This is a genomic window from Bradyrhizobium sp. UFLA05-109 (assembly GCF_054185165.1).
The window spans coordinates 1-57,671 of record NZ_JBBIAR010000041.1 but is presented as its reverse complement, the minus strand read 5'-3'; the positions used below and the strand labels follow the sequence as shown (position 1 = coordinate 57,671).

At 59.4% G+C, this 57,671-nt stretch carries 54 protein-coding genes (1 of these 54 running past the window's edge); 41 read left to right on the top strand and 13 right to left on the bottom strand.

All coding sequences use genetic code 11. From position 1 onward, the window contains the following. Window positions 1-3: the 5' end (the start) of a LysR family transcriptional regulator gene (locus tag Q3C01_RS27380; protein ID WP_458148405.1), read on the bottom strand. It extends 909 nt beyond the left edge of the window; the window shows 3 of its 912 coding nt (coding positions 1-3); the start codon lies at window positions 1-3; its stop codon lies beyond the left edge, outside the window. Between the two features lie 100 nt (window positions 4-103). Here Q3C01_RS27380 and Q3C01_RS27375 point away from each other — a divergent pair, with 100 nt between their 5' ends. The 9 genes from Q3C01_RS27375 to Q3C01_RS27335 are packed head-to-tail and all read left to right on the top strand — an operon-like array spanning window position 104 to window position 12,163. After that, window positions 104-1,321, top strand: a complete 1,218-nt coding sequence (locus Q3C01_RS27375) for an acyl-CoA dehydrogenase (protein ID WP_458148404.1) — start codon at window positions 104-106, stop codon at window positions 1,319-1,321. 7 nt (window positions 1,322-1,328) lie between these two features. Further along, window positions 1,329-2,555 (top strand): CaiB/BaiF CoA transferase family protein, encoded by a 1,227-nt coding sequence (locus Q3C01_RS27370; protein WP_458148403.1) that lies wholly within the window; start codon window positions 1,329-1,331, stop codon window positions 2,553-2,555. A gap of 45 nt (window positions 2,556-2,600) precedes the next feature. Continuing rightward, window positions 2,601-3,605: an ABC transporter substrate-binding protein gene (locus Q3C01_RS27365; protein ID WP_458148402.1), complete on the top strand. Its 1,005-nt coding sequence runs from the start codon at window positions 2,601-2,603 to the stop codon at window positions 3,603-3,605. 2 nt (window positions 3,606-3,607) lie between these two features. Beyond that, complete coding sequence (locus Q3C01_RS27360) at window positions 3,608-4,438, top strand: ABC transporter ATP-binding protein (protein WP_458148401.1); 831 nt, start codon at window positions 3,608-3,610, stop codon at window positions 4,436-4,438. 1 nt (window position 4,439) lies between these two features. Continuing rightward, window positions 4,440-5,339, top strand: a complete 900-nt coding sequence (locus Q3C01_RS27355; protein ID WP_458148400.1) for an ABC transporter permease — start codon at window positions 4,440-4,442, stop codon at window positions 5,337-5,339. 18 nt (window positions 5,340-5,357) lie between these two features. Next, window positions 5,358-6,338, top strand: a complete 981-nt coding sequence (gene trxB / locus Q3C01_RS27350; protein WP_458148399.1) for a thioredoxin-disulfide reductase — start codon at window positions 5,358-5,360, stop codon at window positions 6,336-6,338. A 19-nt stretch (window positions 6,339-6,357) separates the two neighbouring features. Then, entirely contained in the window at window positions 6,358-9,462 is a 3,105-nt protein-coding gene (ydiJ, locus tag Q3C01_RS27345; RefSeq protein WP_458148398.1) for a D-2-hydroxyglutarate dehydrogenase YdiJ, read from the top strand. Next, window positions 9,449-10,669: an MFS transporter gene (locus tag Q3C01_RS27340; RefSeq protein WP_458148397.1), complete on the top strand. Its 1,221-nt coding sequence runs from the start codon at window positions 9,449-9,451 to the stop codon at window positions 10,667-10,669. The genes ydiJ and Q3C01_RS27340 overlap by 14 nt, the downstream gene beginning before the upstream one ends. Before the next feature lie 48 nt (window positions 10,670-10,717). Next, on the top strand, window positions 10,718-12,163 hold the full coding sequence (locus Q3C01_RS27335) for an NAD-dependent succinate-semialdehyde dehydrogenase (protein WP_458148396.1): 1,446 nt from the start codon (window positions 10,718-10,720) through the stop codon (window positions 12,161-12,163). A gap of 218 nt (window positions 12,164-12,381) precedes the next feature. Here the strand turns inward: Q3C01_RS27335 and Q3C01_RS27330 are convergent, their stop codons facing one another. Continuing rightward, window positions 12,382-13,182 (bottom strand): IclR family transcriptional regulator, encoded by an 801-nt coding sequence (locus Q3C01_RS27330; protein WP_458148395.1) that lies wholly within the window; start codon window positions 13,180-13,182, stop codon window positions 12,382-12,384. 128 nt (window positions 13,183-13,310) lie between these two features. Between Q3C01_RS27330 and Q3C01_RS27325 the strand changes: the two genes are divergently transcribed. The 9 genes from Q3C01_RS27325 to Q3C01_RS27285 all read left to right on the top strand — a co-directional run bounded on the left by Q3C01_RS27325 (window position 13,311) and on the right by Q3C01_RS27285 (window position 21,279). Then, complete coding sequence (locus Q3C01_RS27325) at window positions 13,311-14,510, top strand: CaiB/BaiF CoA transferase family protein (protein ID WP_458148394.1); 1,200 nt, start codon at window positions 13,311-13,313, stop codon at window positions 14,508-14,510. Between the two features lie 50 nt (window positions 14,511-14,560). Next, window positions 14,561-15,772 (top strand): ABC transporter substrate-binding protein, encoded by a 1,212-nt coding sequence (locus Q3C01_RS27320; RefSeq protein ID WP_458148393.1) that lies wholly within the window; start codon window positions 14,561-14,563, stop codon window positions 15,770-15,772. 9 nt (window positions 15,773-15,781) lie between these two features. Continuing rightward, the gene (locus Q3C01_RS27315) at window positions 15,782-16,264 is read left to right on the top strand and encodes a MaoC family dehydratase (protein WP_458148392.1); all 483 of its coding nucleotides are present in this window, start codon (window positions 15,782-15,784) and stop codon (window positions 16,262-16,264) included. Next, window positions 16,261-17,046, top strand: coding sequence for an enoyl-CoA hydratase/isomerase family protein (locus Q3C01_RS27310; RefSeq protein WP_458148391.1), 786 nt, complete (start codon window positions 16,261-16,263; stop codon window positions 17,044-17,046). Before Q3C01_RS27315 ends, Q3C01_RS27310 begins: the two co-directional genes overlap by 4 nt. Before the next feature lie 62 nt (window positions 17,047-17,108). Further along, complete coding sequence (locus Q3C01_RS27305; protein WP_458148390.1) at window positions 17,109-17,453, top strand: hypothetical protein; 345 nt, start codon at window positions 17,109-17,111, stop codon at window positions 17,451-17,453. Further along, window positions 17,366-18,070 (top strand): Bug family tripartite tricarboxylate transporter substrate binding protein, encoded by a 705-nt coding sequence (locus Q3C01_RS27300; protein ID WP_458148432.1) that lies wholly within the window; start codon window positions 17,366-17,368, stop codon window positions 18,068-18,070. The genes Q3C01_RS27305 and Q3C01_RS27300 overlap by 88 nt, the downstream gene beginning before the upstream one ends. Window positions 18,071-18,141: 71 nt before the next feature. Next, window positions 18,142-19,815, top strand: coding sequence for a thiamine pyrophosphate-binding protein (locus Q3C01_RS27295; RefSeq protein WP_458148389.1), 1,674 nt, complete (start codon window positions 18,142-18,144; stop codon window positions 19,813-19,815). Window positions 19,816-19,918: 103 nt separating this feature from the next. After that, a complete protein-coding gene (locus Q3C01_RS27290) occupies window positions 19,919-20,599 on the top strand; it encodes an MFS transporter (protein ID WP_458148388.1) in 681 nt (226 codons plus the stop codon). Beyond that, window positions 20,596-21,279, top strand: coding sequence for an MFS transporter (locus tag Q3C01_RS27285; protein WP_458148387.1), 684 nt, complete (start codon window positions 20,596-20,598; stop codon window positions 21,277-21,279). The genes Q3C01_RS27290 and Q3C01_RS27285 overlap by 4 nt, the downstream gene beginning before the upstream one ends. 407 nt (window positions 21,280-21,686) lie before the next feature. On the opposite strand, the gene Q3C01_RS27280 is transcribed toward Q3C01_RS27285, so the two are convergent. Continuing rightward, on the bottom strand, window positions 21,687-22,295 hold the full coding sequence (locus Q3C01_RS27280) for a DsbA family protein (protein WP_458148386.1): 609 nt from the start codon (window positions 22,293-22,295) through the stop codon (window positions 21,687-21,689). A 16-nt stretch (window positions 22,296-22,311) separates the two neighbouring features. Next, window positions 22,312-23,013: a glutathione S-transferase family protein gene (locus Q3C01_RS27275; RefSeq protein WP_458148385.1), complete on the bottom strand. Its 702-nt coding sequence runs from the start codon at window positions 23,011-23,013 to the stop codon at window positions 22,312-22,314. A 258-nt stretch (window positions 23,014-23,271) separates the two neighbouring features. Between Q3C01_RS27275 and Q3C01_RS27270 the strand changes: the two genes are divergently transcribed. The 5 genes from Q3C01_RS27270 to Q3C01_RS27250 all read left to right on the top strand — a co-directional run bounded on the left by Q3C01_RS27270 (window position 23,272) and on the right by Q3C01_RS27250 (window position 27,648). After that, on the top strand, window positions 23,272-23,934 hold the full coding sequence (locus Q3C01_RS27270; protein ID WP_458148384.1) for a TetR/AcrR family transcriptional regulator: 663 nt from the start codon (window positions 23,272-23,274) through the stop codon (window positions 23,932-23,934). Between the two features lie 193 nt (window positions 23,935-24,127). Next, complete coding sequence (locus Q3C01_RS27265; RefSeq protein ID WP_458148383.1) at window positions 24,128-25,822, top strand: AMP-binding protein; 1,695 nt, start codon at window positions 24,128-24,130, stop codon at window positions 25,820-25,822. Window positions 25,823-25,848: 26 nt separating this feature from the next. Continuing rightward, the gene (locus Q3C01_RS27260; protein WP_458148382.1) at window positions 25,849-26,103 is read left to right on the top strand and encodes a hypothetical protein; all 255 of its coding nucleotides are present in this window, start codon (window positions 25,849-25,851) and stop codon (window positions 26,101-26,103) included. A 206-nt stretch (window positions 26,104-26,309) separates the two neighbouring features. Continuing rightward, complete coding sequence (locus Q3C01_RS27255; protein ID WP_458148381.1) at window positions 26,310-26,807, top strand: Lrp/AsnC family transcriptional regulator; 498 nt, start codon at window positions 26,310-26,312, stop codon at window positions 26,805-26,807. A gap of 148 nt (window positions 26,808-26,955) precedes the next feature. Beyond that, window positions 26,956-27,648 (top strand): Crp/Fnr family transcriptional regulator, encoded by a 693-nt coding sequence (locus Q3C01_RS27250; RefSeq protein WP_458148380.1) that lies wholly within the window; start codon window positions 26,956-26,958, stop codon window positions 27,646-27,648. A 62-nt stretch (window positions 27,649-27,710) separates the two neighbouring features. On the opposite strand, the gene Q3C01_RS27245 is transcribed toward Q3C01_RS27250, so the two are convergent. Together Q3C01_RS27245 and Q3C01_RS27240 are read right to left on the bottom strand one after the other, a co-directional pair. Next, complete coding sequence (locus Q3C01_RS27245) at window positions 27,711-28,508, bottom strand: enoyl-CoA hydratase/isomerase family protein (protein WP_458148379.1); 798 nt, start codon at window positions 28,506-28,508, stop codon at window positions 27,711-27,713. 54 nt (window positions 28,509-28,562) lie between these two features. Further along, complete coding sequence (locus tag Q3C01_RS27240; protein ID WP_458148378.1) at window positions 28,563-29,420, bottom strand: amidohydrolase family protein; 858 nt, start codon at window positions 29,418-29,420, stop codon at window positions 28,563-28,565. A 182-nt stretch (window positions 29,421-29,602) separates the two neighbouring features. Between Q3C01_RS27240 and Q3C01_RS27235 the strand changes: the two genes are divergently transcribed. From Q3C01_RS27235 to hglS, 15 genes are all read left to right on the top strand, one after another. After that, on the top strand, window positions 29,603-30,979 hold the full coding sequence (locus Q3C01_RS27235) for a thiamine pyrophosphate-dependent enzyme (RefSeq protein ID WP_458148377.1): 1,377 nt from the start codon (window positions 29,603-29,605) through the stop codon (window positions 30,977-30,979). 3 nt (window positions 30,980-30,982) lie between these two features. After that, on the top strand, window positions 30,983-31,996 hold the full coding sequence (locus tag Q3C01_RS27230) for an alpha-ketoacid dehydrogenase subunit beta (protein WP_458148376.1): 1,014 nt from the start codon (window positions 30,983-30,985) through the stop codon (window positions 31,994-31,996). Between the two features lie 2 nt (window positions 31,997-31,998). Further along, window positions 31,999-33,324, top strand: coding sequence for a dihydrolipoamide acetyltransferase family protein (locus Q3C01_RS27225; RefSeq protein ID WP_458148375.1), 1,326 nt, complete (start codon window positions 31,999-32,001; stop codon window positions 33,322-33,324). Window positions 33,325-33,328: 4 nt separating this feature from the next. Further along, entirely contained in the window at window positions 33,329-34,720 is a 1,392-nt protein-coding gene (gene lpdA / locus Q3C01_RS27220) for a dihydrolipoyl dehydrogenase (RefSeq protein ID WP_458148374.1), read from the top strand. Between the two features lie 24 nt (window positions 34,721-34,744). Beyond that, complete coding sequence (locus Q3C01_RS27215) at window positions 34,745-35,893, top strand: pyridoxal phosphate-dependent aminotransferase (protein ID WP_458148373.1); 1,149 nt, start codon at window positions 34,745-34,747, stop codon at window positions 35,891-35,893. A 114-nt stretch (window positions 35,894-36,007) separates the two neighbouring features. Continuing rightward, entirely contained in the window at window positions 36,008-36,613 is a 606-nt protein-coding gene (locus Q3C01_RS27210) for a TetR/AcrR family transcriptional regulator (RefSeq protein ID WP_458148372.1), read from the top strand. Between the two features lie 12 nt (window positions 36,614-36,625). Next, a complete protein-coding gene (locus Q3C01_RS27205) occupies window positions 36,626-37,576 on the top strand; it encodes an NAD(P)H-dependent flavin oxidoreductase (RefSeq protein ID WP_458148371.1) in 951 nt (316 codons plus the stop codon). 63 nt (window positions 37,577-37,639) lie between these two features. Then, entirely contained in the window at window positions 37,640-38,821 is a 1,182-nt protein-coding gene (locus Q3C01_RS27200) for an acetyl-CoA C-acyltransferase family protein (protein ID WP_458148370.1), read from the top strand. A gap of 417 nt (window positions 38,822-39,238) precedes the next feature. Then, window positions 39,239-40,135, top strand: coding sequence for an amino acid ABC transporter substrate-binding protein (locus Q3C01_RS27195; RefSeq protein WP_458148431.1), 897 nt, complete (start codon window positions 39,239-39,241; stop codon window positions 40,133-40,135). A gap of 110 nt (window positions 40,136-40,245) precedes the next feature. Next, complete coding sequence (locus tag Q3C01_RS27190; protein ID WP_458148369.1) at window positions 40,246-40,977, top strand: amino acid ABC transporter permease; 732 nt, start codon at window positions 40,246-40,248, stop codon at window positions 40,975-40,977. Between the two features lie 4 nt (window positions 40,978-40,981). Continuing rightward, window positions 40,982-41,674, top strand: a complete 693-nt coding sequence (locus tag Q3C01_RS27185; protein ID WP_458148368.1) for an amino acid ABC transporter permease — start codon at window positions 40,982-40,984, stop codon at window positions 41,672-41,674. Between the two features lie 46 nt (window positions 41,675-41,720). Further along, window positions 41,721-42,452, top strand: a complete 732-nt coding sequence (locus tag Q3C01_RS27180; protein ID WP_458148430.1) for an amino acid ABC transporter ATP-binding protein — start codon at window positions 41,721-41,723, stop codon at window positions 42,450-42,452. Between the two features lie 213 nt (window positions 42,453-42,665). Then, window positions 42,666-43,370: an aspartate/glutamate racemase family protein gene (locus Q3C01_RS27175; RefSeq protein WP_458148367.1), complete on the top strand. Its 705-nt coding sequence runs from the start codon at window positions 42,666-42,668 to the stop codon at window positions 43,368-43,370. Window positions 43,371-43,404: 34 nt separating this feature from the next. After that, on the top strand, window positions 43,405-43,875 hold the full coding sequence (locus Q3C01_RS27170; RefSeq protein WP_458148366.1) for a RidA family protein: 471 nt from the start codon (window positions 43,405-43,407) through the stop codon (window positions 43,873-43,875). 58 nt (window positions 43,876-43,933) lie between these two features. After that, window positions 43,934-45,304: a 2-oxoadipate dioxygenase/decarboxylase HglS gene (gene hglS, locus Q3C01_RS27165; protein WP_458148365.1), complete on the top strand. Its 1,371-nt coding sequence runs from the start codon at window positions 43,934-43,936 to the stop codon at window positions 45,302-45,304. Between the two features lie 57 nt (window positions 45,305-45,361). On the opposite strand, the gene Q3C01_RS27160 is transcribed toward hglS, so the two are convergent. The 4 genes from Q3C01_RS27160 to Q3C01_RS27145 form a co-directional block, all read right to left on the bottom strand. Further along, window positions 45,362-46,105: a haloacid dehalogenase type II gene (locus Q3C01_RS27160; RefSeq protein ID WP_458148364.1), complete on the bottom strand. Its 744-nt coding sequence runs from the start codon at window positions 46,103-46,105 to the stop codon at window positions 45,362-45,364. A 534-nt stretch (window positions 46,106-46,639) separates the two neighbouring features. Further along, window positions 46,640-48,139, bottom strand: a complete 1,500-nt coding sequence (locus Q3C01_RS27155; protein ID WP_458148363.1) for a CoA-acylating methylmalonate-semialdehyde dehydrogenase — start codon at window positions 48,137-48,139, stop codon at window positions 46,640-46,642. 249 nt (window positions 48,140-48,388) lie between these two features. Continuing rightward, window positions 48,389-49,753, bottom strand: coding sequence for an amino acid permease (locus Q3C01_RS27150; protein ID WP_458148362.1), 1,365 nt, complete (start codon window positions 49,751-49,753; stop codon window positions 48,389-48,391). Between the two features lie 168 nt (window positions 49,754-49,921). Continuing rightward, window positions 49,922-51,355: a PucR family transcriptional regulator gene (locus Q3C01_RS27145; protein ID WP_458148361.1), complete on the bottom strand. Its 1,434-nt coding sequence runs from the start codon at window positions 51,353-51,355 to the stop codon at window positions 49,922-49,924. A gap of 178 nt (window positions 51,356-51,533) precedes the next feature. On the opposite strand from Q3C01_RS27145, the gene Q3C01_RS27140 reads away from it, so the two are divergent. Then, window positions 51,534-52,889 carry an NAD(P)/FAD-dependent oxidoreductase gene (locus tag Q3C01_RS27140; RefSeq protein ID WP_458148360.1) on the top strand — a complete coding sequence of 452 codons (1,356 nt, stop codon included), beginning with the start codon at window positions 51,534-51,536 and terminating at the stop codon, window positions 52,887-52,889. A 33-nt stretch (window positions 52,890-52,922) separates the two neighbouring features. Beyond that, entirely contained in the window at window positions 52,923-53,273 is a 351-nt protein-coding gene (locus Q3C01_RS27135; RefSeq protein WP_458148359.1) for a cupin domain-containing protein, read from the top strand. 181 nt (window positions 53,274-53,454) lie between these two features. On the opposite strand, the gene folD is transcribed toward Q3C01_RS27135, so the two are convergent. The 3 genes from folD to Q3C01_RS27120 all read right to left on the bottom strand — a co-directional run bounded on the left by folD (window position 53,455) and on the right by Q3C01_RS27120 (window position 55,958). Continuing rightward, the gene (gene folD, locus Q3C01_RS27130) at window positions 53,455-54,357 is read right to left on the bottom strand and encodes a bifunctional methylenetetrahydrofolate dehydrogenase/methenyltetrahydrofolate cyclohydrolase FolD (protein WP_458148358.1); all 903 of its coding nucleotides are present in this window, start codon (window positions 54,355-54,357) and stop codon (window positions 53,455-53,457) included. Between the two features lie 7 nt (window positions 54,358-54,364). Continuing rightward, window positions 54,365-55,219 carry a formyltetrahydrofolate deformylase gene (gene purU, locus Q3C01_RS27125; RefSeq protein WP_458148357.1) on the bottom strand — a complete coding sequence of 285 codons (855 nt, stop codon included), beginning with the start codon at window positions 55,217-55,219 and terminating at the stop codon, window positions 54,365-54,367. Window positions 55,220-55,352: 133 nt separating this feature from the next. Further along, complete coding sequence (locus Q3C01_RS27120; protein ID WP_458148356.1) at window positions 55,353-55,958, bottom strand: helix-turn-helix domain-containing protein; 606 nt, start codon at window positions 55,956-55,958, stop codon at window positions 55,353-55,355. Between the two features lie 392 nt (window positions 55,959-56,350). Here Q3C01_RS27120 and Q3C01_RS27115 point away from each other — a divergent pair, with 392 nt between their 5' ends. Next, on the top strand, window positions 56,351-57,481 hold the full coding sequence (locus Q3C01_RS27115) for an ABC transporter ATP-binding protein (RefSeq protein WP_458148355.1): 1,131 nt from the start codon (window positions 56,351-56,353) through the stop codon (window positions 57,479-57,481). Window positions 57,482-57,671: the final 190 nt, after the last annotated feature.

Genomic DNA, 57,671 nt, shown 5'->3' with positions numbered 1-57,671 from the left:
CATGTGACTTATACCTATTTTGCAATTATCGATGGTATCAGAATTTCATTGATATAACCAGTCATTCGTTGGACCGTCATCGCACCGCAGCTTGGAGCGACAGATGGGTCAATTAGAACGAGCACCGCGCCCAAGGACGTCCTATCCCCAATTTAGGTGGGAAGACGCTTTTCTGCTTGAGCAGCAGCTCACGGAAGATGAGCGGATGATCCGGGACACGGCGCGTGCCTATGCCCAGGAAAAGTTGTTGCCGCGCGCGACCGAGGCCTACCTCAACGAAGAGACGGACCGAGAGATCTTTCGCGAAATGGGCGAGCTCGGTCTGATCGGCGTCACCTTCCCGGAAGAGTACGGCTGCGCAGATGCGGGCTACGTGTCGTATGGTTTGGTCGCGCGTGAGATTGAGCGTGTCGACTCGGGCTACCGTTCGATGAACAGCGTGCAGTCCTCGCTCGTGATGTACCCGATCTATGCGTATGGCGACGAGGCGCAACGGAAGAAATTTCTGCCGAAGCTCGCCACGGGCGAGTGGGTCGGCTGCTTCGGCCTGACTGAGCCCGACGCGGGATCCGATCCCGGCGGGATGAAGACGCGCGCCGACAAGGTCTCCGACGGTTACCGGTTGACCGGCTCGAAGATGTGGATCTCGAACTCGCCCATTGCGGATGTCTTCGTCGTCTGGGCGAAGTCGACGGCCCACGACAATCAAATTCGCGGGTTTATCCTCGAGAAGGGGATGGCGGGCCTTTCGGCGCCGAAGATCAAGGGCAAGCTCTCCCTTCGGGCCTCGATCACCGGCGAGATCGTCATGGACGGTGTGGTCGTTCCGGAAAGTGCGCTGTTGCCCAACGTCTCCGGTCTCAAGGGGCCTTTCGGCTGCCTCAACCGGGCGCGCTATGGCATTTCCTGGGGCGCGATGGGGGCTGCCGAAGACTGCTTCCACCGTGCAAGGCAATACGTCCTCGACCGCAAGCAGTTCGGCCGGCCGCTGGCAGCGACCCAACTGGTGCAGAAGAAGCTTGCCGATATGCAAACCGAGATTGCGCTAGGTTTGCAGGCATCTTTGCAAGTAGGCCGCTTGATGGATTCGGGCCAGATGGCTCCCGAAATGATCTCGATCGTCAAGCGCAACAACTGCGGCAAGGCCCTCGATATCGCGCGCGTTGCCCGCGATATGCACGGCGGCAACGGGATCTCCAGTGAGTTCCAGGTCATGCGGCACGCCCAAAATCTGGAGACCGTGAATACCTACGAAGGTACTCACGACGTGCATGCGCTGATCCTCGGCCGCGCAATCACCGGCATTCAAGCGTTTTCGTGAGGCGGCCATGAAACCATGCCTGGATGGTTTGCGTGTTCTTGATCTGAGCCGGATCCTCGCCGGGCCTTGGGCGACGCAGCTTCTCGCTGACCTCGGAGCCGAGGTCATCAAGATTGAGCGGCCGGGCGAAGGGGACGATACGCGCGGTTGGGGGCCGCCGTTCGTCGTTGGGAAGGGCGAGAACGACCTTTTCAGCGCTTACTATCTCGCGGCGAACAGGGGAAAAAAGTCGGTCTGTATCGACTTCAGTAAGCCGGAGGGGCGCGAGATCGTCGGGGCTCTGGCCCGCTCTTGCGATATCGTGGTCGAGAACTTCAAAGTTGGCGGCCTGAAGCGGCTCGGGCTCGACTACGAGGCTCTCTCAGCGATCAATCCGAAGCTGATCTACTGCTCGATCTCCGGCTTTGGGCAGACTGGTCCCTATAAGGACAAGCCTGGTTACGACCTGCTGGTGCAGGCGATGGGCGGCCTCATGAGCATCACGGGTGCGTCCGACGGCGAGCCGATGAAGGTTGGCGTGGCCGTCGCGGACATCTTTACGGGTTTGTATGCGACGGTGGCGATCCTCGCAGCCCTGAACGAGCGTCGGACCAGCGGCGAGGGCCAGCATATTGATCTTGCTCTTCTCGATGTACAGATCGCGACTCTTGCCAATCAAGGAATGAACTTCTTGGCTTCGGGCAAGGCGCCGGCGCGACATGGTAACGCTCATCCAAACATCGTGCCGTATCAGGCCTTTGCCACATCCGATGGTCACATTGTTGTGGCGGTCGGCAATGATGCGCAGTTTGCGCGTTTCGCCGCAATCCTCGGCGTTCCCGAACTCTCGAAGGATGCACGTTTTCAGAAGAATGCAGATCGGGTGAGAAATCGGAAGGATCTCATCACGATCTTGACCGAGAAGATCCGGTTGCGGGCGAAGCTGGAACTTCTCCAGGCGCTTGATGACGAGAAGATACCCGCCGGACCGATCAACGAAATGCACGAAGTCTTTTCCGACCCGCACGTCGTGGCGCGAGGCCTCGTTGTCGAGCAGACCCTGTTCGCCGGAGGGCCTCCCACCAAAATGATCGGCAATCCGATCCGGTTTTCTCGGACGCCGATCGAGTACGGCCGAGCACCGCCGCGACTCGGATCTCACACCTCTGAGGTTGTCCAGGGCGATCTCGAAATGCCGGAGACCGAACTGAACCGGTTGGCAGAGCAGGGGATCATCTCAAGCAGCAACGCCTGAACCCGCCGAAGAAGCGGAAGCGTAAAACACTAGAAGTGAGGAAACATGACAAGGATCGAACTTTCCCGCCGAAAGGCGCTCGGCGCCATAGCCGGAGCGATGGCGCTCCCCGCCCTGGCGAGAGCCCAGTCCGCCACTGAAGTACGTGCCATCATTCAGTATGGTGTCTCGTATCTCCCGTTGATGATCATCGAGGAGGAAAAGCTCCTCGGTGCAGCGCTTGCCGAGCAAGGAGAGCCTCGCGTCGAGTTGCAGCTCCAGCGGGTCAGCGGTTCGACCGCTGTGAACGAAGGGCTCCTGGCAGGCACCGCGGATATGGGCGTCATGGGAGTTCCCTCTCTCCTGATCATCGCCGAAAAGACGCGCGGTGGCGTAAAAGGACTGGCGAGTTGCTCGTCGTTTCCAATGGTGCTCAACACCGTCGTCGATCGGATTAAGACGATTGCGGACTTCTCGCCGCAAGACCGAATCGCAACGCCGGCCAATACCGCACCGCAGAATCTCTGCCTTCGCATGGCTGCGGAGAAGCAACTGGGCGATGCGAAGAAGCTGGACACCAACGTGGTGGCTCTGCCGCATCCGGATGCGATGTCGGCGATGTTGGCGGGGACCGAAGTATCGGCGCATTTCACCAATGCACCGTTCGCCCAGTTCGAGGCTGACGACAAGCGAGTGCATAGGGTGCTCAGTTCAGAGGATGTCCTCGGCAAATCGTCGACCTTCGTGTTGCTGGCGGCGACTTCCCGCTTCGTCGACAAGAATCCGAAGGTCGCCATGGCGATGGTGAGCGCCATGGACACCGCGATGAAGCGGATCAAGGAGGACCCCGGCAAGGCGGCGGCGCTCTACCTCAAGGTCGAGCCGTCCAAGTCCATGAACGTAGAGTACGTCGAGCGGATTCTGCGGGATCCCGAGAACGTCTTCAGCGTGTCTCCCGGCGGCGTCATGACATACGCGGATTTCATGCAGCGGATGGGCCAGATCAAGTCGAAGCCCGCCAAATGGCAGGACGTCTTCTTCCCGTTCATCCAGGAAAGACAGGGAAGCTGATGATGAACATGATCAATCAGCCCCAAATCAAGCAAGCCTATGACGCCGGTGGCTCGAAGCCAGTGTTGAGCCTCAAGAACGTGACGCTGCGCTATCGTACGGACGCCAGCATCGTCACAGCGGCATACGACGTGAGCTTCGACGTGTATCGGGGCGACAGGTTTATCCTGCTCGGCGCGTCCGGCTGCGGCAAATCATCTTTGCTCAAGGCGGTCGGCGGATTTCTCACGCCAGCAGCCGGAGAAATCAGACTCGACGGCCGGATCGTCGATGCTCCGGGCCCAGACAGGATGATGGTCTTCCAGGAATTTGACCAATTGCTGCCCTGGAAGACGATCCTAGAGAACGTCGCGTACCCCATGCAGAAGTCCAAGAAGTGGTCTTCCGCCGAAATACTGGACCGGGCTCGTGTCTTCACTGCCAAGGTCGGTTTGGAGAAGTTCGGCAACGCGTATCCTCACACGCTCTCCGGCGGCATGAAGCAACGGGTTGCCATCGCGCGCGCGATGGCGATGGAGCCGAAGATTCTTCTGATGGACGAGCCGTTCGCCGCGCTCGACGCACTGACCAGAAGGAAGATGCAGGACGATCTTCTCGAGCTTTGGAGTGGGACACACTCGACCATCCTGTTCGTCACGCACTCCATCGAGGAGGCTGTGATCGTGGGGTCGCGCATTCTGGTGTTGACCCCGCATCCGGGACAGGTTCGTGCCGAGATCAACGCACATCAGTTCGCCTTCGCTGATCTCGGAAGCGCGGATTTCGGCAGTCTTTGTTCCCGCATCCATCACATGCTCTTCACGCCATGTCCGCGGCATCCGAAAGGACAGTAATATGACCACGATTGAGCAGACTGCCCGCTTGGCCCTTGCGCTTCCCCCGGTTCGCGACGAGTTTGAGCTGCAAAGCGTCATCGAGCCCTCGGCGGATGTGGAATGTCCTCTTCCGCTATACGACCGGATCCTTCAAAGCACGCTCGTCCGTCGACTCATTGTGGTTGGCCTTTTGGCCGCTGTATGGGAAGGCTACGCGACCTACCTTGACAACCCGCTGATGATGCCCCGCCTTTCCGAGGTCATCGTCGCGCTGGTGTCGTCGCTGGTTTCCGGCGGCCTCGTGATGCGTATCCTGCTGACTATGAAGGTCCTCATCATCGGCTACGCGGCCGGGATTACGGCGGCGGCGACAATCACGATCCTGGCGTCCACGACGCGATTCGGGAGCGACGTATTGTCGACGTTGACTTCGATGTTCAACCCGCTGCCCGCAGTGGCGCTGCTGCCGCTCGCGCTGCTCTGGTTCGGCCTCGGCATGGGTAGTCTGGTCTTCGTCATCGTGAATTCGGTGCTGTGGGCGGTCGCGTTGAGCACGCACACGGGCTTTCAATCCGTCAGCGACACGCTTCGAATGGCGGGGCGCTGCTTCGGTCTGAGGGGCCTCTCGCTTGTCGCCGAAATCCTGATCCCGGCCGCTCTTCCGTCGATTCTGGCTGGCCTCAAGATCGGCTGGGCTTTCGCCTGGCGCACCCTGATCGCCGCAGAGCTCGTCTTCGGCGTGAGTTCAGGACAGGGCGGCCTTGGGTGGTTCATCTACGAGAACCGCAACAATCTTGAGACTGCAAACGTATTTGCCGGACTGCTGTGCGTCATTCTCATCGGCCTTTTCGTCGAGAGCGTCATTTTCCGGACGATCGAACGCAAGACTGTTCGGCGTTGGGGAATGCAGAAGTTTTAGTCACACGAGGACCACAAAATGACCGAGCACCGGACGGACGTCATCATTCTGGGCGCAGGCCCGGCAGGATATACGGCCGCAATCTACACCGCGCGCGCCAGCCGGCGTCCCATTCTCCTGACTGGCATGCAGCCGGGAGGGCAACTGGTTACGACCACCGACGTCGAGAACTATCCCGGGTTCGCCAATGTTATCCAGGGACCATGGCTCGTCGAACAGATGCAGGCCCAGGCCGAGCACATGGGAACGCGCATCATGTACGATCACATTGTGTCGATCGAGACCGGGTCGCGGCCCTTCCGCCTGATCGGTGACAGCGGTGACCACTATGTCTGCGACGCACTGATCTATGCGACCGGCGCGCAAGCCAAGTGGCTTGGCATTCCATCGGAAGACACCTTCCGGGGCTTCGGGGTGTCGGCATGCGCCACGTGCGACGGCTTCTTCTTCCGCGACAAGCGGGTCGCAATCGTCGGCGGCGGGAATACCGCCGTGGAGGAGGCGCTTTATCTCGCCAATATCGCCAGTTCTGTCACATTGGTCCATAGACGCGATACCCTGCGTGCGGAGCGCATTCTCCAAGATCGCCTATTTGCCCATCCCAAGATCAGCGTACGCTGGAATAGTGAAGTGGAGTCGATCGTCGGCGAGAGCAATCCCGCGAAGGTCGAAGGAATTGTTCTGAAGGACCGCACGAGCGGGGCCCTCGACCGTCTTGCGATCGATGGTGTGTTCATTGCGATCGGCCATGCGCCGGCGAGCGCCTTGTTGGAAGGGAAGGTAGACTTGCACGCTGACGGCTACATCAAGGTGAAGCCGGGGACGACGACGACGAGTGTGCCGGGGCTCTTCGCGGCGGGTGATGTGGCGGACGGCGTCTACCGGCAGGCCGTGACGGCCGCGGGCCTTGGCTGCATGGCGGCATTGGAAGCGGACCGCTTCCTATCAGTTCATGCGAGTGCAAAGGCCGCACCGCGAGAGGTGGCGGTCGTCGCCTAACAAACCTTAGAGTGGCCTCATGATTCCCCGCCTAGACGGCAGTCCTGCTGCTGCGCGCCTGTATGCGGAGTTCCTGACGGAAGTCCGCAGGCGGGGTTTCGAAGGTGAATGCTCCTCCGAACATGGCGAGCGCCTCGCGCTTTCGACCGACAACTCGATTTATCAGCTTCTGCCGGAAGCGGTGATATTCCCAAGAAACGTCGAGGACGTCGCAAGAATTGCGACTCTCGCGGCCGAGGCCCGCTTTCGAGAGTTGAAAATCGCGCCGCGCGGGGGCGGGACCGGTACGAATGGACAGTCGCTGACCAATGGCGTGGCGGTAGATCTGTCGCGCCACATGAACGGCATCATCGAGATCAATGCCGAAGAGCGCTGGGCGAGGGTGCAGGCAGGCGTGGTCAAAGACCAGCTCAATGCCGCGTTGCGTCCGTATGGCCTCTTTTTTGCGCCGGAGATTTCGACGTCGAACCGAGCTACGATCGGCGGAATGATCAGCACGGATGCGAGCGGTCAGGGATCGTGCCTGTACGGAAAGACGCGAGATCACGTCCTGGAATTGTCCACGGTCCTGCTTGGAGGAGCGCTATGGCGTTCAGAGCCTCTCGCCGAAAAGGATCTGCGGGAAGTCAAGCTGCGGCCCGATAGGGTCGGCTTGGCCCACACCGTGCTCGACAAGGTTCATGTCGACAACCGCGGTCTTATCCAAGCGCGCTTTCCGAAACTGAATAGGTGCCTGACCGGGTACGACCTCGCACACCTGCGGAATCGCGATGGGCTGTTCGATCTCAATGCCGTTCTTTGCGGATCGGAAGGTACGCTCGGCTTCATCGCGGAGGCCAAGCTAAACTTGGTACCGATTCCCAAGTGCAGCGCGCTCGTCAATGTGCGGTATGGAACCTTCGACGCAGCTCTACGAGACGCGGCGGCCCTCATGGAGCTCAAGGCGGCTTCGATCGAGACGGTGGACTCGATGGTCCTCGGGCTGGGGCGGGGGGACGCCGTCTGGCGCGAGGTCAGTCGGTTCTTTCCCGAGGATCCCGAGGGGCCGGCGCAGGGCGTCAATCTGGTCGAGTTCATAAGCGATAGCGAGGACGATCTCGAAAGACAGCTGCGCCGCGTCGAGACGAGCTTGACGGGCGACAACGTTGCCCGGGATGTCCGTGGCTATACGATCGCTCGGGGCGGCCGGGACGTCAAAAGCATCTGGAACATGCGCAAGCGCGCGGCGGGACTTCTGGGCAACGTCGAGGGCGAAAAGCGCCCGATTCCGTTCGTGGAGGACACCGCCGTCCCGCCGGAAAAGCTCGCCGACTACATCCGTGAATTCCGCCAGCTCCTAGACAAACGCGGTCTCTCGTACGGCATGTTTGGTCATGTCGACGCTGGCGTGTTGCACGTCCGACCGGCCATCGACATGAAGGACCCGGCCCAGGAAAAGCTCGTCCGGGAGATTTCCGACGAAGTTGCCGAATTGACGACCAGGTACGGCGGACTGCTTTGGGGTGAACACGGCAAGGGCGTTCGTTCCGAGTATGGACCACGGTACTTCGGACCGCTTTATCCTGCGCTCCAGCTCGTCAAGGCTGCGTTCGATCCACACAATCAGTTAAATCCCGGCAAGATTGCCACGCCTACAGGGGGCGAGCTGCTCAGGATCGATGGTGTTCCGACCCGCGGCCAGAGCGATCGACAGATTTCTCTCGCTGCACGAAAGGCGTTTGATGAGGCGTTGCACTGCAACGGGAACGGGGTCTGCTACAATTTCGATCTTGACGACGCAATGTGTCCATCGTGGAAGGCGACGCGTGATAGGCGTCACTCGCCCAAGGGGCGCGCATCCCTGATCCGCGAATGGTTGAGGATGTTGTCGGCCAAAGGCGTCGATCCGGCGACTCAGGCGCGCACGCAAAGGGTGTCACCGAAGCTGAAAAGGCTGCCGGCGCGTGCCTGGAACACTTTCGGCAAGCTGGTGGGAGTCCCTGACTTTTCGCATGAGGTGAAGGAGGCAATGGATGGCTGCCTCGCGTGCAAATCGTGCGTAGGCCAGTGTCCAATCAAGGTCGATGTGCCGTCCTTTCGCGCGAAGTTTCTCGAGCTGTATCATGGCCGCTACCTCCGCCCCTTCAAGGATCGTTTGCTGGCGTCGCTGGAGCGTAACCTTCCCCTTCTTGCGAAGTTATCGTGGCCGTACAATACGTTTGTCTCGAGCGCGGTCGGAAGATGTGTTCTTCGGTCCATCGGCCTCGTAGGGGCGCCACGGCTCTCGGGAATTGATCTGACGAGAGAGTTGAGAGATAGAGGCGTCGGCATTGCCAGCGCGAAGGCGCTTGCGGGTTTGACGAACGAGCAGCGCGCCAGGAACGTCGTCTTGGTGCAGGATGCGTTCACAACCTACTTCGAGACGCGGATCGTTCTCGATACGGTCGATTTGATTGTCCGCCTGGGGTTCACACCCTGGATTGCGCCATTCCTGCCAAACGGCAAGCCGCTCCACGTGCATGGGCTTCTCGCAGAGTTCGAAGACGCTGCGCGCCTTAATGCGACGATGCTGCGCGAGCTCGCGGCAAGCGGTGTCGATCTCGTCGGAATTGATCCGTCGATGGCGTTGACCTACCGATCGGAGTACCGGCATGCGCTCGGGTCGGAAGCTCCGCAGGTTTTGCTGCTGCAGGAGTGGTTAGTGAAATGCCTCGGCAATACGAGCCGTGGACCAATCACGGGCAGATATTGGCTGCTGCCACATTGCACCGAGCGCACGAACGCCGGCGCGGCGACTGAGGATTGGAAGGTTGTGTTCAGATCGCTTGGCGTGGACCTTACGATTCTTCCGAGCGGGTGCTGCGGGATGGCCGGCGCGTACGGGTACGCAACGGACAATCGCGTGATTTCAAGGAGGATATACGGGCAGAGCTGGTGGAATCACGTCCGAAACAGAGAATTCAAAGGACGGCTTCTCGCGAGCGGGCATTCCTGTCGCTGCCAAGCCAAAATGCTCGACGGCGTCGAATTGCAACATCCGGTTCGTGCCTTGCTTGATGCAATCTTTGCGTCCAAAGCCGAGAGCCTGCGGAGCGCGACAAATGAAGGATCGGTGCGTTCCGATCGATTTCATGAAGCGCGGTAAGGAGGCGCATCAAGTTTTGTCACCCTCGAACGGGTTGGCGCGAATAAGCGGCGCGCTCTTCCTTGCGGGTTTTGCGACGTTTTCCTTGATCTATTGCACCCAGCCGCTCTTGCCGGAGTTCACATCGGACTTCGATGTCAGTCCAGCCACGAGTTCGCTGGCCTTGTCGTTGACGACCGGCTGCCTGGCGATTTCGATCGTCTGCGTGGGCGCATTGTCGGAGACCTGGGGGCGACGTGGGCTGATGTTCCTTTCAATGGCCGGCGCCGCCATTCTAAATCTGATATCGTCGGCTGCGCCCACGTGGGAGTTCTTGCTGGCCACTCGGTCGCTCGAGGGGCTGGTGCTCGGTGGAGTGCCGGCGGTCGCCATGGCCTATCTGTCGGAGGAAGTGCCAGCGGAGCGTCTCGGCCGCGCGATGGGACTTTACGTAGGTGGCACCGCATTCGGCGGCATGATTGGGCGAGTGGCTATCGGCGCACTCACGCACTTCTCTTCGTGGCGCACGGCTCTCGCGACGATGGCCGCAGTCGATCTCTTCGTCGCAATTATCTTCCTTATGCTGCTCCCGCCCTCGAGGAATTTCGTCCGCCGCTCCACCGTTGGGCTGCGCGTGCATGTCCATGCGTGGTTTGGTCATCTCAGCCAGATCGAACTTCCGTGGATTTTTGCGACAGGGTTTCTGGCAATGGGAGCGTTCGTCACAATCTACAACTACGCCGGCTTTCGCCTGCTCGCGCCTCCCTACAGTCTCAACCAAACTCAAATTGGTCTGATTTTTCTCGCTTACATATTCGGAGTCTTTGCTTCTCCCGTAGCGGGCGCGCTGGCCGAGAAATATGGCCGATCGCTGGTCGTCGTTGCAGGAGGAATGATCTTCGTCGTGGGCCTGGCGCTTACAATGCTGGAGTCTCTGCTTGCTGTGATCGCTGGAATCTCTGTCATTACCGTTGGCTTCTTTGTGGTGCACTCCGTCGTCAGTGGATGGGTTGGCTACCTCGCCGATCGGAACAAGAGTCACGCAACGTCGCTCTACTTGCTCTCGTACTATCTGGGTTCGAGCGTATTGGGTTCGCTCGGGGGATGGTTCTGGCACGTCAGCGGATGGGCCGCCCTCGTTGGATTTTGCTTCGTGCAAATTGTCGCCGTCCTCGGCATCGCGTTCCACTTGAGACTGCGATCGGCCGATGAGGGTCCGAAATCGTGACCACAAATTGGTCATTCGAGAAAGCTGATGGATTGGTAAGGGAGTCAGATGTTGAAGCTTAAGGACGGGTCGTTGTTGGTCGAGCGTTGCTTGATTGGCGGAGAGTGGATCGGCACGCCGACCGTGCCTGTGCTAAACCCGGCTACAGGCGAAAGGGTCGCCTCGGTGCCGAATTTAGGCGCAGACGAAGCGACACAGGCCGTCCGTGCGGCTCAAGCGGCGTTTCCGCGTTGGTCGGGGCTGACAGCCAAGCAGCGTGCAATAGTGCTGCGAAAGTGGTTCGATCTGATCATCGAAAACAGAGATGACTTAGCGCTGCTCTTGACAGCGGAGCAGGGCAAGCCCCTGGCCGAGGCAAAGGGAGAGATCGACTACGCTGCGTCCTTCGTGGAGTTCTACGCCGAAGAGGCGCGACGGGTGTACGGAGAAACTATTCCGTCGCATCAGCCCAACGCCCGTATCCTGGTGATCAGGCAACCGGTGGGCGTCGTTGCTGCCATTACACCCTGGAATTTCCCGGCGGCGATGGTCACGCGCAAGGTGTCTCCTGCGATTGCGGTCGGCTGCACGATCGTGCTCAAGCCAGCGCCGGAAACGCCGCTGACTGCGCTCGCGCTGGGAGTTCTTGCTGAACGGGCGGGCATACCTGCCGGCGTCGTCAACATCGTCACGGGTGATGCGCCGGCGATCGGCAAAATACTTACCGAAGAACCCGCCGTGCGCGCGATTAGCTTCACGGGGTCTACAGATGTCGGGAAGCTCCTGATGCGTCAGGCGGCTTCAACCGTGAAGAAAGTCGGGCTCGAGCTCGGGGGCAACGCGCCGTTCATCGTATTCGAGGATGCCGATCTAGATGCTGCGGTGGAGGGAGCCGTTGTCTCGAAGTTCCGCAACATGGGCCAGACCTGCGTTTGTGCGAATCGTCTCTACGCCCAAGACGCTATCTACGACGCATTCGTCGAGAAGCTGGCAAAGAGGGTTAGCGAGTTGCGGCTTGGAAACGGCCTCGACGCCGGCGTAAGCCAGGGACCGTTGATCAACGCCAAGGCGGTCGACAAGGTTGAGAGGCATGTCAGGGACGCGAAGGAGAAGGGGGCTCGCGTGGTTGTTGGCGGCCGCCGTCACGCACTCGGGCAGACGTTCTTTGAACCGACTGTGCTGGCCAATGTCACCGCCGAGATGCTGGTGACAAGGGAAGAGACCTTCGGACCGGTTGCTCCGGTTTATCGGTTCAGCGACGAGGCGGATGTCATCGCGCAAGCCAACGCCTCGCCGTTTGGCCTTGCATCCTATTTTTACACGCGCGACTTGGGTCGCGCGTTTCGAGTAGCCGAAGCGTTGGAGGCCGGAATGGTGGGCATCAATTCGCCACTTGTCGGCGTCGACGTCGCACCGTTCGGTGGCGTCAAGCAATCGGGGCTTGGGCGTGAGGGGTCCCGCCACGGCATCGACGAATATGTCGACATCAAATACATGCTTGTTGCAGGCATTTGAGGACGGCACGGCCGTTCGATCCATCGCCCGCACGACGATCTAACCGAAACGGGCTGGCCCGAATTCGAGGGCCGGCCCGAAGAGTTCCCTTTTCGGTTGCGAGGCGCGACCGGTTGCCTGTTCATTCGCAAAGTGCCGGCGCATCAGCGTGTACCCTGACTGGCTCCATCCTGGCCGCATCCTAGGTCGATCATTCGATGTGGCGGCCCGAAATATGACTATAGATAGGTCGACAAAGTCTGGGCCAATTTGGCCAGAACGGGCCCCCATTTGCTGGTCAGGGTCTTTCGATCCATCGCTATCGTCTGTGCAACACAGTTGACCGACATACGAGCGGTGCCGTCGCGCGACACCAGAGGCGCCGCGACGCTCCGGATATTCTGGCGCCACGTTGTATCGACGGTGCAGAAGCCTCGCTCTATGACGTCCAGTCGTGCTTGATCGATCTCTGCTTCTAGGACTTTCCAATCCTCGGGATAATGTGGCGCTAGCCTCACGAGCAATTCGTGGCGGTCTTCCGAACCGAGTGCTGCGATATAAGCTCGACCGGTTGCCGTGCGAGCCATATCGACTGCAGAGCCAACGCTAAAGAAGTAGGGCATCGCGACGCCGCTGCAACGGTCGACGTAGATCATATGCTGAGGTGGATCGGGGCAGGCGAGAGATACGGTACAGCCGCTGTCAGTTGCCAGACGTTGCAATTGCTCGTGTGCCACGGGCAAAATTTTCATGTTGCTTAGTAGCGAGAAGCCCAGTGTCAGCACACGCGGACGCAGCCGGTATTTGCCTCGAGCGGAGTCATATTCGAGGTAGCCCGCGTCCACCAATGCGCGCGTCAGCCGCGAAACGGTAGTTTTAGGAAGGCCGGTTGCGGCAGAGATTTCCGCGTTTCCAAGAAGATCGCGATCCGGCCCAAAAGCCTCGAGCACATCGAGACCTCGAAGAAGGGCGCCGGAAGGATTGGCGGGCTCACCGAGATTCGCTGTCGACTGATCGCCGGGCGATCTTCGTCCGGGCATGTCCTTGATCCTCCATCAGCCACTGCGTCGGGCACGTTTCATATCGGATTCGCCCCAGCCTGGCCGGTATTGACCATCCTGCTACGCCATGCTCTAAGTTTCGATATACGGAACAATAGGGCCGCATAATGAAACATCAGGGCGGGGCGCTGACCGGCTTCAAAGTCGTGGACCTTTCGCGGGTGCTCGCCGGGCCATTTTGCACCCAAATTCTCGGGGACCATGGCGCCGAGGTGCTCAAGGTCGAACCTCCGTCGGGAGACGAAACCCGAACATGGGGGCCGTTCACGCCAGCTGGCAGCGCCTATTACAGCGGCATCAATCGGAACAAGCGGCACACTTCCATCGACCTTGCCAGGCCCGAGGGACGAGAGCTTCTCATGCGGTTGCTGGATGGGGCCGACGTCCTCATCCACAATTTCAAAGCCGGGACGCTTGAGCGGTGGGGCATCGGCTACGACGATGTTCTCTCGAAGAAGTTTCCGCGCCTGATCTATTGCCAAATCACGGGGTTTGGCGAAGACGGTCCGCTTGGGGGGATGCCTGGCTATGACTCTGTGGTTCAGGCGATCGCGGGATGCATGAGCGTCAACGGCAGTCCGGACTCCGGACCGCTGCGCGCGGGAATGTCGATCGTCGATATCGGCACGGGCATGAATGCGCTCGCAGCGATTCTGATGGCTGCCCTGGAACGTGAACGCTCAGGCTTGGGACAAAAGATAGACGTCTGTCTCTATGATTGCGCGCTGACCTATTTGCATCCGCATGCCGTTGGCTTTTTGCAGGCCGGGCACGTGCCGACACGCAGCGGCAACCAGCACCCGTCCATCGCTCCGTACGAAGAATTTCAGACCAGGACTGGTCCGATGTTTGTCGGCATCGGGAACGATCGGCAGTTCCGGGTTGCGTGTGATTTTCTGGGATGTCGCGGCTTGGCGGAAGATCCAGAATTCGCGACCAACGCGCAGCGCGTCAAGAACCGCGCGGCGCTCAGAGGAATTCTCCAAAGCATCTTCGCGGATTGCGACGGCAGAGACGTAAGTGAACGACTTCTGAAAAAAGGTGTTCCCGCGAGTGCGATCCTCGACGTGCCTGAGGTCTTGTCGGCGCCGCATACCGCGCACCGCTCCATGATCCTGTCCGACGGTGACTACAAGTCGCTTGGCTTTCCAATCAAGTTTTCACGTACGCCGGGCAGCTTGCGTTCGAAACCAAAACTGCTTGGTGAAGACACCCGTGGCGTCCTTCGTGAAGCAGGTCTGCGGGAGGAAGAGGTCGATGCCATCATCGCGGAGCGCATCGCGATCGAGCCAGACCAGATGGTGTGAAATCACCGCAAGCCGTCAACAAGCACAATAACATGCGAGGAAATGACCAAGTGAAGCGCCTTCTCACGATTCTGACCGCGATTGCGCTGCCGTTCGGACAACAGGCGCTGGCGGCCGACGACGGGCCTATCAGAATTGGCGTTCTGAATGACTCGTCCGGTCTATATGCGGATCTCAGCGGCGAAGGGTCGGCCGTCGCAGCTCGCATGGCAGTCGAGGAATTCGGTGGGGAGCTGCTTGGACGAAAAATAGAAGTCGTGCACGCTGACCACCAAAACAAGCCGGACATTGCCTCCTCGATCGTTCGAAAGTGGATCGACGTCGACCATGTGTCTCTCGTGGCGGATGGCGGACCGAGCTCTATCGCAAGTGCGGTTCAGGAGCTCGCTCGAGAAAAGAGGTTCGTTTTTGTGATCGCCGGAGGCTTTGCTTCGACTTTAACGGGGCCAGGTTGTGCGGCCACCTCATTTCAGTTCGCGCCCGATACCTATGCGCTGTCATCCGCCCCGACCCGTGCAGCGGTCGCAAAGGGGCTCGATACCTGGTTCTTCCTGACTGCCGACTACACCTTTGGTCACGCCCTGGACAAGGATGCCTCGGCGGCTGTCAAAGCTGCGGGCGGCAAGGTGCTGGGCCACGTTCTGCACCCACTCAATTCGTCAGACTTTTCGTCGTTCCTCCTCCAGGCGCAATCCTCAAAAGCCAAGGCCGTAGGTCTTGCGAACGCTGGTGGGGATTTCAGCAACGCTCTGAAGCAAGCCCAAGAGTTCGGTTTGACGCAGATGGGGCAACATCTGGTCGGCTTCCTCGTTCTGCATAGTGACATACAGGCAATCGGACTTCCGGCCGCACAAGGACTCCAGTTCGCTACAGCCACCTATTGGGATATCGACGATAAGACCCGGGCTTGGTCGCAATCCTTCATGAAGCGCTACCGCGGCAAGCCGCCGACGATGGTCCAATCACTCACCTATTCGGGCGTACTTCATTGGCTCAAGGCAGCCAAAGAAGCGGGAACGTTGGACGGCGAGAAAGTCGCAGCAAAGATGCGCGAACTGAAGGTCGATGACGTGTTCGTCCACAACGCTTCAATCCGATCCGACGGGCGCGTCATGGAGGACCTCACGATGGTCGAGGTGAAGTCGCCGCCGGAATCGCGGTACCCGTTCGATGATCTCAAGATCATCGGACATTTGGACGGAACCACGACGTATCGGTCCCTTGCCGAGGGCGGCTGTCCTCTCGCTCAATCTCAAAGATAGGAACGTTCCATGGATGTGCCTTTTGATCCCGCCACCCATCGGCGTTTCAAGAACCGGTGGTTTGAGGATTTTATATTGGGGGAGAAGTTCGTTCTTCCGAGCAGGACCATGACGGACGCGCTCTTCTTGGCATTTCAAAGCGCAAGCGGTGACAACCATCCAGTTCACTACGACGTCGAATACTGTCGCCGAAGAGGGATGCCTCACATGCTGGCCCACGGCTATCAAATCGTGATCCAAACCGCAGCAGGAGCCGGGGAGTTTCCCTTCATGGTCGAGGACAGTTTGATCGGATTCCTGGATCAATCGTCGAAGTTCTTACATCCGGTCTACAGTGGAGACACACTCTATCCCGCACTCGAAGTCGCCGAGCTATCTCCCAACAGGACCACAGGCGTAATCGGGTTGAAGAGCACCGTTTACAACCAGTCATCCAAACTGGTCCTGGAAGGGGTCCAGCGCTACTTGGTCCGAAAAAAGGTCGCGCAATGATCCCCACAACGGATCCGTCTAAGGTCGTCAGGTATGAGCTGATCGGCAATATCGCAAGAATCACAATCGACCGGTCTCCTGTAAACGCTGTGAGCCTCGAACTAATTCGTGACGTCGTCGCGGCGTTTCGACGAGCTGCCTCAGACGGTGATGCGCGGGCGGTCATTCTATCCAGCGCACTCGCGAACAGCTTCTCTGCGGGGCTAGACCTCGACCTAGTCGTCGGAAGAACTGGCGAAGAAGTCCGCGAGTTGCTTCAGGAGCTCTACATGAACCTGTTTGATGCGCAATATAGCCTAGGCAAGCCGTCAATTGCGGCGGTTGGCGGTGCGGCGCGTGGGGGCGGAATGACCTTGGCCGTCTCATGCGACGTGGTTTTGGCTGGAGACGGTGCAACGTTTGGCTATCCTGAGATCGACCTCGGCGTGGTGCCTGCGATCCACTATGTTCACCTGCCGCGTATCGTCGGTCGGCATCGCGCATTCGAGCTCCTATTTAGCGGCCGCGTGTTCGATGCCAAAGAAGCGGTCGAGCTTGGAATCGTTAACAGGGTGGTCGCGGGAAGTGAGCTCGATCGAGCTGCCCTAGCGCTTGCGAACACCTTCGCGGCGAAGCCCGAACAATCGATGCGCTTGGGGCGCGCCGCGCTCATGCGACAGATTGATGAGAATTATCGACGCGGAGTCGCAAATGCGGTCGAGGACTTCTGCAATGTCGTCGTGACCCCCTCCGCTCAGGCGAGACTTCGGGCATTCGTCGAGAGAAAAGGGCGGAAACCATAGTCTCAGGCCACCGGCCTCCAGTGGTTGATCCGATCGGCGGTTTGATTTTTGCGAGGATTTAAATGAAAAAGCTAGTTGCAATCGGCTTGCTGGCCATCGGTGCTGCCTTCGCATCGCCGGCCAGCGCCACCTATCCGGACCGTCCAATCAAGCTGATCGTGCCGTTCGCGGCGGGCGGACCGACCGATGTGCTTGCACGCAATCTGGCGGAGGGGCTGCGCGCCCTTCTTCCAAAGCCGGTCATCGTCGAGAACAAACCTGGTGCGGCGCAAACATCGGCTCGGAGTTCGTCGCGAAATCCCAGCCCGACGGTTATACGCTGCTGTTCGGAACGTCCACACTGGCCATCAACACAAGCTTGTACGAGAAGATTGGATACGACCCAATCAAGAGCTTTGATCCAGTAATTATGCTCGGCAAAATGCCCAACGTGTTGGCCGCGAACGTGGACGTTCCGGCGGGAAATCTTAGCGAGTTGGTCGCTTACGCAAAGTCGGGAAAAAAGCTGGCCTTTGCTAGCTCCGGCACGGGCACGACAACACATCTTGCCGGTGAGCTATTCAATTCTCGCGAAGGACTCGAACTCCTTCATGTGCCCTATCGCGGGGCCGCCCCCGCTATGAACGACGTCCTCGCCGGACAAGTGCAGTTGGTTATTGCCGACGTTTTCGTGGCCGCAACGCAGATCAAAGCGGGGACGATCAAGGCCATCGGCGTTACCACAATCGAACGAACGCCTTTGTTGCCTGACGTCCCGACCTTGGACGAGCAGGGTCTGAAAGGATTCGATTCAAGTGTCTTCTTCGGTGTCTTCGCCCCCAAAGGAACACCGCCTGATGTCGTTGCGAAACTCAACGAAGCGTTCATGTCCGCGCTCTCGGACGCGAGCGTAAAATCCGCGCTCGAGTCGCAAGGCATGATTCCGGCAACCTCGACAAGGCCGGAATATTTGGCTGATTTCCTCGCCGGCGAAATTCCGCGGTGGCGTGAAATCATCGAGAAGATCGGCCTTCCCAAACAGTAGCACCATTTCTGAGTTCACTGCGCTTGGTATTCACGCGTGGTCGAACACAAGCCTTAAGAGGAGACGCGCAATTGGATAGACTGACCGGTCGAGCAGCATTTCTTCGACTGCTCCAGGACGAAGGCGTGACGCATCTGTTTGGAAACCCAGGCACCACCGAGTTGGCGCTGATGGAGGCGCTGCCGGGTGCCGACCTGCGCTACGTGCTTGGCCTTCAGGAATCGGTGGTCGTATCAATGGCAGACGGGTTTGCCCGCGCATCGGGTCAACTCACCGCGTGCAACTTGCATTGCACGCCGGGGCTTGGGCACGCGATGGGTGCCCTGTACAATGCCAAGTTTGCAGGATCGCCGATTATCATCACCGCCGGCCAATATGAGATCGGATACGGCCTGCGTGAGCCGATGCTTTATGAACCGTTGGTACCAATCGCTCAGCCGCTGGTGAAGTGGGCGCACGAGGTTCAGCGCGTCGAGGATCTTCCGACGGTCGTTCGTCGCGCGGCGAAAGTCGCCCTTACGCCTCCGTTCGGGCCTGTCTTTCTAAGCCTGCCGGGCAGCATTCTCGACGACGAGGCAGACCTCGAGTTGGGTCACAAGACACGCGTTCTTTCGCATGGCGTACCGACTGACAGCGTACGCGATCAGATCGTTCGCGCTATGCGTGACAGCGTGGCGCCCATAATAATTGCCGGCCGTGAGTTATCTGAACAAGATGCCATGTCGGAGGCTGGGCAGCTGGCCGAACTGCTCGGGGCTCCCGTGTATCACGAGCCCATCCCGTACAACACGAGATTCCCTGTTGATCACGCGGCGTTCATGGGTGACTTGTCGCGCAACCAGACCCGCGTCCGGGAAATACTTTCACGGCACGATCTGCTCATCGTGCTCGGGGCCGACCTGCTGCGAATGTCAGCCTTCAGCGAGGTCGATCCAATGCCTCCGGGCCTGAGGGTGGTTCACATCTCCGAGCGGGAATGGGAGCTTGGAAAGAACTATCAAACGCAGTTCGCCATTCGGGCGGGCGTAAAGGACACGCTTGTTGGTCTCCTTCCCCACTTAAAGGAGCGGCTTTCGGCCGAACAAAAGCGGTCGGCTGAGAAGAGGCTAGCTTCCATCAGTTCAGCAAACTGGGGCGTGCAGAGGGAAACGTTCATTCGCTCAGCGAGCGAAAAGATGAAGAACCAGCCAATAGATCCCGCCTGCCTGGCAATGCTGGTCGCGCAGGTCATTCCTGAGGGCACGATTGTAGTGGAGGAAGCCCCGACGACCGCTCCACTTTTGTCGTCTGTTCTTAAAGTCGACGGACCACGCGACTTCATGGGGTTGTCCAGCGGAGGGCTTGGCTTTGCGATGGGCGGATCGGTTGGTGCAGCTCTGGCGAGAGAGGGGAGCTCCGTTGTGGCTCTCGTTGGAGACGGTAGCGCCATGTTCGCGATCCAGGCGTTGTGGACCGCATCCCAGCTCAAACTTCCCATCACCTACGTGATCGCAAACAACAGATCATATCGGATTATCAAGGAACGATTGGTTTCGATGCGCAATGCAGATCACTTCATCGGGATGGATTTTGCAGATCCACCTCTTGATTTCATATCATTGGCGCGCGGATTGGGGGTGGAGGCGGTGAGGGTTGATCGCCCAGACGAGTTGGAATCCGCGCTCACGAAAGCAATTGCTTCTCGCAAGCCCGTACTCGTCGATGTGATGATCGATCCTGGCCAGCCCAGGGTCCGCAGCGCCTAGCGAAGAAATAGCCTGACAATCCAGTAGCCCATCTGGCGCACACACCGCGTTCGGCCGCAATTTGAGTTGACGCCGCGCGGGTCGTCCAGACAGGAGAGCGCAAATGAGACCAGCGACGACCGCGATCGACACGTTACAGTCGGAAATCGACTGCCTGCGTAGTGACGACGTCAATGAGATTGCGCTCTTCAGAAAGATCACACTAAGGCTGATACCCTTTCTGCTGTTCGCTTACGTGCTTTGTTACATTGATCGGTCGAACATCAGTTTTGCGTATCTCCGGTTTAAAGCCGACGTGGGTCTGACGGATGCATCGTATGGGCTCGGTGTTGGCATTTTCTATCTTGGTTACGTGGTCTTCGAAGTGCCGAGCAACATGTTGCTCGAACGGATCGGGGCGCGGGCGGCGATTCTGCGTATCATGGTATTGTGGGGTGTCGTTTCGGCTTCGACAGCGTTCGTTAGCTCGCCATTCCAGCTCTACATCATGCGGATCCTGCTCGGCATGGCGGAAGCGGGCTTTTTCCCCGGGCTGATTCTCTATCTCACATACTGGTTTCCGGCGACGCGGCGCGCCGGCGCAACCTCGCTGCTCATGGTCGCTCTGTGCGTCGCTGGTGTTGTTGGCGGCCCACTGTCCGGCGGGATCATGGAACTCTTCGGCGACGCGCACGGGCTGAAGTCGTGGCAATGGATGTTCTTGCTCGAAGGCGCTCCGGCCGTACTGATGGGAATTGCACCTATTTCTATCTGGACAATGGTCCCGAAGATGCGACCTGGTTGACCCGTGCCGAAAAGCAATATCTGCGCGCAAAGCTCGAGGAGGAGCAGGTAGGCAAGCAACGCCTGCATGGCAATGGGGCGATTTTCGCCCAATTGCTTCGTGACCCACGTGTCTATCTCTTGGCGCTCGCCTACTCATTTACGCCGTGGGCGATTAGTGTTCTCAATTTCTGGGGACCCGCAATCATCCGCGGATCGGGTATCGGCAGTCCCGCACTGATCGGCTTGCTCACTACGATACCAAATATCGCGGGAGCAATTTCGATGATCACCGTCGGACGGCATTCGGACCGTTTGCAGGAGCGGCGTTGGCACTTCATGGCGAGCGTGTCGACGACGGCTGTCGGGGCGCTGCTGCTCGCTACGTTCCATACGAGTTGGATACCCGCGATCGTGTTTCTGACACTCGTGAGTGTGGGGCAGTATGGAGCGTTTTCGGTGTTTTGGTCGATTCCACCAACCTATTTATCCAAGAGTACAGCGGCGATCGGGATCGCCATTGTCAGCAGCCTTGGCCAGATATCGGGACTGCTGTCATCGTGGGTTCTTGGTGTGCTTAGCGAAGTGACGGGCAGCATGGTGGTCGGCCTTTATGCCGTTGCAGCAATCCAGATCGCGACGGGCCTCATCGTCGTCGTCGGCTTTCGCAACGAACTCGCCACTGCGCATACCGCTCGGTGATCGCGCTCCGAGCTTGGCTGCCTTGCCGTCGGCTAGCGCCTGTTGGGACGAGCCGTACGCTACGGCGATGCGCCTCAGCCTCCGTGAGCTATTCGAATCTTGGTTTCGAGTTGTTGAACAGCGTATTGTCGCGACCATCATACTCAATAAATGACAACGCCGAATCGCTACACGCTGGTGACGGCCCTCTGCTCAGTTGCGGCACGGTGCCAGGCTGCATAGTCGTCGGGCTTCGAGGGCTTCATCGAGAGCCGTGCGGGAATAATCTTGGGTTGAGCTCGAGGCCTTACGTTCAATAGAAGGCGGGGATCCTAGGAGGGGTCCCGGCGTTTAGGAGGAAGCGTCCGCGGAACGCTATGTGACTGGCGCTAACGGGTGGCCGTGGTTCGGATGAATTGGACGCCTGCTTAGGCTTTCGGAGATAGGTGTTCCCGCAGAAGCCACAGCCGATCTGTGCCCCAGAAGAGTTCGCCGGTCCTATCAAGGACAAATGTTGGGACACCAAATACGCCTTGCATTTCGGCTTGCAGAGTAATTCTCTTGCACTGGCGAACCCCGGCGCCCGACGAGATCAATTCGTCGAATGCCGCGCCTTCCGCTCCCGCTTCGACAACGAGAGCTCTAATCGCCACCGCATCTTCGATGTCGAGCTCGCCGCGCCAAAACCGCTCGCAGAGAGTATCGTGATATTGGCGGAATACGGTGTCGTGTGTTTGCGTTGCGAGGAGCAGGCCGATATGCGCCAACGTAGGATTATAGATCTTGCGGGTGCCGCGGATGATGAGATTGCGTCGTGCCCCAAGCCGTCTTGCGTCCATGTAGGAATAGCGGACTTTACGCCAATCTCGCTCGGTTCGCTCTTCGACGGCGCCGCCGTATGCGCCCTCCAAGTCGATGGCGAACGGCAGCCAGACAAGGTCTACGTCGAATTCACGCTCAAGCGCGAACGCCTCTTCCTTGACAAGATAGGAAAACGGACTGCGGTAGTCGACGTAGATTGTAACTCTCGCCGTCATCTGCGTTCGTTCGGGCTTAGCTGATTGTATTCGAGCGGTATTGGGGACCGCCGAAGAGATTGGTGCGCGCTTCCTCGCTCTTCGTAACGTCGACCCACTGATCCAGAAGCAGTTTGAGGCCTCGCTCTACTGGTGGCCGGCTGCGGATAGCGCTGTACCAGCGGGCGACCTTCGGCAAATCATCGAGACTCTGATTGGCCATCTTGTGGATGCGAACCCAGGGAAAGCACGCAATGTCGGCGATTGAATATTCGCCTGCCAGATAGTTACGACCATCAAGCCGTTGTTCCATCACGCTCAGCAGGCGCCGACCTTCCTTGGTGTAACGGTCGATGGCATAGGGGACTTTCTCGGTCGCATAACGGTGGAAGTGCTGCGCTTGACCGAGCATGGGGCCCAGTCCGCCCATTTGCCACATCAGCCATTGCATAACTTCCGACCGCGCTCGGCGATTGGCCGGCATGAGCTGTCCCGTCTTTTCCGCGAGGTAAGCCAGAATTGCGCCTGTCTCGAAGACGGTGATCGGTTGGCCGCCAGGGCCATCCTGATCGACGATCGTCGGTACCTTGTTGTTCGGATTGAGGGCGAGGTAATCGGGCCTGAATTGTGCGCCTTGGGTGATGTCGACCGGGTGCACTTCGTAGGCCAGGCCGACTTCCTCAAGCATGATCTGAACCTTGTGACCGTTGGGCGTCGGCCAAGTGTAGAGATGGATCATAGCTTTTCCTCGCTTTCCAAGGGGCGGCAAGCCCAGTGAACCAGCAGAATTTTCGTGTAATAAAAAAATAACGATGTTATGTCAAGCTAAGTGGGTCGGGCAGGGCTCGCAGTGCTCTAGAAGCAGGGATGTCGAGCCGCCATTTCATCGGGTGGGGTTGACCTGAGGGATCAGTCGCGGCGAAAACTGCGGCGGGCATCGCGGATACGGGCGATGTCGGCTTGACGACAGTTTCAAACAAAAGGCGGCGGCTGCCCCATGGCAAACGGTTCGGATCCAGGAGTCGAGAAGCGCAAGGCAGCCGTGAGCGCATTCAAGCGGGCGCTGATCAGGGACGCTGCGAAGCGTGTCTTCGTTGAAGCCGGATTGGATGGAGCGTCTGTCCGCGAGATTGCCAAGGCGGCCGGATATACGACCGGCGCGCTCTATGCCCAGTACGCGAGCAAGGAAGAAGTCTACGCAGACATTCTTCGAGAGTCCCTGACCGACATGGCAAATGCGGTCGAAGGCGCTGCTGCTAAGGCATCGGTCGGCCGAAAGGGGGCAGCGGCGCTGCGTGCCTGGTTCGAGTACTTCCGCGATAGTCCCTCGGAGTATGATCTTGGTTTCTACCTATATGGCGGGGCGAAGCCTGCTGGAGTGGGCAAGGAACTGAACCGAGAGTTGAATGTTCGACTAAAGCGGGTCTACGCCGCGGCTGCCGATGCCTTGGAGGCCGACGGCCTCGTGAACGCCGCTGATAAGCATGAAAAAGCCATCGCAGGAGCCTCTTGGATGTTTGGTTTGCTCCTGATGCTGAGGACGGGACGCCTTCGGATACTCTCGGTCGACTCCGAGCAACTTGTCGACGAGTGTATCGCCACATTCTATCGGGGAACTGCTGACGTTGCGGGAGCCAAGTCTCGGCGCACTCGGGATTGAGTTCGGCTGTTCCGCGGCCGCAGCGCCTGCGGGCACCCGGGGCTGGCATACGAAGTTCTTCGGATAATTAGATGGTATGGCTGGAGCTTTGGACAGCGACAAAGCCTCGCCAGCGCGGCGCTTGTCGCTTCTAAATAACTATGTTATTTGCAGAGAACATCAAGATAAACGGATGGCTTCGGGAGGTTAACAAATGCTCAAGGGGCTGAGTCCGACGCTTGCGCCGAGTTACGTCAGCGGGGTGACTACGACGCCCCTTCTCGGTTTGACGATCGGTGAGTGCTTTGACGCTGTCGCTCGCGCCCATCCTGATCGGTTGGCACTCGTGGTCCGGTCGCAGGGCATTCGCTGGACCTATCGCGAACTCACTGTCGCGGTCGATCAATTCGCAAGCGGCCTGGCGTCCCTTGGGTTGGTGGCTGGAGAAAGGGTAGGCATCTGGTCTCCTAACAATGCCGAATGGGTCGTCGCGCAGTTCGCTACTGCCAAGCTAGGTCTCATTCTTGTAACCATCAATCCTGCTTATCGTCCGCATGAACTGGAGTATGCGCTGAGGAAGGTGGGGTGCGCGGCGCTCATTACCGCGACGGCCTTCAAATCGAGCGACTACATCGGCATGCTGAAGCAGCTAGCCCCGGAAATCGCAACCAGCACGGCCGGGCGCCTGAGCCTCAAGGCGCTTCCGGAACTGCGTGCGATCATTCAAATTGGAAAAGCGGCGGTGCAGGGGCTTCTCTCATTTGATGAGGTGCGGCGGCGCGGAGTGGGATCGCCGCCTCCTTCGGTGAAGCTTCGCTTCGACGATCCGATCAACATCCAGTTCACCAGCGGAACGACAGGTGCACCAAAGGGAGCCACCCTTACGCACCACAACATTCTCAATAACGGCTTCTTCTGCGGGCAATCCCTGGGCCTTACGCCTGAAGACAAATTGTGCATTCCCGTGCCGTTTTATCATTGCTTTGGGATGGTCCTCTCCAATCTGACTTGCGTCACCCACGCTGCGACCATGGTCGTTCCTGGCGAGGCGTTTGACGCTCTCAGTGTGCTCGAGGCCGTGGAGGCGGAGCGCTGCACGGCACTGCATGGCGTCCCTACGATGTTCTTATCCATTCTCGAGCATCCCGAGTTTGTGCGTTTCAACCTGTCTTCCCTGCGAACCGGCGTCATGGCGGGGTCGCCGTGTCCTATCGAGGTGATGCGTCGTGTCGTCGACGAGATGGGAATAGGTGAGATCACGATTGCGTACGGGATGACCGAAACCAGCCCTATCAGCTTCCAGAGCGAACGGGATGACCCGCTGGAGCGCCGCGTCTCCACGGTTGGCAAAATATTCCCCCACGTCGAGGTCAAGATTGTCGACGAGTTGGGGCATGTCGTTCCGCGCGGCGTACAGGGAGAACTGTGCACGCGCGGCTATTCCGTCATGCGTAGTTATTGGGACGATCCGGAGAAGACCGCGGAAGCCATTGACGAAGCCGGCTGGATGCACACGGGAGACCTGGCCACCATCGACGCGGAAGGCTATTGCAACATCACCGGCCGGATCAAGGACATGGTGATCCGAGCCGGGGAGAACATCTATCCCCGCGAAATCGAGGAGTTTCTTTATCGGCATCCGAAGGTGCAGGATGTCCAGGTTTTCGGCGTGCCCGATCGGAAGTTTGGCGAAGAGATCTGCGCTTGGATCCGGCTCAAGGATGGGCAGAGTTGTGACGAAGAAGGTATCCGTTCCTTCTGTCGCGGCTCGATCGCTCACTACAAGGTGCCTCGCTATGTCCGCTTCGTGGAAAACTTCCCGATGACGGTGAGCGGGAAGGTCCAGAAGTTCGTGATGCGCGAGGCAATGGCGCGTGAACTCGCGCTGTCCGAGGCGCGGACCGCCTAGGTCGAGAATATGCGGAGAATGAGCGGATGATCGGGCTCAGACGCGAGGCGGTTTGCCTTCCGCAATATCGATCGACCGCTATCGGCGCTGCCTTTGTAGAATGCGCAGGGGTTCGGAGAATATTGGTGCAGGCAGACTGCGGGCAGATCGTGCCTCTGGAAGTCCCTTTTGGCATGTCCGATGGCCAACTTCGGGCGGAAGTCGCCAAGGGACAGTTGATAGCCCTAATGTGCTTGTCGGCCGGGACGGTGCTGCTGTTTGCATTGCTGTTCCTGAGCTAGCTGGATGGTGGCAGACCAGGGCAGGAGAGACCGACGCTGCCTCGGCCGCTCTGCCTCAGGAGGCGACCGGCCGGGACGGCAGCGAGCGAGCTTGCGTGGGGGCCTGCAGCGGCTATCGTCCCGTTCCGGCGGGCTCCTTGCTTCGTGCGGCTCCATGAAGCGCTCATAGCTTTGACATTCGAACAACCAGACTGGGATTGGTTTCCGTGGCGAAGAATGCGAACGACGCGCAACTCGATGCCGCTCAAAGTGCGCGGTTGGATGATGTAGACCGGAAGCTGCTGGCTTTGCTGGCTACAGATTCGACCCGCAGCTATACTGAGCTGGGGAAGCTGGTGCATCTGTCTGCGCCAGCCGTGCATGAACGCGTCAAGCGCCTCAAGCAGGACAAGGTCATCAAGGCAACAGTTGCAAGCCTCGATGGCGCCAAGCTCGGACGGCCGCTCTTGGCCTTCGTGCACGTTGACACCAAGCTTTGGGCAAAGACCCACCAGTTACTGGAGCTTTCAGACCTGCCTGACGTGGAGGAGATGCACACGATCACCGGGGAGAGCGCGATGCTGCTCAAGATCCGGACCCGAGATGCGCAATCCCTGGAGGATCTGTTGGTCCGAATTCACGGCATCGAAGGCATCGAAGCAACTCGCAGTCACATCGTCTTGTCCACGTACCTGGAGCGCGGTCCCAATCCACGCCTCGGCTGACCCGCGACGATGGGCAGCCGGTAGGACTGACATATTGACCTTATCATCGCTCCTATCAGTCCGCGACATATTTGACGCTTTTCGTGCCACACAACAGGAGGTTATCCTCATCGGATGACGTGCCGCGCTGCGGCCGGGGACGCAAATTTTGAGCGCCAAAGACGAACTTCGAGCCTTAGCTTTCTGGAGCGACCTCCTGACCGAGCGGGAGGCGTCGACCGTGATCAAAGGGATCAGCGAGCGGCATTTCCCGGCCGGATCCTACATCTGCCATCGAGGCGATCGCTTTGACTTTTGGACCGGCGTCGTCACAGGTCTTGTCAAGATGAGCGCGATCTCCGAGAGCGGCAAGCAGATGACCTACGGTGGTGTCAGCGCCGGTGGTTGGTTCGGTGAAGGCACGATCATGAAGGACGAATTGCGCAAATACGATCTTGTGGCGCTCCGAGAGACGCATCTGGCGATGGTGAGCCGGACCACGTTCATGTGGCTATTTGACAATAGCGTGCGGTTCGCCCAGTTCATCGCGCATCAGCTCAACGAAAGAATGGGTCAGTTCATCGCGACGATTGAATCCGATCGGCTCCACGATCCGGCCGCACGTGTGGCCCGGCATTTAATCTGGCTGTTTAACCCGGTGCTCTATCCTAACACGCGTGGCCACATCGAGATTACACAGGAGGAACTCGGGCTCCTTGCCGGAATGTCGCGGCAGGCCGCGAACCAAGCTCTTGCGATCCTGGAGGCCGAGGGACTTGTCGAGGCTCGGCATGCCAGGATAGCGGTGCCGAGTCTCGAGAGGTTGAATCGCTATGGAGCGAGTGATCCCGTCGATGAATGATTGACGGCGCTGCCCGCAGGGCGGGACTAGCGATCCGCCATCGCCGCAGGCCAACAGCCGGGCTAGGCCGGCAGTTTCCAGGTGATGTCCTTGCCCTTCAGCTCGCGGAAACGACGCGCGTTCGCCTCAAGGCTCTTGGGGTCTGACATGCCACGCGAGAGGAAGTCCAGATCCAGGCGCGCGGCTGAATCGATTGCCGCCATCGCCGTTGCCTGTAACGCCCGTTTCGAGAACGCGTAGGCGGGGTAGCAATCGGGCTTCACATGGGCGGCCCAGGTTACCGCTGCGTCCAGAAGCTCGGCGGGTGCGGTTGTCTTCTGCACGACATTCATGCGGCACGCCGCCTCCAGATCGTACACCTGCCCGAACAGCGTGAACTCGGCGGCTGCCTGCGTACCGATCGCGTACTTGATGATCTCGCAATACACCGCCGGCATCGGAATCCCGATCGGGACCTCGTTCAGCGCGAACTGCGCCGCCCCCGTCGCGGCGATGCGATAGTCGCAGTTGATCGCGGTGATGAACCCGCCGGCATAAGCATGGCCATTGATCGCCGCCACGGTGGGGCGAGGATAAGTGAATAGCCTGAGGTTAGTCGCGCGATAGGCAGCGAACCATCGATCGATCTCCTTGATATCGCGGCGCGCGAACATCGCGAAATGATGGTCCAGGTCGAGGCCGGCGGTGAACACCTTGCCAGTCCCGGTCAGAACGACGGCACAATCACCGTACTCAGTCTCAAGACGATCGAAGGCTGCATGCAGGTCATCGAAGAATGCCGGATTCTGGGCATTCACTTTGTTGGTGTTCATCGTGACGACGACGACGTGGTCATGTTTGCGTTCGATAGCCCAAGGCATGTTCGTCCTCCTTCATGGTGCGGTCGACCAGATTGACGCCGATGCTCTCTTTGCTCAATCGAGCTTGAATACGGACTTGGCATTCTTCGCGAGGAACGCGGCCTTCGCCGGCTCACCGAGGTCAAGAGTGTCGAGGCCGGCGATGCATTCACCTGCCGGCCAGAACGGATGATTAGAGCCAAAAAGGACGCGATGTCGCGCATTGCCGCGCATGTAGTCGACCAACTCCCTCGGGTAGCGGCTCACCTTATAGGCCGAGGTATCGATGAAGATGTTAGGGTACTTCATGACGAGCGAGAGCATTTCGCCGAGCCAGGGTACGCCGATGTGGCCACCGACGATGCGCAGCTCAGGGAATTCGATGGCGACGCGATCGATATAGGGGATGGGGCGTCCAGGCTCCGACTCCCGAAGCGGGCCGGCGTGCCCCACCTGGGTGCAGAACGGAATGTCGAGCTCGCAACATTCGGCAAAAAGTGGGTAGTAACGGCGGTCGTCGGGCGGAAGACCCCATATCCATGGCAGCACGCGCAGCCCCTTGAACCCGTCTTGCTTGACGCGGCGGCGGAGCTCGCGCACGCCGTCCATCGGTCGGTAGAGGTCGACAGACGCAATCCCGACGAAGCGGCCAGGATGTGTTCGGCAGCAATGAGCGACCTCATCGTTGCTGATCATCGGGCCGGACGGCCCGTGCCACGCACATAGCATTCCTACAGACACGCCGGCTTGATCCATTTCCGCAAGAGTTGCCTCTATTGGTTGGCTCGTCTCGGACCATTTGCCTGGTTTCCACCGCCGCAAGGAGTCGAACATGGGATTGGCGATCCATTCAGCGTTCGGATGCTGCATCCAAGCATCAACGATCATGCGAAGCTCCCTAGTTAAATCTGCCTTGGCAACCAACGAGAACATTCTTGGACCGTTGGGTGGGACCAGGCCGGATAGTCTGGCGCAAATAACAGTGTTACGGGGTTATCACAATTGCCGTGAATGGCAATAGAACCTGGTAAGGCGGCCGAGACTTAGCGCAGATCGAGGGTCGATAAGGAAAGCCAATGTTCGGGGCTCACGATCGAACTCCGCATTTATGCCGAATGGCGTTCGGCGATCTTTGCGCAAGCATCGGCTCCTTGGCACGATGCGCCGAACCGCATCTGAATCTCTCGGGATGCTCCACATTTGGTTTGACCGAATGGCGCCGTCAATCGATACGCGACGGAGAGAAGCCTTGCGCGGAGGATTTGGTCGTGGTCGAGCATCGAGGTTTGCATGTGCCCGTACCTGCGGCTCGACCAGGCGATGCTCCCGATTTCAGCAGGATGACATTTCCAGTTGCCGGCTCGGTCAAGCGGCCAGCGCCCGACGCCGCGGAGGCGGAGCTGCGAAGCCTGCCTTATACGCTCATCAGAGTGCTGGATGACGCGAGCATCGCGGTCGGAGAGTGGAAGCCCGATCTCGACGTCCAGGTGCTGCGTGATGGTCTTCGCTCAATGTTGATGACGAGGATCATCGACGAGCGAATGTTTCGCGCCCACCGGCAGGGCAAGACCAGCTTCTATATGCGATCGAACGGAGAGGAGGCCATTACTGCCGCTCAATCGCTGGTTCTTGGCCCAGAGGACATGACCTTCACGTCCTACCGATCGCTGACATGGCTCATGGCGAGGGGCTATCCGCTCATCGATTTGTTCAATCAGATCTTCGCGAATTCGAACGACCCGATGAAGGGACGGCAGATGCCAATCCTTTATTCGGCGCGAGACTACGGGTTCTATTCGTTGTCGGGCAATCTTGGCAGCCGCTTCGGGCACGCAGTGGGCTGGGCCATGGCAGCGGCATACAAACGGTCAGACAAGATTGCGGTTGCGCATATTGGAGACGGCACCAGCGCCGAAGGAGATTTCCATGAGGGGATGACCTTTGCCACAGTGTATAAGGCGCCGGCCATTCTCTGCATTGTCAACAATCAGTGGGCGATCTCCAGCTATTCGGGCATCGCTGGGGCGGATGAGACGACCTTCGCTGCCAAGGCACTTGGCTACGGAGTGCCGGGCTTGCGCGTTGACGGGAACGACTTCCTGGCAGTCGCGGCGGCGACACAATGGGCGGTGGAGCGCATCCGCGCCGGAATGGGCGCGACGTTGATAGAGTTCGTGACCTATCGCGCGTCGGCACATTCGACGAGCGACGACCCCACCAAATATCGTCCCGCCGAAGATGCCGAGCACTGGCCACTGGGCGACCCGATCGAGCGGCTGAAGCGTCACCTCATTTCAATCGATGAGTGGTCGGACGAGCGCCATGTCCAGCTCGAGGCGGAGCTAACTGAGACCATACGCGCGGCCCAGAAAGAAGCCGAAGCGATCGGGACTATCGGAAAATCCCGTCCCAGTCTCGCTGAGATGTTTGAAGGCGTGTTCAAGGAACCGGATTGGCGCGTAATCGAGCAGCGGCGGGAAGTGGGGATCTGAGCGATGCCAGTCATGAACATGGTTCAGGCGATCAATTCCGCGATGGACGTGGCGCTGGGCAACGATCCGGACATTCTCATCTTCGGACAGGATGTCGGCTATTTCGGCGGGGTCTTTCGCGCGACGGAAGGACTCCAGCAAAAGCACGGGATCGAGCGTTGCTTTGACGCGCCAATCACGGAAGGCGGCATTATCTCGGCTGCGATCGGAATGGGAGCGTACGGGTTGAGACCCGTCGTTGAGATCCAGTTCGTCGACTATCTTTGGCCGGGCTACGACCAGCTTCTGTCCGAGGCTGCGAAGCTTCGCTACCGCTCGAGCGGCCAGTTCTGGGCTCCGATCACTGTGCGCTCGCCCTATGGCGGCGGCATCTTCGGCGGCATGACCCATAGTCAATCTCCTGAGACGCTGTTTGCGCACATCCCCGGCTTGAAGACGGTAATTCCCTCCAATCCCTACGACGCAAAGGGACTGCTGCTTGCTTCGATCGCCGAGGATGATCCGGTGATCTTTCTTGAACCCAAGCGGCTCTATAACGGTCCGTTCGACGGCCATCATGATCGCCCGATCAAGAGTTGGGCGCAGCATTCTCGGGCCGAAGTGCCGGCGGGGCGCTACACCGTCCCGCTTGGCAAAGCTGCAATCGTTCGCGAGGGATCAGCCGCAACCGTCCTTGCCTACGGAACGATGGTTCATGTTGCCGAGAGCGCGATCGCCGAGGGGGGACATGACGCCGAGCTGATTGATCTGCGCTCCATCGTGCCTCTCGATGTCGAGACCATTGCCGAATCCGTCAAGAAGACCGGACGATGCGTGATCGTGCACGAAGCCACGCGGTTCTGCGGATTTGGCGCCGAGCTTGCCGCGCAGATATTGGAGCGGTGCTTCTACCATCTGAAATCGCCGATCGAACGCGTCTGCGGCTACGACACGCCTTATCCGCACACGTTCGAATGGGATTATTTCGTCGGGCCGAAGCGCGTGGACGCGGCCCTCAAGCGCGTAATGGGAGGCTGAGCGTGGGGCGTTATTTCTTCCGCCTTCCGGACGTGGGCGAGGGGATTGCCGAGGCCGAAGTCGTCGCCTGGCACGTCTCCGTTGGTGACGTCGTCACGGAGGACCAGAATCTCGTTGACGTGATGACCGACAAGGCAACAGTCGAGGTGATGTCGCCAGTTTCGGGAAAGGTGAGGGCGACTCACGGTGAGGTCGGCGGCATGGCGCCGGTCGGGTCGGTGCTGATCGAGCTTGAAGTTGATGGTCCTGGCAACGCCGATGCGGAGACTCTTGCTCCCACACCCATTCTTGGTACGAGCCACGCCGCGATCGCCAATCCCGAAGTCCACTCGCGGCAAGCGCACGTCTCGTCCATCCCTGCTGCGGCCGAGCTGCCCGCAAGATCAATGCCGACGGAGTCCACGAAGGGGACGGAACGGCCGAAAGCCGCTGCAGTCTGGGCAATGCGGGCCGCAGACGAAGCGCCCCTCGCTGCGCCGTTTACTCGGCGCCGCGCACTCGAACTTGGCATCCCGCTGCAATATGTTCCCGGCACCGGACCAGGCGGCCGGATCACGCCAGACGATCTGGACAACTTTATCGCATCGGGAGGTGCCGCGCCGGTTGGCGACGCTCGCTACGTCGCCCGAAAGGGCGTTGCCGACCACAAGATCGTCGGTCTGCGCCGGAAGATCGCCGAAAAGATGCAGGAGGCGAAGCGCCGCATCCCGCACATCAACTACGTTGAGGAGTGCGACGTCACCGAGTTGGAAGCATTGCGCGCCGACGTCAATGCCCATCGCAGGCCTGACCAACCCAAGCTGACGCTGCTGCCCTTCTTCATGCGCGCGCTGGTGCGTGCTGTGCCCCACTTCCCGCAGGTAAACGCTCGCTTTGACGACGACGCAGGCCTTCTGCACTCCTATGAGGGGGTTCACATCGGGATCGCGACGCAAACGGACGGCGGGCTTATGGTCCCAGTCATTCGTAATGCCGAGCGGTACGACATTTGGGCGCTTGCGAACGAGCTTTCTCGTGTCTCGGCCGCCGCCCGACGTGGCTTGGCGACACGGGAGGAGCTATCCGGCTCAACCATTACTCTCACAAGTCTGGGGACGCTGGGCGGCATCGTCTCGACGCCTGTCATAAACCATCCAGAGGTGGCGATTCTTGCGCCCAACAAGATCGTCGAACGGCCCGTGGTCGAAGGACACTTCGTAAGCGTCCGCAAGATGATGAACCTGTCTTCCTCCTTCGACCATCGCATCATCGATGGCTACGACGCAGCTCAGTTCGTCCAGTTGATGAAGCGGCTGATCGAGCACCCGGCTCTCATATTCATGGATTGACACGATGAACGAAACCCTGACCCCAAAGGTCCTGGTTGTGGGCGGCGGACCTGGCGGCTATGTCGCCGCGATACGCTGCGGCCAGCTTGGCCTTGAAACCGTTCTGGTCGAGGGCGACCGGCTGGGCGGCACTTGCCTGATCCGGGGCTGTATCCCTTCGAAAGCGCTCATCCACGCTGCATCCCTTTACGCCGAAATGGCGGAGACGGCGAAAGCGGCCCGTTTCGGTATCGCTCTTCCCGAGAGGCCGATGCTGAACTTCGGCGCCACGATGGCCTGGAAGGACGGCATTATCGATCGCCTCAACGGCGGCGTCGGCGGGCTGCTCAGAAAAGCCAAGGTAAAGACCATCTCCGGCTGGGCCCGGTTCTCAGATGCCAAAACCTGCGCGGTGCAGACCGCGGATGGCGTGACCACAATTCGCCCCGAGCACGTCATTCTTGCTACGGGCTCCAAACCGATCGAGCTGCCGTTTCTGCCCTTCGGCGGCAGGGTCGTTTCGTCGACCGAGGCGCTATCGTTTTCGACGCTACCCTCGAAGCTCGTCGTTGTCGGTGCAGGTTACATCGGTCTTGAGCTTGGAATTGCGTATCGCAAGCTTGGCGCTGACGTGACTGTGGTCGAAGCAAAATCATCCATCCTCCCTCAATATGACGCTCAACTCGTCGAGCCGGTAAGGCGCTGGCTCAACACCCACGGGGTCGAGGTTGTCCTGAATGCGAAAGCGATCGGCGAAGAGCAGGGCGGCCTTGCGATCGAGCGGAGCGAAGGCGATCGAAGAATATTGCCAGCGGAACGCATCGTCGTGACCGTTGGGCGAGGGGCCGCGACCCAAGGGTGGGGCCTCGAAGCGATGTACCTCAAGATGTCGGGACCATTCGTCGAGGTCGACGAGCGTTGCCATACCTCGACAACAAATGTCTGGGCCATTGGCGATCTTGTCGGCGAACCGATGCTTGCCCACAAAGCGTCGGCTCAAGGTGGGATGGTCGCTGAGATCATCGCCGGCGAAAAGCGTCGTTGGCAGCCTGTGGCAATCCCGGCAGTTTGTTTTACGGAACCCGAGATCGTGACGGTTGGGGTCGGCCCTTCGGACGCTGGAGCAGACACGGTCAGCGCTCAATTCCCTTTCGCGGCAAATGGAAGGGCTCTCAGCATGGCCGGCGCGGAGAACGGCTGTTTCGTTCGCGTCATTGCCCATAAGAGCAGCCACCGCATTCTGGGTATTCAGGCCGTTGGCAGCCACGTGGCCGAACTCGTCGACCAGTTCGTGACCCTCGTTGAGATGGGAGCGGTCCTTGAGGATCTCGCCGGGGTCATACATGCGCACCCCACTTTGGGCGAAGCAACTCACGAGGCAGCCCTGGCCGCCCTTGGGCACCCGCTTCATTTTTAAGAACCCGCAACCGAGGCGATTGGAATGACCATTCTTTCACGGCGCAGCGCCGTCGAACCTTTCCGGGCCATTGACGTGATGACGACCGCATTTGCGCTCGAGCGGGAAGGGCGTCGGATCATACATATGGCTGTTGGCGAGCCGGGGGCTTCGGCGCCGAAGCCGGTTCGGGATGCCGCGGTCGCGGCGCTGGCTGGACGGATCGGCTACACCGAGGCGCTGGGCATACCGGCCCTTCGAAAGCGGATCGCGGGTTACTATCGTTCATCCCATGAGCTGGACATTCCGCCGGAGCGGATCGTGGTAACGACGGGCTCTTCCGCTGCCTTCAATCTCGCCTTTCTCTCGCTTTTCGACGTTGGCGATCGCGTATGTCTTCCCACGCCCGGTTATCCTGCCTACCGCAATATTCTGAAGACACTCGGGCTCGAGGTCGTCGAGCTTCCGACCACTGCGGAAACACGCTGGACTCTCACGCCGGAGATGCTCGACGGCGTCCATTCTCGCAAGCCTTTGAAAGGATTGATCCTCGCGAGTCCTAACAATCCCAACGGCACGATGATCGCACCGAATGATCTCCGCGCCCTGGTCGACGCCTGCCGTGATCTCGGCATCCGTCTGATCATGGATGAGATTTATCACGGGCTCGTCTACGACTTTCCGACCAAGAGCGCGCTCGCCTTTTCCGACGACGTGATCGTGATCAACAGCTTCTCGAAATACTACTGCATGACCGGCTGGCGAATCGGCTGGATGGTTGTCCCGAGCGAAATGGTCCGGACGGTGGAATGCCTTCATCAAAATCTCGCGCTCAGCGTCAATGCACTCTCTCAACATGCCGCGATCGCCGCGTTCGACGCGACCCAAGAGCTCGAGGCAGTCAAGGCAGGGTACGCAGTGAACCGCGAATATCTGCTGAAGAAGTTGCCCGAGATCGGTCTCGATGACCTGCATCCAAGCGATGGCGCCTTTTACGTCTATGCCAACGTGCAGCGCTTCACGAATGACAGCATGGATTTCGCGCATCGTCTGCTCATCGAGGCAGGCGTGTCGGTGGCTCCGGGGATGGATTTCGATGCCGCTCGGGGCGCCAATTACATTCGCTTTTCCTTCGCCGGAACACAGACCGATATGGTGGAGGGATTGGAGCGCATCTCGGCGTGGTTGCGATAAGGGCGGGTGCGAACGCGCATTGGCGCCGCGGAGGAGGTTGGCCATTGGTCGTCTCGTGCGGTTTTGTCGTCTGGACGACATCCGCGGCGCGGGCATTGTGCCATTGATGGAGACATGACGATCGCTGATCGTGTCATTAGGGCCGGATCGCAACAGACCCGACGCGAGATCCTGTTGGTGGCAAGCCGGCTCTTCGGGGCGCGCGGCTACGCTGCGGTGTCTGTTCACCAGGTTGCGGGAGGCGCTGGCGTGTTTCCGAACCAGGTTACCTATCATTTCGGTAGCAAGGATGGCTTGTTCGTCGAAGCCGCTGGACGGCTCATTCTGGAGGCCGGGCAGGCGGCCGAAATCTCGGCGCGGTCGGCAAGATCAATTACGGAGTATCAGGAGATACTCACTGCTTCCATCTTGGGGGAGGGGCTGCCCGCCGTTCTGGCTTTCATTGAGGCGACGCTGATCGCACGAAGGCGCTCGAATTTCGTGCCGCAGATCAAGGCGACGATGGATCGACTTTATGAACAAGGCGCACGAGCGACCTCGGAGGTTTTCGCGCAAAAGCGATGGGACATTGGGATGTCGGCCGAAAGTTCGGCCCAGACTTTCTGGTCAAGCATGATGGGGCAAGCGCTGCAATTGATCGCCGCCGGAGCGACATCGACCTGCATGAGTGATGATTGCCCAAGGGCAGGTCGAACTCGACATGCACCGTCAAAAGAGTGAAAGGGAGGCCTGATGGCATTGCCTGCAATTCTCGAAGGCCGCTTGCGATTGCCCGCAATCGCAGCCCCGATGTTTCTCACGTCTGGACCGGACTTGGTCGTTTCAGCCTGTCGGTCGGGTATTCTCGGTACCTTTCCTGCGCTCAACCAGAGAACCTCAGACGGTTTTGCGGACTGGCTTAGGATCATTGAACGGCGTTTACTCGCGCATCCCTCGGCTGCGCCCTACGGCGTCAACTTGATCGTGCACAAGAGCAACTCACGCATGGCGGTCGACTTAGGCATTGTTGCTGAGCATAAGGTGCCGCTCGTCATTACTTCGCTTGGCGTTGTGCAGGATGTAGTCGATGCCGTCCATTCATATGGCGGCTTGATCTTCCATGACGTCGTCAACAGGCGGCACGCCGAGAAGGCTGCTGAAGCCGGCGTCGATGGGATCGTGGCTGTCTGCGCCGGTGCGGGTGGTCACGCCGGAGCCTTAAGCCCGTTTGCTTTGATCGAGGAGATTCGCTCCTTTTATTCGGGAACGATCATCCTGTCCGGGGCGATGTCCACAGGTCGGCATGTTGCGGCCGCGCGCATGATGGGGGCGGACCTAGCCTATCTCGGAACCCGCTTTCTTGCCACCAGAGAGGCGCTCGCCGACCCGGACTACAAGCGGATGGTCGTGGAATCGAGCGCTGCTGACATCATCTACACGCCGAACATATCGGGGGTGCCGGCAAGTTTCATGCGCGCCAGCCTGGTGGCAGCCGGGCTCGATCCGGAAAACCTACCTTCCCATCGCGAGCTCGCCACCAGGACCGAAAAGAAGGCGTTCAAATCGATCTGGTCCGCGGGACAGGGCATCGGCGCGATCAGTGACATCCCCGGTGTCGTTGAGCTCTGCGAGCGCATGATCGCTGAGTATAGGACAGCCCTGGGCGAGGCGGTGGGAGATCCGTTCATCGCCCGGAAATCGTAGCCGCGGGGCCTTGCCCGCATCCGCGCTGCTTCCGGAGCTTCTCCAATCATTAGGACTTTCGATATGAGCAGAGACATTGTCGTTCTCAGTGCAATGCGTACAGCGATAGGGACCTTTGGAGGTACCCTCCGGGATGTACCGCTGACCCGGTTGGCAACAATTGCAGTAAGGGCTGCACTCGATCGCTCCGGTGTAGCGGCTGAGAAGGTGGGGCATGTGGTGATGGGTAACGTCGTCCCAACGGATCCCAACGATGCGTATCTTAGTCGCGTAGCGGCTCTCGACGCGGGGCTCCCGATTGAAACGCCGGCTTTCAATGTCAACCGGTTGTGCGGCTCGGGTCTGCAGGCGATCGTTTCTGCAGCTCAGGCGATCAGCCTCTCCGACACTGACGTTGCAATCGCCGGCGGAGCCGAATCGATGAGCCGCGGTCCGTATCTTGCCACATCCACGCGGTGGGGAGCCCGTCTGGGCGACGCGGGTCTGGTCGACTACACGAACGGCATACTGCATGACCCTTGGCGGAAGTTTCATATGGGAGTCACAGCCGAGAACGTGGCCAAGCTCCATGGCATCGACCGAAGGTCTCAAGACGAGTTGGCCGCAGAGAGCCAACGTCGGGCGTCACACGCAATTGCCGAGGGTAGGTTCGCAGATCAAATTGTCCCCGTCGAGATCGCGTCGCGCAAGAAAACCGTCGAATTCAAGGTCGATGAGCATGTACGCAGCGGCGCAACGGTGGAATCGTTGGCCGCGATGACCCCGGTCTTCCAGAGCGATGGGACCGTAACGGCTGGCAATTCGTCCGGTTTGAACGACGGCGCTGCCGCGGTGGTCCTGGCAGACATCAGGACGACAGAGGTACGAGGGCTAAAGCCAATCGCGCGCCTGGTCGGTTACACCCACGCAGGCGTTGATCCAGCCTACATGGGGCTCGGGCCGGTGCCGGCGACCCGGGCGCTGCTCAAGCGGACAGGGCTAAAGGCAAGCGATCTCGATGTAATCGAATCCAATGAGGCGTTCGCCGCGCAAGCTTGTGCAGTGATCCGAGAGCTGGACCTGGATCAGGCAAAGGTGAACCCGAATGGATCCGGAATCTCGTTGGGGCATCCGGTAGGCGCGACCGGGGCGATAATCACGGTCAAGGCCATCCATGAACTTCATCGAATCCGGGGACGCTATGCCCTGGTCACGATGTGCATTGGTGGTGGACAAGGCATCGCCGCGATCTTCGAACGAATGTAGGTCCGGCTCTCATCTTCAACAAAGAGAATTTCGGGCTGCAGGGGGAGGATCGCGACCAGCTCGGGAGTCGACGCCGCCGTAAGGCTCGGCTGCAACCATCTGATCGGCCCGCTAACGCTCGCGGGCGTGATCGGTCGCGTCGGAGGACTGCGCGCAGGCTACGGATCAGCGTGGTCAAAACCCAAGTTTTTCATCTATGCCGAATGCGCATAAATCGGCGATATCATGAATAACTTGATCAGCAACGGAGCATCGATTATCGGCGGCCGTTAGGCCGGCAAGCCCGCACAAGAAGGTCGACTACCCAAGCTGCAGCAGAGTGCTACTGCGCTCTTCTCCATCTGCGTAGATGTCGAACGGCATAAGTTAGTTATCCAGCGGAGGAGATAGAACGTGATTCGTCGCAGAGGCTTGAGCTTGTCTATTGGCACGGCATTACTTTTTTCCGTGGCAACATCCAATGCGATCGCGCAAGAGAGCGGGACGCTAGCAAAGGTCAAGGAAGCGGGCGAAGTTGCGGTGGGCTACCGTGACAGTGCAGTCCCGTTTTCATTTCTCGACGACAAGCAGACGCCAGTCGGCTATGCGGACGATATCTGCCTCAAAATCGTCGATGCGGTTAGATCGGAGCTGAAGAGGCCCGATCTGAAGGTTAAGTGGGTGCCGGTGACTTCGGCTACGCGCATACCTTTGATGGCGAACGGCGCGATCGACCTGGAATGCGGTGTCACGACAAACAATGTCGAGCGTCAAAAACAGGTCTCGTTCACAAATACCCACTTTCTCGCCACGAGCCGATTTCTCTCCAAGAAAGAGTCGAATCTTAAGAAGATCGATGATCTCAAGGGGAAGACCGTCGTTTCAAACTCCGGGACTACAAACATCAAGCAGTTAAACGAGGTCAACGTCGCACGCGGCCTCGGGCTCAACATCATCCCCGCCAAGGACCACGCTGAAGCCTTCCTGTTGCTCGAAACGGGGCGCGCAGTCGCGTGGGTTATGGATGATATCCTTCTAGCTAATCTTGCGGCTTCCTCGAAAAATCCGACCGGGTACGTGCTGTCTGACGACGCTTTTTCCAAGCCGGAGCCCTATGGAATCATGTTGCGTCGCGACGACCCGAAATTCAAAGCGGTGGTCGACAAGGCGACCGCTGCGCTCTACCAGAGCGGCGACGGCGCCAAGATCTACGAGAAATGGTTTCTCAGGCCGATCAACTCTGCTGGACTGAATTTGAACGTCCCGATGAGCGATGGGCTCAAGCGAGCGTTTGCTAATCCGACCGATTCTCCAGATCCCGACACCTATCAGTAAACGTGGCATGCGCAGAACGGAGTGGTGCGTGCTCGCGCGCCACTTCGTGGCTCGTGGCGATAAGCCTGCCAAGCTCTTCATGAGTATCGGCGGAGAGCGTGGACAAAATCATGAACTACAAATGGAATTGGGGAATATTCTGGGAGTTGTCGCCGGAGGGCGGCCAAACCTATTTCGACACGTTTCTCGCCGGTACCACTTGGACACTCTCGACGGCAGTGTGCGCGTGGTTGTTAGCGCTTACGCTGGGGTCTCTGGTCGGTGTTGCGCGAACACTGAAATCACCAACGCTCGTAAAGTTCGGCAACGCGTACGTCGAACTGTTCCGAAACATTCCTTTGCTGGTCCAAATATTCCTCTGGTACTTCATCATGCCAGAGCTGCTGCCCACGAGTTGGGGCAATTGGGTTAAGGGACTAGTCAACGCGCCATTTTACTGCGCGGTCCTCGGCATTGGCTTCTACATGTCATCGCGGGTCTCCGAGCAGGTCAGGGCTGGCATCATGACCCTGCCGCGCGGACAATCCATGGCGGCAATGGCGCTTGGGCTGACAACCTTCGAGGCCTATCGGTACGTCCTGTTGCCGATGGCGTATCGGATAATCTTGCCGCCGCTGTCGTCCGAGTTTCTGAACACCATCAAAAATACGTCCGTTGCGCTCACTGTCGGCCTACTCGAACTTACGGCTCGAGCTCACGCCATGCAGGAGTTCTCCTTCCAGGTCTTTGAAGCGTTCACCGCTGCAGCGGCAATCTACCTGACGATAAACGCCGTTGTCGTGCTCGCCATGCGGATCCTCGAAGGCCGGCTCGCCATTCCCGGCTTCAATTCTCCTAGGTAGCGTGATGTTGGCCAATTTCGATTTTGCCGTCATTTGGCGATCACTGCCGTACCTTTTCCTGGACGGCATGGCGTTCACTCTGACGTTGACTGCGGTGGCGACAGTCGGAGGGATAATTATCGGAACGCTGATCGCCATGATGCGGCTGTCCAGCGTCCGGGTGTTGGCGATAAGCGGCGCCTCCTACGTGAACTTCATCCGTTCGCTTCCGTTGGTTCTCGTCATCTTCCTCATCTATTTTCTGATGCCGTATCTTGGGCAGTGGCTGCTGGGTACACCAAGGCCAATTCAAGTCAGTGCGTACGCATCAACGTTTGTAACGTTCACGCTGTTCGAGGCAGCCTATTTTGCGGAGATCATGCGAGCTGGGATCCAGTCGATCCCTCGCGGTCAAATCTTCGCCGGCTATGCACTTGGTCTCAACTACCGGCAAATGATGTCGAACGTGGTGCTGCCGCAGGCGTTCAGAAACATGCTTCCGGTCCTTCTAACGCAAACGATCGTCCTATTTCAGGATACGTCGTTGGTATACGTGCTTTCGATTACCGACTTTCTTGGCGCAGCCACGAAGATTGCGCAGAGAGATGGTCGATTGGTCGAGATGTATCTATTCGTAGCCGTCGTCTACTTCCTGATTTCCTTCACCGCTTCACGATGTGCACGGCGTTTGCAATCGCGTGTGGCCATCATCCGCTAACGTTATCACAGGATTGATAGTGACTATGTCGACGGCACAAGGCGCGATGATCGAGCTGCGCGAGGTATCGAAGTGGTACTCGCCCGGTTTTCAGGTTCTGAAGAATTGCACGACGCAGGTCCAAAAAGGGGAGGTCGTGGTGGTCTGCGGCCCGTCGGGTTCTGGAAAATCGACGCTCATCAAATGCGTCAATGCCCTGGAGCCGGTTCAGGGCGGGGAAATCTTCATAGAGGGGACCAAGGTCAACGATAAGTCGACTAACCTTCCGAAGTTGCGGTCGCGTGTCGGCATGGTCTTCCAACACTTTGAGCTATTCCCCCATCTGACCATTGTCGAAAACCTGTGCCTAGCTCAACAGAAAGTGCTTAAGCGCACGAAAGACGCCGCATCGGCTAAGGGCTACAAGTTGCTCGAGCGCGTCGGGCTCAAGGACCATTCGCACAAATATCCAGGGCAACTGTCAGGAGGCCAGCAACAACGAGTGGCGATCGCGCGGGCCCTGGCAATGGATCCGATCGCCATGTTGTTCGATGAGCCGACATCGGCGCTGGATCCGGAGATGATCAATGAGGTTCTCGACGTCATGGTTGAGCTCGCTCGAGAGGGCATGACGATGATGGTCGTCACGCACGAGATGGGATTTGCGAGGAAGGTGGCCAACCGAGTCGTATTCATGGATAGGGGCGAGATCGTTGAGGACGCGATGAAAGACGAGTTCTTCGGCCAGCCGCGTTCCGAACGCGCGCAGACGTTTCTCTCGAAGATATTGTCCCACTGACGTCGCAGATGGTGGGTTCAACTCGGGATTGATATCGCGTTGGTAATAGATCGATGGCATCAATTTGTTGATGCTATAAATTCAGAACGGGCGTATTTTGACGTGCCCATCGAAGCAAGCGTGTTGATGAAAGCTGGCGCCTGACGCGCTGGCGGCTGAGTTCATATCGATGGGGCCGGTTCTTGACGAGTGAAAGAAGGACGTGAAGTGAAGATGAAGACGATCGGAGTAGTCGGTGGCGTTGCCTGGCCCAGCTCGATCATTTACTACCAGACAATCAATGATTTGATTGCACAGCGCCTGGCCGGAAGCGGCCGTCATTGCGCAAAGCTGGTTTTGGCGCAGACTGACTTTGACGAGGTGGAGCGCCGGCAGACCGAAGGCCGCTGGGACCTCGTCGGCCAGTTGCTTGCTGAGCAGGCGAATAAGCTCAAGGCCGCAGGCGCCGATTTCTACATCATCGCATGCAACACGGTTCATACGGCTGTCGAGTTCATTGAACCGAAGGTCGATCTTCCTTTCATCCACATTGTTGACCCGGCGGCACAGCAGGCCGTTGCGATGGGCTGCAAGACTGTGGGCCTGCTCGGCAGCGGATACACGATGAAAGGGACGTACTTCGTGAACCGGCTGAAGGAGCGCTATAAGTTGGATGTGCTGATTGCTGAGGGCGAGCACGGAGACAACGTCCACAATGCCTTGTATGAGGAGCTTACCAAAGGCATCTTCCGAGCTGAGACGAGGACGAAGTTCAAAGCCGCGTTGGAGGATCTGGCCCGCCGCGGTGCTGAAGTGATCATCCTCGGCTGCACCGAATTCGGCATGCTTGTCAAACCAGAGGACAGCCCCGTACCTCTTATCGACACAACGATTGCTCACGCGACAGCCGCGGTCGACTTGGCGTTGAAGTCCGACTAACCGACATCACAACATTCGTCCGGGAGCTGCCGATATGACCACCGCTGAACAGCGGCTTGCGCAACTTGGTTTGGTTTTGCCGCCGGTCCCCAAGCCCATCGCCAATTTTCTGTCGTATCGGAGAGCGGGAACGCTGCTGTACTTGTCGGGGCAGGGGCCTCGTAACCCCGACGGGAAGATCAGCGTTGGCCGGCTCGGGCAGGACTGTAGCATCGAGCGTGGATACTCCGATGCGAAGCAAATTGGACTTCAGCTACTAGCCACCGCACGCCAGGCTCTCGGATCACTCGACGGCATTGAAGCCGTGGTCAAGCTGCTCGGCATGGTCAACGCCGAACCCACCTTCACCGATCACCCGAAGGTGATAAACGGCTGCTCCGATCTATTGATCGAGATCCTGGGAGAGCGTGGGCAACACGCGCGGTCCGCGGTGGGAATGGGGTCACTACCGGGCGGCATGACAGTTGAGATTGAGGCGATCCTGCTGATCGCTACCGGCTACTAGGCGACCGCAACGGTCAAGCGGTCGCTCGAGCCCGACTCTTAATCAAGGCAGAACACCAATGAGCAAGCGACAGTTCACTAGCACGGACAGCATCAGGACAATGTTCTCGAGAGCGATGTCCAATATGTATCGACTCGAGGTTCCGCAGTACGGAACGCTTCTCGAAATAGTCGCTGAGGCCAATGCAGCGACCCGCAGCACGGATCCGGTGTTGAACCAACGGCTGGTCGAGAATGACGAGATTGAGCGTCTAGCTTTAGAGCGCCACGGCGCTATCCGCTTGGGGACTGCCGCGGAGCTCTCTCTCATCCGTCGCTTGTTCGATATCATGGGGATGCTCCCGGTCGGCTACTACGATTTGTCCACCGCTGGCGTTCCGGTTCATTCCACCGCCTTCCGGCCGGTCACGGATGAAGCATTGCGACGCAATCCTTTTCGTGTGTTTACGTCGCTTTTGCGCCTCGAATTGATTTCCGATCTGGCCTTGCGGGAAGAAGCGCGGGCCATTCTATCGAAGCGAACGATCTATACGCCGGGGTGCCTCGAATTGATCGAAACGGCAGAGCGCAATGGCGGTCTGGTCGAGGATGAAGCAGTTCAATTCGTGGCCGAGGCACTGGAAACCTTCCGTTGGCACAGCGAGGCGACGGTCGAAGCAGACGTCTACCACCGTCTGCGCAAGGCCCATCCACTCATTGCGGACGTCGTGTGCTTCAAGGGACCCCACATCAATCATCTGACGCCTCGGACGCTCGACATCGACTCCGTGCAGGCGAAAATGCCCGAGCGTGGAATAGCGGCCAAGGCCTTGATCGAGGGGCCGCCAAAGCGGCAAGTGCCGATCTTGCTGAGACAGACGAGTTTCAAAGCCTTGGAGGAGCCGATTGCATTCAAGGCGTCGTCCGGACAGGCAAGTGTGGATGGCACCCACACCGCTCGATTTGGAGAGATAGAGCAGCGAGGCATCGCGCTTACCCGTAAGGGGCGGGATCTCTACGATCGGCTCTTGACGAACGTTCGCGCTGAGACGCAGGGCGCCGGTGATGGAAGCGCATCTGCCTACATGACTGCGCTGGAACGCCATTTCTCCGAGTTTCCTGACGACGAGGAGACGTTGCGCAAGCAGGGGCTCGCCTATTTCCGGTACAGTGCGGAGCAGCGGGATGCGATCGATACCAAGGATATTGAGAGCCTGCTGGCGCGTGGCGCGGTCAAAGCAGAACCAATTATCTATGAAGACTTCCTGCCAGTCAGCGCGGCAGGAATTTTCCAGTCAAACCTAGGCGACGAAGCGCAGGAAAGCTTCGCGCAGAGAGCCAATAGATCGGCCTTCGAGGAGGCATTGGGGCGCAAGGTCCTTGACGAGCTCAAGCTCTACGAAGCCGCAGAGGCGGCTTCGATCTCCGTCTGTCTGGACGGTGGCAGCTAACGCTAGCCGCGATTTCCTGGAGTCTCGATGGCCGAACGAGCGTCTCTTCGCAGAAAATCAAGATGATGCGCCCAATTTGTTGGCGAGGGATGTGAGATCATCTGCGCAAATGTCGAACCAGCTCTCCGGCGCGATATCAGGCCTCGCGTGGGGACCGAATTCGAGAGGGCGCGCAACAAATGCGGTGCGCATGCCGAAGCGGCGGGCCGCCCTCAGATCATATTTGTGGCACGCAACCATCAATATCTGATGCGGCAGATAGCCCAGGAAATCGACGGCGAGTTGATACACTGCGGGGGCCGGCTTGTAGGTCTTGACCAGTTCCGCCGTCAGGATAGCGTCGAACGAAAGGCCGGCATGCTTGACGACGGCGACCACCGCCGCCATTCCGGCGTTTGACAGCGTCGCGGTCGTATAGTGGCGGCGCAGGCGCGTTAGCCCTGCGATGGAATCCGGCCAAGGATCAAGCCGGGTCCAGACCGCATTCAGTTCGTCGCGGTCCGATTCGGTGAAAGAACTGCCGAAACCGCGTCGCTCCAACAGAACATCCAGCGCTTCGCGATAGATTCGGTCGACACGTAGCCAGACCCGTCGTCCCTCGATGACGGCGTCCATGGCGTTCCGATAGAGGTCGCGCCATTCGGCCGAAAACTCGGCCCATTCGATCGACAATCCCTTGGTACGATTGAGCTCTGCGCCGGCGCGTAGAAGCGGCTGGTAGAAATCGACGCAAGTGCCCTGCACGTCAAACGCGATCGCCTTGAGGTCCTGGAATCCTTTGTGCTGCTGGTCCGTCGTCACGTCGAATTACCCGTTAATGTTTCAGGATCGACGTTCATTTAAGGCGATGAACGTATTTTGCTAAGCGAGAGAAGTGTGACATTGTCATAGATGTCTCGGTGGATTCTGTCGGTATGTTACAAGGCGAAACAATCCGACGCTCCGCATGGATGAGCCCATGCCGAACTCGGGGGCAAGTGAGGCTCAGAGCATCGATCCGTCTTTCCTGAGAGGCATCTCTCGTCCGAGTGCCTTCGACCCAATTCAAAAAAAGAGAGCCGGAGTCAAAGAGACGCCGGCCAGTTGGGGAGAACATGTGCCTCAAACGTCGCGACCACGGGCATGAAGCGTCGGGTCGCTTTAGCGCCCCCGCCTGACTACTCACCCCTGTTAGAAGCGGCTCGGATGGCAGCCAGGCGTAGAGGATGAGTGGTCGCCGACACCTCAACCGTCGGATTGAAATCAATCAGGATGTTGAGGTTTCAATCAACGACCGAACTCGTCGCGAAATCCAGCTTCGTTACTTCAAGATGCTGGCTACGCGATCGTCGACTATCAGCTCATCGTCGGCATGACGAACTCACTGCCCGCGCGGATACCGGTCGGCCAGCGCGAGGTGATGGTTTTCAGGCGCGTGTAGAAGCGCACGCCTTCGGGGCCGTGCATGTGGTGGTCGCCGAACAGCGAGGCCTTCCAACCGCCGAACGAGTGGAACGCCATCGGTACCGGGATCGGCACGTTAATGCCGACCATGCCGACCTTGATCTCGTGCGCGAATTCCCGCGCCGCGTCGCCGTCACGGGTGAAGATCGCGGTGCCATTGCCGAATTCGTGCTCGTTGATCCACTTAGCCGCAGTGGCGTAGCTGTCGGCCCTCGCGACGGCGAGAACGGGGCCGAAGATCTCCTCCTTGTAGATCGTCATGTCGGGCGTGACGTGATCGAACAGGGTCCCGCCGAGAAAATATCCGTCCTCGAAGCCCTGTAGTCTGAGGCCGCGACCATCGACGACGAGCTTCGCCCCTTCCGCTTCGCCAGCATTGACATAACCCTTCACCTTCTCCAGGTGCTGCTTGGTAACGAGCGGCCCCATCTCGGCTTCCGGATCGGTACCGGGGCCGATCTTGAGCGATCGTACTTTTGGCGCGAGCTTGGCGACGAGCGCGTCCGCCGTCTCTTGGCCCACCGGCACCGCCACTGAGATCGCCATGCAGCGCTCGCCAGCCGAGCCATAGGCAGCTCCCATGAGGGCGTCCACCGCCTGGTCGAGGTCGGCGTCCGGCATGACAATCATATGGTTCTTGGCGCCGCCAAGCGCCTGGCAACGCTTGCCGGTTTTTGCCGCGGTGTCGTAGATGTATTTTGCGATCGGAGTAGAGCCGACGAAGCTGATCGCCTGGATGTCCGGATCGGTGAGGAGGGCGTCCACGGCCTCCTTGTCGCCTTGGATCACATTGAACACGCCATCCGGAAGCCCAGCTTCCTTCAGCCACTTGGCGAGGAGCAGCGAGGCGGACGGATCGCGCTCCGACGGTTTCAGGATGAAGCAGTTGCCGCAGGCCAGAGCAACGGGAAACATCCACATCGGCACCATCACGGGGAAGTTGAACGGCGTGATGCCGGCGACAACGCCGAGCGGCTGGCGAAGGGCGTGACTGTCGACACGAGTGCCGACATTCTCCGTCACTTCGCCCTTGAGCAATTGAGGGGCCGCAGTGGCGAATTCGACCACCTCCATGCCGCGTTGGATCTCGCCCTTGGCATCGGAGAGCACCTTGCCGTGCTCGGCGGTGATGACCGCAGCAAGCTCGTCGGTGCGCTCTTCCAAGATGCGCAGGAAAGCGTTGAGGATACGAGCGCGGCGAAGAGGCGTTGTCCGCGCCCAGCCCGGAGCTGCCTTCTGCGCGACCCGTACTGCTTCGCGAACTTCGGCAGCCGATGCGAGCGTGACGGTGCCAGCCGCCGCTCCCGTCGCCGGATTGAATACAGGGGCACTGCGGCCGCTCGTACCGGCGACCTCGACGCCGCCGATGAAGTGACTGATAGCTTTCGACATGATGACCTCCTGGTTCACGCGCTCCTCCGAGAGCAGGCTGTGGTTCTTGACGAACCGCAGCCTACGGAGGCGCTACATCGTTTGATATTCGCTGTTGCTATGAATTCCGCGGGGCGCCTCGTACAACGGTATGAGGCCTTGCCGTCAGTTCGGCAGGAAGCCCGCTTCGTTGCCGGCCGCACCGCGCCTTGTTTGGTATGCACGGCTCGGTGAGCAAGTAGGTGTTGCTCACCGAGCCGTGTTTCGTCGTTAGGTTACCAACTCGCGCTGGCCTGCCGGCACGCTGGCACCCTTACGGGACCTGCTTTTGACCAATGTGAGAATGCCGAAAGCTCCGATGATCAGGGCGACCGCGAGCAGGCTCTGTAGCAGGCTTGCCCGAGTGGAGGGATCGACAGCCATGCTTACGAGCACGGCGACGAGTGTTGCAGTGACCAGTAGCGGCAACCACGGATGGGCCCACATTTTGAACTTGAGCAGACCCTGTTGCTCCCAGTGGCGTCGTAGTTTGATCTGCGAGACGCAGATCATCAGATAGACGAACAGGATTACGGCCCCGGAGGAATTGATCAGGAACTGGAAAACCGTTTTCGGCCAAAGCGCGGCGATGACGACACACGCGTATCCAACGACGGTGGAAGCAAGGACCCCTCTCACCGGTACGCCGCGCCGATTTACTTTGGCAATCCATCTCGGGGCCTCGCCGTTGGAACTGAGCACAAACAGGAGGCGGGACGAGGTGTAGAGACCGGCGTTCAGCACAGACAGCACGGCAACCAGGATGATGCCGGTGAGCACCGTGCCTGCGCCGGGGATACCGATGGTCTCCAGAGTCGTCACGAAGGGAGATTTTCCCGGCACGATTGTGTCCCAGGGCTGAATGATCGCGATGAGGAGCATGGAGAGGACGAAGAAGGTCAAGATGCGGAACATCACCGTGTTGACGGCGCGCCGCACGTTGTGGACCGGTTCGGCGGACTCCGCGGCCGCGATGGTCGCCACCTCGACCCCGGTCATCGAGAAGATGACCACCACGACGCCGGAGAAGAGGGTGGCCATCCCCTTGGGAAAGAAGCCGCCATGCGAGGTGAGATTGTCGAATGAAGCTTTCGAGTCGGGCCAGTAGCCCGAAACGTAGAGTCCGGCGATGACAAGGAACACCGCGATCGCTGTCACCTTGATCCCGGCGAACCAGTATTCCGCCTCACCAAACGATCCAACAGACAGCAGGTTGACCACGGTCATGACAACCATCAGCGCCAACGCGATCGCCCATACCGGAGCTTCGGGAAACCAGCCGTTGATGGTCTGGCCGCCGACGACTGCTTCAAAACCGACGACGATGACCCAAAAGTACCAATACATCCAGCCGGTGGAGAACCCGGCCCAGTTCCCCAGGGCCATCCGGGAATAGTCGGTGAACGAGCCGGTTGTGGGCTGGGCTGAGGCCATTTCGCCAAGCATGCGCATGATCAACATCACGAGCACACCGGTAATCGCATAGGTGATGAAAGCGCCGGGGCCGGCGCCATTGATGATAGCGCTCGACCCAACGAAAAGTCCCGCACCGATCACACCGCCGAGTGAGATCATGGTCAGGTGACGAGTCTTCAACGATTTCTTGAGCCGAGGATCGTGCTCGGTTTGTAACGGCATGGGCTCCTCCCAGAGCAGGTTGTGGTTCTTTGCGAGCCAGAACCTACGGGAGCGCCACAGATTAGATATTCTCTGTTGCTATGAATTCGGCGCGTTTCCTCGTACAACGGTATGAGGACCTTGCCGTCACTCGGACAGGATGCCCGCTGCCTTGCCGGCTTGCAGCGCAAGCCAGAATGTCGCAGTCCCTGACGTCGAGGCCGGCTTCAGCCCCGTCAATTGCTCGATCATGCGCAGGCGGTAGACAAGCGTCTGCCGGTGGATGTTCATCTTGGCTGCCGTCGCTTTCCATCCGCCATCGTTGGCAAGAAACGTGGCGAGTGTGCGCAGCAGCGAAATGTCGTGGCTGCGGTCGTACTCGATCAGCGGGCCCAGGTATTGGTCTACGAGCCCCCGCGCCTCGGCGAGCGTCTTGGGCGCAAGTGTGGGGGACGTCCCACCCGTCCCGTATCTGACAAGCTGGACATGACCTTCGACCGCCTGGGCGAGCGAGAGGCGTGCCTGATGAACGCTTTCTGGGAAGTCAGCGCCAATGATCGGACGACTGACCCCCGCTTTCGACTCCGGGCCCAAGGAGCTTACCATGGCCAGAATGAGGTCCTCTCGATCGGGCATGACGGCGATCAACACGTCCTCTTGCAACAACAGCGGGCTGATCTGGCGCATCTCCGGTGCGTGGTGGATGTCCTGCGCACCCCACGATGCCTTCCCGCACGGGGCGATGGCAAGACTAACCAAGACACCTTGCAGGCCTCGGCGCTCCAGCACAGCGCGCGCGGCTCCGAAATCGACCCTTCCGTTAAGGAGGTCGCGCAAGAGGGTCTCTCCCTCGGTGCGGTAGCCGTCGCGCTCGATCGCCACCCGCTCCAGTTCGACACCCACCAAACCGGCGAGGTAGTGGACCAGCAGCGGATCCACAATCGTTTGCTCCTTCCGATGCCGCACCTTCAGGACCGCTCGCCCGCGTCCTGGGATATCGGCAGTTTCCAGCCGACTGCCGCGAGCGGGCGGCGGGCCGGATGAGGCGATCGACTGACCGCTTGCGAGATCCTGGACCTCGACGTGCCACTCCTCTCGTCTACCGAGGATAGCGAGTCGTCCCTCAAAAGTCGTTCCCTCTCGAAGCGCCGATGTATACGACTGAAACAGTCGTTGGCTCGCTTCCAGCCGATCCCGCTGTGACTGCAGTGCGCTTTCAATCGCCTTGTGCGCGAGCTTGACGAACTCGAGCTCGAAGCTCGCCACCAACACAGGGAACTCGCGCGCGTCTGCTGCGGCCAGCATTTTGTCCGAGAGTAGGGGGGCATCAGCCCGCGCAGCCACCACAAGCCCGCTTACGTTCACGTCGGCAAGACGACCGAGCCAGTCGGCCTGCTTGTCCGGATTTTTCGGAATGCCGACGCCGGTCGTCATCACCAAATCGCCGGCGGAGACCCATCGCCAAGGATCAGGAAGATCGCAGGCGTGCGCCCATGTAACAAGGCGACCACCACCTGCCGCGCCGGCGCGGAAAGCGAGGCCGAGAGTATCGATGGCGACAAGACCATTCACGGTGATCATCAGTCGTCCGTGCCTGCGAGATCCGAGACCCTATTCAGACAATTGTATAACAGCTTCGTCTCCGCTTGTGGAAGTGCGCGATAGACGGAGCGGTAGCACCGAGCTTAACGCTTCTGAAAGTCTCAAACGCTCGCACATTCGGACCCGTGATATGCCAGCTACGTGCGCTCTGTCTGCATTGTCCAACGTTCCGCTCTGGCATGAAGATGCCGACCGTCGGACGGCTCTGGATTCTGATATTGACGCCGACGTCGCCATTGTCGGCGCAGGTTACACGGGCTTGTGGACCGCGTACTACCTCCTGAAGGCCGCTCCGACCCTCCGCGTGGTGATCATTGAACGGGAGTATGCCGGATACGGGGCCTCGGGACGCAATGGCGGTTGGGCCTCTGCAATCTTCCCGATTTCGTTGCAGCACGTCGCCAAATCCTCGTCGCACTCAGCGGCGCTCGCGCTTCAGGCGGCCATGAACGAGACGGTTGATGAGATTGGCCGTGTTCTTCGTGATGAAGGCATCGACGCCAAATATGCCAAGCAGGGATTTCTGTCCTTGGCCCGGTCTCCTGCACAACTCAGTCGCGCCCACTCCACCGTCCAAGCCTCGACGGCGTTCGGCCTGCCGGACCAATGGCGGCTTCTGGATGCGCGACGCGCCTCATCCATGGTGGCCGCGGAGGGAGTCGTCGGCGGTCTGTACACCGAACATTGCGCCCTGGTTCACCCTGGTCGCCTCATCCGGGGTCTCGCGCGCACCGTCGAAGCTCTCGGCGCCCGCATCTACGAGAAGACCCCGGCGACTAGTTTCAGCAGCGGCAGTGTTGTCACTCCCCGTGGCAAGGTTCGGGCCCCGGTTATCGTTCGCGCGACCGAAGGGTTCACCACCCAGTTCAAAGAGTATCACCGCACACTCATCCCCTTGTACTCCTTGGTGCTCGCCACTGAGCCTCTTCCGCAGCAGTTGCGAACAGAGCTGAATCTCGACCACCGCATCGCCTTCAACGATATGCGCCACCTGCGGGTCTACGCCCAGGTGACGGCGGACGGCCGCCTCGTTTTTGGAGGCAGAGGCGCGCCCTACCACTTCGGGTCCAAGGTCTCCCCGGAATACGACACTGTCGATGCCGTCCACGAGAAGATCCAGGCGACGATGACAGAGTTCTTCCCCGCTCTAAGCGGAGTCCGGGTGACTCATCGCTGGGGCGGTGCGCTTGGCGTTCCACGAGACTGGCATCCGTCCGTCGGACTGGATCGAGCCTCGGGCTTGGCGTGGGCAGGTCAGTATGTCGGAGACGGTGTCGCGACGAGCAATCTGGCGGGACGCATTCTGCGCAACCTCATCCTGGAGCGGGAAGAGGACATCAACAGCCTGCCCATCGTGAACCACCGCTCGCCGCAATGGGAGCCGGAGCCCTTCCGTTGGCTCGGAGTGAATCTCGGACTCTTCGCTGCGACCATCGGAGACGCCGAGGAGCGTCTTGCAAAGCGCCCGTCGCGCGTAGCCCATGTGCTGGAATCATTGACCGGCGCGCACTGACAACATCGGCCACCAAACTTAGAGGAAGCCAGAATGACCGCTATGACTATCATCAAGAGTGCAGAGGTTACATCCGGCCACCTGCCGGCGGCCGGTCAACGGCCTGGCGCGGACAAGGGAGATCCGCAACTCGGGCTGCTGAAGATCGCCCCAAACGCCAGCGGGAATATTGGCATTTGGGAATGCCAGCCCGGAGGCTGGCCCGTCGACAATCGTCCTGATACCGAGGTCGCGTTCATCCTATCGGGCACCGCCGTCATCACCGACAAAGCGACCGGCACGGCCGCCACGGTCAAGGCTGGCGATCTCATCGTCCTGCCCCCGGGCTGGACTGGCCGCTGGGACGTCACCGAAACCGTCCGAAAGGTCTACGCCATCTACTGAGCACGTGCGTCCCTCACAACCCAGACGGAAACCTCGGAGCTTGTCCGAGGATGCGGCTTTGGGTGGGATGCCGGCGGCGTCGCTACGGCTCGAAACGACGGGCCGGGCGCGGTCAACTGGGATCCACCAAACTCGCGTTGTCATGGACGAAAAGGGCTGAGGGGAAGCGACCGAGATTCATTCACAGCGTCGGCAGGCCACTTGCTAGGCATGCGGCGCGCACCGTATTGGCCATCAGCATCGCGATCGTCATCGGCCCGACGCCGCCGGGTACTGGTGTGATCGCGCCTGCTTTGGTCACCGCGTCGTGGAAGTCGACATCGCCAACCAGCCGGGTCTTGCTGGGGTCCTCGTCCAACGATACCCGATTGATGCCGACATCGATCACGGTCGCGCCCAGCTTGACCCAGTCGCCCTTGATCATGCGCGGACGGCCAACCGCAGCGACGAGAATGTCTGCCTGACGGCAGACCGCTTCGAGGTCTTTGGTGCGGCTATGCGCGACCGTAACGGTGGCATTTGCGGCCAGTAGGAGATTGGCCATCGGCTTGCCGACGATGTTCGAGCGGCCGACGACAACGGCCGATAGTCCGGAAAGATCTTTACCGCGGGCCTGCTCGATCAAAATCATCGCGCCGGCCGGCGTGCAGGGCACGAATGCCGTTTGCATCTCGCCGGTGCCGAGCTTTCCGACATTGATAAGATGGAAGCCGTCGACGTCTTTGTCCGGTGCGATCGATTGGATCACCTTACCGGGCTCGACGTGAGCGGGTAGGGGAAGTTGAACGAGGATGCCGTGGATCGCGGGATCGCGGTTTAGCTCGTCGATCAGCGCAAGGAGCCTGTCTTCAGGAACATCTTGCGGCAACTCGTGCGTGACCGAGAGGAAGCCGCACTCCTCCGCCTTCTTCCCCTTCGACGATACGTAGACTTGGCTTGCGGGATCGCTCCCGACGATGACGACGGCCAGCCCGGGCCTAATGCCGGCGTTGAGCAACTCGGCCGTCCGGGCCTTGACCCGATCGATGACACCGGCTGCGACCTCCTTGCCGGAGATGATCCGCGCGTCGGTAGTATCGCTCATGACGGCCTCACGCGAAGACGACGGTCTTGCGACCATTGAGCATGACGCGGCGTTCCAAGTGCATCTTCACGGCCCGCGCCAGGACCCGGCTCTCGATATCTCGGCCAGTCGCGACGAACTCCTCCGCCGTCATGGCGTGCGTGACCCGCTCCGTCTCCTGTTCGATGATCGGTCCCTCGTCGAGATCGGGCGTCACGTAGTGCGATGTGGCACCGATCAGCTTTACGCCACGCTCGAAGGCTTGATGATACGGTTTCGCTCCTTTGAAAGATGGAAGGAACGAATGGTGGATGTTGATGACCTTGCCATAGAGCCGCGTCGAGAGATTGTCGGAAAGGATCTGCATGTAGCGAGCTAGAACGACGAGATCGGCCTGCGTGTCACGAACGAGCGAAATCAGGCGCTCTTCCTGATCGCCCTTGTTCTCCTTCGTGACGGGCCAGCAGTAATGGGTGATGCCTTCTTGCCGTGCGATTACGGCGCTGTCCTCGTGGTTCGAGACGATCGCGACAGTATCGGCCGTCAGCCAGCCGACTCGAATCTGATAGAGCAAGTGCAGCATTGCATGATCGAACTTCGAGACCATGATGATGATCCGTGGCCTCTTGTCGGCGTCGACCAGTTCGGTCTTTATGCCGAAGCGATCGGTAACGGGCTTCAGTGCGCGCTCGACACCATCCTTGGTGACCTGGTCGGGCACCGCGAATGCAATCCGCATGAAGAACCGGTTCGATTGGCGATCCCAGAACTGATTACTTTCCGCGATGTTGGCGCCCACCGCGGCGAGCTCTGTGGTCGTGGCCGCAACGATGCCAGGACGGTCTTCGCATGACAGCGTCAGAATAAAGTTCGATTGACCCATAACGTATTCCCCGTTCTCGACTGTTGAGCGAAAGGCATAGTTATTCCTCGCCACTCGTACCAACGGGCGGCCGACGTCTATTTTGGGCAGATCAATGGGCTGTTATCGCGTTTCCGACCGAAGCCGATACGGCTCAGTAGTTCGGCGGCGTAATGACCCAGATAACTTTTGTAGGCTCGTCCCCCGAATTTGCGCAGCGATGCACTTCCGTGCTTTTGAAAGAAAAGCTGTCTCCTTGGTTGAGCTGGAAGAATTGCCCGGAAACCCACAGGTCCAGCCTTCCTGACATGACAAAACCCGCCTCGACGCCGTCGTGGTTATAGTCCCCGCTGTCGGCCCCGGGCTCGATCGTGCTCAGAAGCATTTCCAGCGGCCCGCTGAGATTTGGGGAAAGCAGTTCCTCTTCGATACCCAAGCCGGTGAAGGTCAGCTTGCGTCGGCTGTGCGCGCGAACGACGATATCCTTCTCGTCGGACGGCAGGTCTTGCACATGAAAGAACCAGTTCATGTGGACGCCAAGCGTATCGCTGATCTTCTTCAAAACTCCGATCGGGAGCTTCGTCTGATTGCGCTCGATTTGGCTCAGGTAGCCGACCGAGAGGCCTGCGGCGTCGGCGACCTGCTGCAGCGTTAGTCCTCGGACCTTTCGCAGTTCCCGAATCTCTCCTCCGATCGCCATTTCCTCTGTTGCGTCGGGGTGCGGCCAGTCATCGGCCTTGCGTATGGTTCTCGGCGGCATGGCTCTTTCCTGCGATTTGAAGCGCTGAAATTACATCTCCGCTCGGATTCAGAGCAACGCCGGCTCCTCCAAATCCCGATAAAATCCGCTTCCGGGCGGGCGTGGCAACAAAACTGACTTTGTATATAAAAAAAATCAAGGCCATTTTTTCATACTTGCAAAAATGATTTTCCTATGACAGCTTCTCCGAGCCAGAATTTTTGGGCAGATCGGTACCGTCCCGGCATCAGGGGAAAAAGCGGGCCGCGACCTTGGAGAGGGAAATGGACAAGCAGGAGCGGGGCGCCTTCGGCGTTTTCCCGGGCGGAATTTCTTTTGCTCTAGCACTGACTGTCGATACCGGCGCGGATGCATCCGACCGGCGTGTCATTGTCGGTCGCTGAGGACGAGCCATGGCCATGCAGCGGCAAAGCGATGGTGACCTCCTCACGTTCGAAGGCGTCGAGAAGACGTATGACGGCGTCACAACCGTCGTCGACCGTCTTGACCTCGCAATCCGTCGCGGCGAATTCCTGACGATGCTCGGGCCATCCGGCTCCGGCAAGACCACCTGCCTAATGATGTTGGCGGGTTTCGAGACGCCTACCGCGGGCAAGATTGTCCTGGACGGGAAGCCGATCGAGCGTCTCCCTCCGCATCAGCGGAATATCGGCGTCGTCTTTCAGAATTATGCGCTGTTTCCACACATGACGGTCGCCGAGAACGTCGCCTTCCCACTCGATATGCGCAAGGTCAGCAAGACTGATCAGACATCGAAGGTTCGCGCGGCTCTCGACATGGTCCAGATGGGCAAGTTCGCTGCACGACGGCCGTCGCAACTCTCCGGTGGCCAGCAGCAGCGCATCGCGCTTGCGCGCGCGCTGGTCTTCGAGCCTTCTCTGGTGCTGATGGACGAGCCCCTTGGTGCGCTGGACAAGCAACTGCGGGAGCACATGCAGCTTGAGATCAAACATCTTCACGAGCGGCTAGGCATCACCGTCGTCTACGTTACCCACGATCAGGGCGAAGCGCTCACGATGTCGGACCGCATCGCCGTCTTCGACAAGGGGCGAATTCAGCAACTTGGCAAGCCCACCGATGTCTACGAGCGTCCCGCCAATCCGTTCGTGGCGCGCTTCATCGGTGACAACAACGCGCTTCACGGGACCGTGCTCGAGGTCTCGGGAGCGCGCTGCAGCGTGCGCGTGGATGGTGACAACGGGAGACCGATCGAAGCTGCGCTCGGGACAGCGTTGCAGCGTGGCGATCCGACGACGTTGTCGATACGGCCTGAGCGGATCAGGATCGCGCCGGCACGTGACGGAGAGAACGGCGTCGACGCGATTGTGAGAGAGATCATTTATCTCGGCGATCACGTCCGTGTGCGGGCCTCTGCCCTCGGATCGGAAGACGTCATCGTCAAGATCGCGAACGGTCAGCCTCTGCCGACGAACATCTCGCCTGGAGGGCGCGTGTCGATTGCCTGGAGTTTCGAAGACTGTCCGGCACTCGCGCGCGAGCGACCGGTCTCGACGAAAGCGTAAGTAACTCACGAACGACTATCAACGAGGAGGAAAGGGACTATCCATGTGGCAGGCAAGAAGCACGTCCATCGGCGCCTTTTCGGCGCTGGCGCTAATCGCGGTCGCCTCAAGCGCAGGCGCGCAAGAGACGCTGACCATCACGTCATGGGGTGGCGCCTATCAGAACAGTCAGGTCAAGGCCTATTTCGAA

Bases quoted from the DNA above. Each gene is read 5' to 3' on its own strand.
- Q3C01_RS27200 (WP_458148370.1), top strand. From the start codon at position 37,640: ATGAGCAGAGACATTGTCGTTCTCAGTGCAATGCGTACAGCGATAGGG.
- Q3C01_RS27375 (WP_458148404.1), top strand. From the start codon at position 104: ATGGGTCAATTAGAACGAGCACCGCGCCCAAGGACGTCCTATCCCCAA.
- Q3C01_RS27210 (WP_458148372.1), top strand. From the start codon at position 36,008: ATGACGATCGCTGATCGTGTCATTAGGGCCGGATCGCAACAGACCCGA.
- Q3C01_RS27260 (WP_458148382.1), top strand. From the start codon at position 25,849: ATGATCGGGCTCAGACGCGAGGCGGTTTGCCTTCCGCAATATCGATCG.
- Q3C01_RS27310 (WP_458148391.1), top strand. From the start codon at position 16,261: ATGATCCCCACAACGGATCCGTCTAAGGTCGTCAGGTATGAGCTGATC.
- trxB (WP_458148399.1), top strand. From the start codon at position 5,358: ATGACCGAGCACCGGACGGACGTCATCATTCTGGGCGCAGGCCCGGCA.
- lpdA (WP_458148374.1), top strand. From the start codon at position 33,329: ATGAACGAAACCCTGACCCCAAAGGTCCTGGTTGTGGGCGGCGGACCT.
- folD (WP_458148358.1), bottom strand. From the start codon at position 54,357: ATGAGCGATACTACCGACGCGCGGATCATCTCCGGCAAGGAGGTCGCA.
- Q3C01_RS27330 (WP_458148395.1), bottom strand. From the start codon at position 13,182: ATGCCCGGACGAAGATCGCCCGGCGATCAGTCGACAGCGAATCTCGGT.
- Q3C01_RS27170 (WP_458148366.1), top strand. From the start codon at position 43,405: ATGACCACCGCTGAACAGCGGCTTGCGCAACTTGGTTTGGTTTTGCCG.
- Q3C01_RS27235 (WP_458148377.1), top strand. From the start codon at position 29,603: ATGGCGTTCGGCGATCTTTGCGCAAGCATCGGCTCCTTGGCACGATGC.
- Q3C01_RS27180 (WP_458148430.1), top strand. From the start codon at position 41,721: ATGATCGAGCTGCGCGAGGTATCGAAGTGGTACTCGCCCGGTTTTCAG.
- purU (WP_458148357.1), bottom strand. From the start codon at position 55,219: ATGGGTCAATCGAACTTTATTCTGACGCTGTCATGCGAAGACCGTCCT.
- hglS (WP_458148365.1), top strand. From the start codon at position 43,934: ATGAGCAAGCGACAGTTCACTAGCACGGACAGCATCAGGACAATGTTC.
- Q3C01_RS27245 (WP_458148379.1), bottom strand. From the start codon at position 28,508: ATGCCTTGGGCTATCGAACGCAAACATGACCACGTCGTCGTCGTCACG.
- Q3C01_RS27365 (WP_458148402.1), top strand. From the start codon at position 2,601: ATGACAAGGATCGAACTTTCCCGCCGAAAGGCGCTCGGCGCCATAGCC.
- Q3C01_RS27145 (WP_458148361.1), bottom strand. From the start codon at position 51,355: ATGATCACCGTGAATGGTCTTGTCGCCATCGATACTCTCGGCCTCGCT.
- Q3C01_RS27185 (WP_458148368.1), top strand. From the start codon at position 40,982: ATGTTGGCCAATTTCGATTTTGCCGTCATTTGGCGATCACTGCCGTAC.
- Q3C01_RS27205 (WP_458148371.1), top strand. From the start codon at position 36,626: ATGGCATTGCCTGCAATTCTCGAAGGCCGCTTGCGATTGCCCGCAATC.
- ydiJ (WP_458148398.1), top strand. From the start codon at position 6,358: ATGATTCCCCGCCTAGACGGCAGTCCTGCTGCTGCGCGCCTGTATGCG.
- Q3C01_RS27370 (WP_458148403.1), top strand. From the start codon at position 1,329: ATGAAACCATGCCTGGATGGTTTGCGTGTTCTTGATCTGAGCCGGATC.
- Q3C01_RS27230 (WP_458148376.1), top strand. From the start codon at position 30,983: ATGCCAGTCATGAACATGGTTCAGGCGATCAATTCCGCGATGGACGTG.
- Q3C01_RS27290 (WP_458148388.1), top strand. From the start codon at position 19,919: ATGAGACCAGCGACGACCGCGATCGACACGTTACAGTCGGAAATCGAC.
- Q3C01_RS27155 (WP_458148363.1), bottom strand. From the start codon at position 48,139: ATGTCGAAAGCTATCAGTCACTTCATCGGCGGCGTCGAGGTCGCCGGT.
- Q3C01_RS27360 (WP_458148401.1), top strand. From the start codon at position 3,608: ATGAACATGATCAATCAGCCCCAAATCAAGCAAGCCTATGACGCCGGT.
- Q3C01_RS27120 (WP_458148356.1), bottom strand. From the start codon at position 55,958: ATGCCGCCGAGAACCATACGCAAGGCCGATGACTGGCCGCACCCCGAC.
- Q3C01_RS27175 (WP_458148367.1), top strand. From the start codon at position 42,666: ATGAAGACGATCGGAGTAGTCGGTGGCGTTGCCTGGCCCAGCTCGATC.
- Q3C01_RS27305 (WP_458148390.1), top strand. From the start codon at position 17,109: ATGAAAAAGCTAGTTGCAATCGGCTTGCTGGCCATCGGTGCTGCCTTC.
- Q3C01_RS27275 (WP_458148385.1), bottom strand. From the start codon at position 23,013: ATGATCCATCTCTACACTTGGCCGACGCCCAACGGTCACAAGGTTCAG.
- Q3C01_RS27190 (WP_458148369.1), top strand. From the start codon at position 40,246: ATGAACTACAAATGGAATTGGGGAATATTCTGGGAGTTGTCGCCGGAG.
- Q3C01_RS27135 (WP_458148359.1), top strand. From the start codon at position 52,923: ATGACCGCTATGACTATCATCAAGAGTGCAGAGGTTACATCCGGCCAC.
- Q3C01_RS27315 (WP_458148392.1), top strand. From the start codon at position 15,782: ATGGATGTGCCTTTTGATCCCGCCACCCATCGGCGTTTCAAGAACCGG.
- Q3C01_RS27115 (WP_458148355.1), top strand. From the start codon at position 56,351: ATGGCCATGCAGCGGCAAAGCGATGGTGACCTCCTCACGTTCGAAGGC.
- Q3C01_RS27355 (WP_458148400.1), top strand. From the start codon at position 4,440: ATGACCACGATTGAGCAGACTGCCCGCTTGGCCCTTGCGCTTCCCCCG.
- Q3C01_RS27265 (WP_458148383.1), top strand. From the start codon at position 24,128: ATGCTCAAGGGGCTGAGTCCGACGCTTGCGCCGAGTTACGTCAGCGGG.
- Q3C01_RS27215 (WP_458148373.1), top strand. From the start codon at position 34,745: ATGACCATTCTTTCACGGCGCAGCGCCGTCGAACCTTTCCGGGCCATT.
- Q3C01_RS27280 (WP_458148386.1), bottom strand. From the start codon at position 22,295: ATGACGGCGAGAGTTACAATCTACGTCGACTACCGCAGTCCGTTTTCC.
- Q3C01_RS27240 (WP_458148378.1), bottom strand. From the start codon at position 29,420: ATGTTCTCGTTGGTTGCCAAGGCAGATTTAACTAGGGAGCTTCGCATG.
- Q3C01_RS27335 (WP_458148396.1), top strand. From the start codon at position 10,718: ATGTTGAAGCTTAAGGACGGGTCGTTGTTGGTCGAGCGTTGCTTGATT.
- Q3C01_RS27270 (WP_458148384.1), top strand. From the start codon at position 23,272: ATGGCAAACGGTTCGGATCCAGGAGTCGAGAAGCGCAAGGCAGCCGTG.
- Q3C01_RS27325 (WP_458148394.1), top strand. From the start codon at position 13,311: ATGAAACATCAGGGCGGGGCGCTGACCGGCTTCAAAGTCGTGGACCTT.
- Q3C01_RS27340 (WP_458148397.1), top strand. From the start codon at position 9,449: ATGAAGCGCGGTAAGGAGGCGCATCAAGTTTTGTCACCCTCGAACGGG.